Genomic DNA, 57,671 nt, shown 5'->3' with positions numbered 1-57,671 from the left:
CACATGTTGTTGGAGTCGTAGCTGAAATGTTGCAAAGTACACCTACAGCAACACCTCAGACAATCTCAACTAATCTGTTAAATCAAGCAAGTAATAATGTGGTAAAAAATCCTTCAGGTAGCCCAAATCGGTTGCTATATAAATCTGCGCAGTAAAAGTAGTTATTTAAATTAGAAAAGGTCCCGAAGGACCTTTTTTAGATTTTTGCATGAGTACCATATTTATCAATCATGATTGAACTGGCTTCATTTAAACCGCGAACCGTTACCTGAATACCGTTCTTTTGAAATTTATTCACAACTGAATCTAACATGGCAACTGAAGTCACATCCCAAATATGAGAATGGGTGAGATCAATAATGATTTCTTTAACATCTTCTTTAAAGTTAAAACTTTGCATAAATTTTTCAGATGAACTAAAAAATATTTGACCTTTTAATTCATATAGACGAGCTTGATTTTCGAATGAAGTTTCTATACGAATATCATTTTCAAGTTTATTTGCTAAGAAAAGTGCTGAAAGTAATACCCCAGTTAATACACCTAACGCTAAGTTATGGGTAGCAACTACTACAATAACGGTTGCGATCATAACGACATTACTACTTTTAGGATTATTTTTAAATTGAGTCAGTGAACTCCACTCAAAAGTACTAATTGATACCATAATCATGACTGCAACCAAAGCAGCCATAGGAATCACTTTTAACCAATCACTTAAAAACACAACTAGAATAAGTAAGAATATACCTGCGCAAAAAGTGGATAAACGTGTACGACCACCAGATTTTACATTAATCATTGATTGACCAATCATGGCACAACCAGCCATGCCGCCCATAAAACCTGAAGCAATATTTGCGATACCTTGACCTTTACATTCTTGAAATTTATCACTAGATGTATCTGTCATTTCATCAACGATTGTTGCAGTCATCATTGATTCAAGTAAGCCAACCGCGGCAAGGGCTAAAGAATATGGAAGAATAATAAGGAGGGTTTCTAAATTAAAAGGAATATTCGGAATCAGAAATATCGGCAAAGTGTCTGGTAATGAACCCATATCACCAACCGTGCGAACATCAAACCCTAAAAAAATAGCGAGTAATGTGACCACTACAATACAAATAAGAGATGAGGGAAAGAACTTTCCAATTTTTGGAATATAGGGGAAAAGGTAAATAATTCCTAAACCTATTGCTACTAATAAGTAGGCATGCCACGTCACACTTACCAATTCTGGTAATTGAGCCATAAAGATGAGTATGGCGAGGGCATTAACGAATCCAATAACCACTGATTTAGAAACAAAACGCATGAGTTTAGCGAGTTTGAAATATCCTGCCAAAATCTGTATAACGCCAGTTAATACTGTTGCTGCAAATAAGTATTGAAGACCATGATCCTTTACAAGCGTTGTCATAACCAAAGCCATTGCGCCTGTAGCCGCCGAAATCATAGCGGGACGACCGCCTACTAAAGAAATAATAACGGCAATACAAAAGGATGCATATAAACCGACTTTGGGGGCTACACCCGCAATAATTGAAAATGCAATTGCCTCTGGAATTAAAGCAAGACCCACAACAAGACCGGAAAGAATATCTGCGCGGACATTAGAGAACCATTGTTCTCGGACATTGGATAACATGAGAGATAGCCTAATTTCTAAATTTAAAAGGCTAGTGATGTGATATACCAACACAAGCGACTACACCACATCACTAAACAGTGATGAGTTATTTACAATAGATAGGAGTAAATAAACTTAAGGTGGCGTAAGTGTCATAGGTATAGAAATTTGAGGCATTTAAAAGTGCCCGAAGAATAGCATAAGTTTTTAAGGTTGACTAACCTAAGCCTGCTAAAACGAATTAATCATATTTTTTCATTTCAGATTTCGGCACTGACGTAAATTCATTCGCAGGCATATCTAAGAAAAAATCTTTGGCTTCAGAATGAGTACAGTTGAGCCAATCATTTCTAAGATTATCAGGTATCACAATAACCGAACGTTTTTCATCATCAGGTTTGTGAAATTGTTTCATAAAAGGGTGATGATCAGCATTAATTGTTAATAGCGACATTGACCTAACTTTCTGTTCATCTATAAGTGTTTCTTCATAGATTGCAGCAAGGGTAAAAGGTTGCCCATCTTGACGGAAAATACCATACCAATGTGCTTTCCCATTGATATATTTAGGTTCATAAATAGCTTCAACAGGAATAAGCGCAAACTGGTCATTTAACCAAGCATGTTTAAAAGAGCGCTTTTGTTGTACTGTCTCTGTTCTGGCATTATAAGTTGCATATTTGAATGCGATTTCTTTGGCATAAGGAGGAAGCATTCCAAATTTAGCTTTTCTCCACTCAAGCTCATTTTCATTCGATAAAATGAGTGGGCAATCATCACTTGGGAAAATATCCATCTTATATTCAAAGGTTGGTTCGAATAAATCTAACTGATTGGCATGTATTTTCTTAATAGGTTTAAAGTTTGCACACATAAGACACCTTCGTTGTAAAAATAGCTCTCAATTACAGCTTCTAACTTTTAGTCTTTAGTGATGTATATTTTTATAATTAGAATTGTCTCTTTGAGTATTAATTTTTAACTATCAATTACTTCGTTAATAAATATTTATTTAACTCATGGCCATTTCAAAAAAGTTTCAGATATAAAATTAATAGAATAGATAAATCGTATAGTTAAGTTGCTCATCTTAAAGAGAGTTTATTCAGTTTTAATAGCTACTTTTATGCAACAGAGCCTTTCAGAAATTTAGATTTTAATAGATTCGTTATTCATCATAATACAAATCATATAGAGAACTCGTACAAACCAGTTGCTAAAGGTTTAAAAATTCTCGGAAAATTTTGACAATTTATAAGGTGGACACATGAATAAACATTTACTGGCAAAAATTGCTTTATTAGGCGCCGCTCAGGTAGTTACACTCAATTCAGCATTTGCTGATGTTCCTCTTACTCCATCTCAATTCGCTAAAGCGAAAACAGAAAACTTTGACAAAAAAGTTATTCTGTCTAATTTAAATAAGCCACATGCTTTGTTGTGGGGACCTGACAATCAAATTTGGTTAACAGAGCGCGCAACAGGTAAGATTCTAAGAGTGAATCCAGAGTCGGGCAGTGTAAAAACAGTTTTTCAGGTGCCTGAGATTGTAAATGATGCTGATGGACAAAATGGTTTGTTAGGCTTTGCTTTCCATCCTGATTTTAAAAATAATCCTTATATCTACATTTCAGGTACATTTAAAAATCCGAAATCTACAGATAAAGAATTGCCTAATCAAACTATTATTCGTCGTTATATCTATAATAAATCAACAGATACACTTGAGAAGCCAGTAGATTTATTAACAGGATTACCATCATCGAAAGACCATCAGTCTGGTCGTCTTGTGATTGGCCCAGATCAAAAGATTTATTATACGATTGGTGACCAAGGGCGTAACCAGCTTGCTTATTTGTTCTTGCCAAATCAAGCACAACATACGCCAACTCAACAAGAACTGAATGGCAAAGACTATCACACCTATATGGGTAAAGTACTACGCTTAAATCTTGATGGAAGTATTCCAAAGGATAATCCAAGTTTTAATGGGGTGGTTAGCCATATTTATACGCTCGGACATCGTAATCCGCAGGGCTTAGCATTTACTCCGAATGGTAAATTGTTGCAGTCTGAACAAGGCCCAAACTCTGACGATGAAATTAACCTCATTGTCAAAGGTGGCAATTATGGTTGGCCGAATGTAGCAGGTTATAAAGATGACAGTGGTTATGCCTATGCAAATTATTCGGCAGCAACCAATAAGTCAATTAAGGATTTAGCTCAGAATGGAGTAAAAGTAGCCGCAGGGGTCCCTGTGACGAAAGAATCTGAATGGACTGGTAAAAACTTTGTCCCACCATTAAAAACTTTATATACCGTTCAAGATACCTACAACTATAACGATCCAACTTGTGGAGAGATGACCTACATTTGCTGGCCAACAGTTGCACCGTCATCTGCCTATGTCTATAAGGGCGGTAAAAAAGCAATTACTGGTTGGGAAAATACATTATTGGTTCCATCTTTAAAACGCGGTGTCATTTTCCGTATTAAGTTAGATCCAACTTATAGCACTACTTATGATGACGCTGTACCGATGTTTAAGAGCAACAACCGTTATCGTGATGTGATTGCAAGTCCAGATGGGAACGTCTTATATGTATTAACTGACACTGCCGGAAATGTTCAAAAAGATGATGGCTCAGTAACAAATACATTAGAAAATCCAGGATCTCTCATTAAGTTTACATATAAGGCTAAGTAATCCAGGCCATTAAAAAACCGATCTATTAAAGATCGGTTTTTTAGCTTTAGAAAACTATTCAGTTACGACTAATACCGGTAAATGAATTTCTCCTAAAAGGGCTTGAGTCACACTTCCTAAGAAGAACTTTTTAAACCCTTTTCGCCCATGTGAGCCAATCACTAATAAATCTGCTTTTAGCTCATTAGCTGCTTTAATAATTTCTGTGTGGATTGTTTGACCCTCAACAATTTTTGTTTCAACAGAAATTCCATGTTGGCTAAATTGTTCTTTAGCTTGGTCTAAAATGCTCTGAATCGATGCTCTAGCTTTATTAAAATAATCCTGTGCTAATTCTGTACTATCAATGAATTCTACAGAAATGAAAGGATCTATAGTAAGCGCATATACTAGAGTCACTTTACTGCCAAAGGCTTTAGCAATTGCTGTTGCATGATTGACGGCAATAAGTGAAGTAGGAGAACCATCGACTGGAACCAAGATATGGTGATAACTCATATATTGCTCCTTATTGTCTTGTGACAATGTATGGTACGGGAACACCGAAATTATTATCTTTATGCTTATATTATGAACAGTTTTTTAAAAATTATTGTTTATTTTTAGTATGAATAAAAACTAAAAGGTTTATTAAACATCTTATTTTCAAAGATTGTAATGACTTTCTAAGTAAGGCTGATTTTGTTTAAGTATGGAAATAACCTGAGTAGCATCTATAGCAGATTCAAATAAGAACCCTTGACCTATGCTATAACCAAATTGTCGAAGCAGTTCTTCTTGTTCTGGAGTTTCGATTCCTTCGGCGATAAGCCCAAGTGATAAATTTGGAGCGAGTAAACCAATTGCTTGGACAATCGCATAAATTGATGGGTCATGTTGCATCTTTTGGATAAAGCTACAATCTACTTTTAAACTGTCAATTGGGTAATCGCGAATATGGGTTAGCGATGAGAAACCAGTCCCAAAGTCGTCAAGTGCAATACGTACCCCATGCTGTTTTAATTTATTAAGTGCACGGATCACATATTCCGAGCCTCGGTCGCCTAGCATGTGCTCAGTGACTTCCACTTCAATATAATGCGTTGGTATTTGAAATTGATTAATCTTTTTCAAAAGTCTCTCAGCATAATTATCTCTTAAGAACTCAACTGGTGCAGCATTTAGTGAAACAGGGAGAGGGGTAATACCAAGAGTTATCCATTTGGCGATATCACGTAAAACTTGATGTTGCATCGTTTCACCGATCTTACTCGCTAAATTATAATCTTTAAAAGCTTCCGCAATTTGTGCAGGGTAGCCTCTTTGAGCTGAGGTTGTATGCCATCTTAATAAAGCTTCAAATCCCACTACACGATGGGTATTTAGGTCTACTTTAGGTTGATAATAGGGTTGGATGGTATGATGGCGAATCAGCTGACGAGCTAAATTAAGCTGAGAAGCGACTGTTTCGGTCATTTGCATCATGCATGGATCATACATGCGAATACCACCACGACCACGCGCTTTTAAATCATGCAATGCCATATCGGCACAACTGAGCAAACCTGACTGGTCTACGGCATCTTGCGGGTAAATTGCGCAGCCAATGCTCATCCCACCATTTAAGACATTACCTAAATAGGTAATCGGCTGATTTAACTGTTGAAGTAAAATGGCTGCTAACTCTCGGACATCATTTTCAGAATTAAGGTTATTAATAATAACCGCAAATTCGTCTCCACCTAACCGCGCGACAAAGCACTTTTCATCATCTACACAATGACTAAAGCGTTTGGAGAGAACTTTTAATAGATGATCGCCTGCGCTATGCCCTAAAGTATCATTAATATGTTTAAAGTGGTCGAGGTCAATTAAAAGTAACCCTACACTTGTTTGAGTGTCTTTTGAATATGAGAGAGTACGCTTAAGTTGAAATTTAAATGAACGCCGATTATATAATCCGGTCAGTTCATCTCTCTCACTCATATTCCTAAGCTGGTTTTCTGCCAAATGTTGTTGAGTAACATTACGTGATACACACAGAATTTGTCCAATTTCACCATTTTCCCGATGAATCGGGGTAAGCATATTATCCCAATACTCAGGATCCTGATCTGGCAAACAGCTCATTCCTGCAAATCTAGCAACTTTACCTTGAAGAGCTTTTTTCAAAGCGACTCGACCGCGTTTACGAATGTGCGGTGGTAATAGTTCGAGCCATTTCATTCCAAATTCTGTTTCATCAACAGGTACACCTAAAGCGAGGCACCCTGATTTGTTCATGTGAGAAAGTGTGCCGTCTACATTCAGAACTTTAATGCAATCTACACTGATATCTAACATCTGATTTTGTATTTCAATGTTCTTTTGCAAGTTTTGTTGTTCTTGAATATCGTGATCTATATCTAAAAAGCTAACATACCATTCGCTAGTTTGTGAGGAGCTGCGATACTTAGATGCTTGAATCGATAGTTTGCACCATCTATATTGATTTCCAGCTCGTAAAAGTCGACATTTTAATTCGATTCTTTTTTGTAGGCGAATTGCTTCGAGCCATCTGTTTTTGACTTCATCTAAATCGGCAGGATAAATAAAATCTAGCCATTGCGCTGGCAATGGAGAAAAAGTATCCAACCAATATTCTGTACACTCTATATTGCAATATAATATCAAGCCATTTTCATCACTCACCCAAGTTGGGAGTGGAATTTGCTCAACAATAAAATGCTTTTGGGTGTTGTTCGACATTGAAGTCATAACATGCCTAGAAAGATTGTGTTGATTAATCTATTTATTAGCCATTATTGTAATCTTTCTGTAGTAAGCAAAACAGCAAATAATAAATTTTATGTGTATTTTTTTTGAACTAAAATTGAGTTATTAAAACTAATATATACTAAAGATTTAATTTATGTTTTTGTTATTTATTAATTTTTATTTATCTTTCTTTAAAAAAATATTTATGCTTTTTTTTGTAAAAAACTTATTAAAACAGCAGCTTATAATTATGCATATATATTTGTCATATTAAAAATAAAACTAAGAAAGTAGAAGGAGTAAAGATAAAAAATAAAGAATTTGATAAATCAAATTTTATTCATAATATAAACAAAGAAGCTCTCAAAAGAGGTTAATTAAATACAATAATCGCTATTAAGTTTACAAAAGTAATATAAAATAATAGCTTGTATTATCGTAAAATTCTTTTTGTCAAAAAGGATATATATTTCCTTTTTGTGCATTTTATAGCCTACATTTTCCCCAAGATGTAGGTTTTTTTTATGCATAATTTTTATAGATTTTAATTATAAAAATAAAAAAAGCCAAAATGGCTTTTTATACAGTTCCTGGCTTGTTCAACTGTTGTTGTATGTACAGATTCATATAGTACTGTTCGATATAATCATCAGCATAGTTGTTTGCTAAGGTTTTTGTTGCCACTTGCTCATGTTTTAAATAGCAGTTTGATTCAAGGTCTTTTTCAAGTACCCACCAGCTACGGTTAATACGACGTACCTGAAATTTGTCACTTTTGTATTTTCTTTTAGCCATTTTCCGAAATTTGCTATTCAGTTATTGAAAGAGAATTTCTACTGGAGTTAAGAGCTCAAGTCAACAGATGGAAGGTTAATTGATTATTTTATGTGGGATGCCATTTCTCTCAATATTAAAGTAGAGACATTAAAATAGTTAAGCTCTCATAATGGGAGCTTAACTATTGGGTATAAATAGATTCTTATTTCATCTTAGCGAGAAAGGTTCTTTAAAAGTAATTTTAAACTTTCCATCATTTTTTCTAGTTGTAAGGGAGTAATACCTTCAAAAGACTGCTCAAGTACTACACTTGTAAGATCATTGATCTTGTTGATCATTTCAGTCCCTTTTTCTGTAAGTACTACACGAGTGATACGACCATCAGTTTGGCAAGAGTAAGTTTCAACCAAACCTTCATCTTTCAAACGATAAACAATTTTTGTGGTAGTCGACATTTTTGAAATAATCATATCTGAAAGTTCAGAAACACTCGCATGGGGCTTGCTGCTTAAAGCCAACATGATGCGTCGACGTGAGTTATCTAAACCATATTTTTTTAAAGCATTATCAATGTTTTGTACATATTGAGCATGTACTTGAGTAATCCAATAATATGGAAAATCTTCAAGAGTAAAAGATTCTGTTGTAGGTAAAAAACGCGCATACTTCTTTGTCATTGACTTTTCCCCATACCTTGGTGGATCGCATTCCTGGTGAACTATCTTTAATAGTTGAAAAATATAGTTTCATCAAGCAAGTTATAGCAGGACTTTACTTGATGAGCAAAAGTTATATAGCTTCATTTAACAATGACATGGTTTAATTGTCTTTATCTTTATAAAGCGTTCCTACAACTTTGCGAACTTTAAATACTCTTCAGCTATAATCAAAGACTATTAAAGGTAAAACTGCTTAACAGGGCTGTACCTAAAACTCTTTGAGTGGATATGTCAGATTGCATCTAAGCTTGCTTGATCGTTAATTGAACGATATTGCTTGCAAGGGCATCGTAGAAAAAAAATTATGATTTGAACGTGGCATTGAACGAGAAAGTTTTTGTCTCTAAAGTCATAACTATGAAAAATTAAGATATTTAAATAAAAAATATTTATTTGTATCAATCACTTGTATTGTTTTGGTATTGCCGAAATTTACCATACATTTAACATGAAACATCTATTATTTAGTAAAATAAAATTAGCTTTCTATATTAAATAACTGATTTTTATTAATAAATTTCAAAAATTATTTTAAATAATAAGCTTTTGAAATAGAGGTATTTTGTCTATAAATTATAATTTTAAGAAAATATATTTTAGTAAATGTTTAATTCTTAAACTAAAAAAATGTATTTTAATTGTTATTTTTTGTTTCATTTATTATAGTGCGCATTCCAATAAATATTGATAACTCTTTTGGTTTAATGATGAAAAAATTACTACTTACTTCGTTTATTGCTTTAACTTTGGGAATAAATGGTTGCGCAACTATAGTTTCTGGTTCTTCACAAACACTTACTTTTACTAGTGTTCCCGAATCTGCAACAATTGAGATTAAAAATCGTAAAGGAATAAAAATCCATACGGGGCAAACTCCAGCAACTGTAAGTTTGAAAAAAGGAGCAGGTTATTTCAAACCAGAAAGTTATCAGGTTACTTTTAGCAAAGCAGGGTATCAAAGCAAGACTATAGAAGTTACTGGGACATTGAGCGGTTGGTATTTTGGTAATATTCTTTTTGGTGGGTTAATTGGTATTTTAATTGTAGACCCTGCAACAGGTGCAATGTTTAAATTAGCTCCTAAAGATGTGAATGCTGTTTTAGAATCTCAGAATTTATCAACTAAATCGCAAAAAGAGCCAACTCTAACCGTAATGCTCGCAGAAGAAGTGCCAACACAGATTATGGCAAGAGCTATTCAGATTAAATGATTTAAGTCTCAGAGAAAGAAAATTAAATATTAAATAGTTTTCAGTTTAAATTTTTATGAGATCAGGCACATATAATTTATAAAAAAGGGAGAATATAAATTCTCCCTTTTTTAATTATGCAGTGGTCACAGCTTTTTCTTCTATTTTTTTCTTAACAATGGCATAGCTTATCCCTGTAACAATACTACCAGCAGCAATTGCAGTAAGATATAACCCAGCATGATTAATCGCATTAGGAATTAAAAGAACAAATACACCGCCGTGAGGAGTAACCAACTCACAATGGAATAAGGCAACGAGTGCTCCAGTCACAGCTCCACCTAAAATACAAGTTGGAATAACACGCATTGGGTCTTTAGCTGCAAAGGGAATAGCACCTTCAGAAATAAAACATAAACCTAATACGAAAGCTGCTTTTCCGGCATCTTTCTCTCCAGTACTAAATTTATTCCTAGCAATGAAAGTTGCAATAGCCATACCAATAGCAGGGACCATGCCGCCTGCCATCGTGGCTGCCATAGGCATATAAGTATTTGTTGTCAGCAGTCCAACAGTAAAAGCGTAGGCTGCTTTATTGATTGGTCCACCTAAATCAATACACATCATGCTTGCTAATATAATTCCCATTAACAAAGCATTTGTTGTACCCATGTTATTTAAGAAATCTTTCATTAGCTCAAAAATATGTGCTACTGGCTGTCCAACCACATAAAACATAATTAGACCAACAAATAATGTGCCTAATAACGGAATAATTAGAATGGGTTTAAGTGCTTCTAAACTAGTTGGAAGTTTAAGTTTTTTAGCGATAAATAGTGCGATATAGCCTGCAAGAAAACCTGAGACAATACCTCCTAAAAAACCTGCTTGTAACTGAGAAGCAAGTAGGCCGCCAATTAAACCAGGTGCGAGGCCAGGACGATCAGCAATCGAGTAGGCGATATAACCAGATACATTGGAACCATAAGCATAAATGCAGCGGCACCAATTTGTTTTAATATAGCCGGTAAGCTGCCTGCTTGTTCAGCTGCATTAAGGCCAAAGCATAAAGACAGAGCAATTAAAAGACCTCCCGCCACCACCATAGGTAACATATAAGAGACACCCGTTAAGAGATGTTTATATACACCAACTTTTTCGGTTTTATCTTTGTTTTCTGCAGATGTTTGTTGCTTACCTTGTTCTAAAACTTGCGCATTGCTGATTGCCTCAGCAAAAGCTTTATCTGTTTGCTTTAGAGCAAAACCTGTACTACATCTATAAACACGTTTACCTACAAAACGGTCTGTATTAACTTCAATGTCAGTCGCAAGAATGACGATGTCCGCATCAGCAATAGCTTGAGGTGATAAGATATTTTTTGCGCCAACGGAACCTTGAGTTTCTACTTCAATCTCATAACCGAGCTTTTCTGCGCCTTGCTGTAAAGCTTCGGCGGCCATAAAAGTATGCGCGACACCCGTAGGACACGCAGTGATCGCAACAAATTTTTTAGCTGTAGGTGCTGATACGTTATTATCATTTTGCCAGTCTTGAGCAGATTTAAAATGATCTAAAGCAGTTTGAAGAGCTGAATCAGTATCACTTTTGATCTCTTCAATGTTAATGAAAGATAAAGGGTGTGTACCAAAAATATTAAGATTTTTCGGGCGTTGTCCAACAACGATAATTTGGTCAAAGCTTTCATTCACCTCGAATTCATCAAGCGAAATAATGCTGTTTTGATAACCCTGTTGAGACGCGACTTGTGCAAGCTTACGAGCTAAAATCAAAGCATTGACTTGCTGTTGCGGACTATTAATAACAAATAATAAACGTTTAGCAGTTGGCATCAGATTCACTCAATGAATTGATTGTTGTTTGGGCTTTTAATTGGTTTAGCTTTTCAGCATTAGGAATACGAAAGCCTATTTGTGTTACAGCGTGGCTTGCAATTGCTGTAGCAATTTTTAATGTTTCTTCGGCAGAGAAGCCACTTAATAAGCCATGAATCATACCTGCTAAAAGAGAGTCACCCGCACCAACTGTACTTTTAACTATCACTTTAGGTGCTGTGGCATGAAGTGGGTGAGTGTCATGTAACCAGTTTACACCGTCTTCACCCATCGAAATAACGACATGTTCAATTTTAGCTAAGTTTGCAAAAAGTTTTTTTTGTTCAGCATAGGTTGTAGCAGGAAGCTGATAACTTTCTACTAACTCATCTGTATTTGGTTTAATCATCCAAGGTTGACATTCAATTGCAGCAACCAACGCTTTACCACTTGTATCAAGTGCAACATTTTTACCTTGCTCTTGAATAAGTTTAATAAGTTGTTGTAACTCATCAGCACTAAAACCTTGTGGTAGGCTTCCAGCAATAGCAACCACATCTACCTGAGGCAAAATCATCTCGATTTTTTGAAAGAGGTTTTTCTTATCTAGTTCAGATATGAAAAAACCTTTTCCATTCAAATCAGTCATACGTCCCGAATGTTCAGCAATTTTTATATTTTGGCGAGTTTCACCTTCAATATAAATAAATTCAGGTTGAAATTGAGCTTCTTTAAAATGGTCATCGAAAATCTGTCTGTTTGTTGCTCCTAGAAAACCAGAAACAACAACCTCATGCCCCAAATCTTTTAAAACTTGTGCAATATTTAAACCTTTGCCTGCCGCATGTATTTCTACAGATTCTTGGCGGTTTACTTGACCTATCTGTAACTCTTTGAGTTGTATAGTCACATCAATTGCAGGATTTAAAGTAATTGTTAAAACTTTAGCCATTACCATTCCTAATCTTTACATTTCTTGTTCGGATAACTGACGTACAGCAGTAGCGCTATCACATTCAAGTGCACGCTTTGCAAGCACTTGAGCTTTACTGTAGTTAAGTGTACGAATTTGGGCTTTAACCAAAGGAATACTATTCGGTGACATACTAAGCTCATCCACTCCTAAGCCCATCAGAATAGGTACAGCTTTTGGATCGGCTGCGAGTTCACCACATATACCAACCCATTTGCCATACTTATGTGCAGCTTTTACAGTTTGATCAATCAATTGCAAAATACTTGGGTGGAGGCCATCTGCTTCAGCCGAGAGGATAGGGTGACCACGGTCAATAGCTAAAGTATATTGAGTTAAGTCATTTGTTCCGATACTGAAAAAGTCCACTTCTTTCGCGAGAATAGGTGCAAGTAAAGCAGCAGAAGGAACTTCAATCATGATACCAACTTGTAAGTTGGTGCATGGATGTACAGCTTTAACTTCATCAAGAATAGTTTTTGCAGCACGCCATTCTTCCACACGGCCAATCATTGGAAACATGATTCTTAGAGGGCGGTCATCTGCAGCTTTAAGCAAAGCAATAATTTGTTGACGCAACAATTCAGGCTGTCTTAGCGTTAAACGGATACCTCTTAGACCTAAAAATGGATTTTCTTCTTCAGCAATTGGAAGGTAAGGGAGTGGTTTGTCACCACCTACATCTAGCGTACGTACTACGAGTGGTCGGCCCGCTAGAGCATCTAAAACAATACGATAATCTGCTTCTTGGGTAGCTTCGCTCGGAGCGCTACTATGCGCCATAAAAACAAGCTCAGTTCTGAGTAGGCCAATGGCTTCAGCGCCACATTCTACCGCATGGGCTGTTGCTTGAACTTTTCCTAAATTGGCAGCAATTTCGATTTGATGTTGATCTAAAGTAATTGCAGGTTCTTGGCTATGACGTTCAGCTTCTTCACGAATTTTTTTCTGAAGCTCTCGTTCTTGTTTTGCTTGTTCGATTTGTTGAGCATTGGGATTTAAGATAAAAGCTCCAGTATCTCCATTAATTAAAAGAGAACTTTTTTGCTCAATATCTAGTACTTGATCACCAGCACCAACAATTGCAGGAATACCTAAAGCACGAGCAACAATAGCACTATGAGCGCTTGCACCACCTATAGCTGTCAAAATACCTGCTACACGATCTTTATTAAGTCGGGCTACATCACTTGGTCCTACGTCATACATGATCAGTATATAAGGTTCTTTAGGTTCTTCGATGATGACCTCACCGCAGAGTTGAGCCAAAACGCGATCACCAATATCACGTAAATCTGTAGCACGCTCAGCTAGTAATCGGTCTGGTAAAGCTGCTTGCTCTTTGGCTGCTGCTTCAATATGTTCATGCCATGCAGCAGGAGCAGAAAGATTCAAGTTAATCTTTTGATAAACACCATTAATAAGATCTGGGTCGTCAAGCATTTCCAAATGTGCTTGGAAGATTTGCTTAATCTCAGCCACTTCAGATTTTGCAATAACTTGGTGAATATTGTTTTTAACAGCGTGAAGAGCAATATCAAGTTTTTCTTTTTCTACTTTGACACTTAAACCCATACGTTCATATTGATAAACCTTTGGCTTAATTACATGTACAGGTCCGAAAGCTAAACCGCTTGAGGCAGCAATTCCTGTATTTGAGCTAAGTGGTTTTGAATGGCTTGGGATTTCACTAGATTGCTCAATTTTAATGTCTGAAGATTGTATAGGTTCAACTTCTTCACCTAAGCCTTGTTGCACTGCCAGTATAACTTTATCTAAAGCTTCAACTGCATCCGTTTCTGGTTCGGCAATGAAACGTAAAGTTTGGCCACGTTTACACCCTAAAGCCAAGAGGCGCGTCAAACTTTTAGCAGAAACAAAATTTCCGTCATCTACTGCGACCTGAATATCACCTTGAAAACTTTTGGTTAAGTTCACTAAATGAGTTGCTGGTCGAGCATGTAATCCATGTGCATTAGCTAATACAACCGAACGGTGAGGCCAATCTGGAATAACATCTGCACCAATGATTTTAGCAATTTCATTTGGTGCTTGTGTTTGGTCTAATTGCGCAACTTGCTCTGGATTAAATAGAATGTCAATCAGTCGATTAAATCTCTGACTATCTAATTGCTCATTGGCAGCTATACACACGAGAGTATTTAATTTTTTTTCACCCAACTCTAAAGCATGGCGAGGTTTTACAATGCTGATCGCTGGTTGTTGAACAAACTTACTACTTGAAATAGACCAGATTTGATCTTGTAGTTGAATAACTTGATCAGGGTCAAGTGAACTTAGAAAACCGCACTTTACGAAATTGTGTTTTTTTAAAATCTGAGATGCAGACCAAAATAAATCTTCAATATCTTGAGATTCAATTTCAGTTTGAATTAAATTCTCATGTAAAGTTAAAGATAATGGTTGAGCTTGTAAGATTTCAATAATTTGTTCAGGTTGTTTAGCATTTTTTACCTGTTCACTTACATCATGCATTAAAGCTCGAGTTAATATTTGTAGAACTTGTAAATGTTCATCAGATTTTGCTGCAATAACAACAGCTAAATAAATTCTGTTTTCACCATCCCATATAATTCCTTCTGGAAAGTGAGCTAAACGGATACCTGTTTCTAGAATAAATTCGCGCGATTGGGGTGTGCCGTGGGGAATAGCAATGCCTTGACCTAAATAGGTGGCACTTTGTTGTTCCCGATTGATGAGTCCTGTAATGTAGTCAGGTGTAACTAACCCATCTTTTACCAATATATCTACTAGACACTGTAATGCATGCTTTTTATCAACAGCATGTTGATTCATATGAATATGTCGAGGCTCTAGTGCTAGCATACTTATCCTTGAACAATTTCTTTGGTTTAGCTAAACAGAAAAAAAGAAGCTGTTAGTATTAAAAAAAGGTTAGTTTAACCGTTTTTAAACAACAGCTTCGTATAAATAACGATAGCAGAACTTTAAAGCTATATCGACGTATTTACGTAAATAATGCTTGTTTTTAATACAAAGGAATAGGTGATTAATATATTTTGTTTTCTTATGATAATTATTAGGTTAATAAACTAACTTTATAAAAGAAGTGGGTATTAATATTAAAAAAAACCTCTATACCGGATTACGGGTATAGAGGCAAAAGTAAAAGATCAATAGATTAGTGTTGGATTTCCTGTTCTAAAAGTGACCATAAGTTTTGATGTGATTTTTTAAACATTAGCATGTGCCCAATTGATTTATGCCCAAGTTTCATGGGATTTAGCTCTAGCATTTTTGTGGGCGCATTAGGATAAAGTTTTAATAAATCTTCAACGTTACGCTCGGTTGCAATTTCATCGTCACTTGCCCAAATTGAAGTAATAGGGCAGATAATTTCACTATGAAAATCATGATGGACTGTTTTACCTATAGCATTTTTCACATAGCCAGGATGGCTGCAAAATTCTCGCCACTGTTGGGCGACTTTTTTAGGTAAGTTTTCTCCCATTCCAATAAATTGAGTAGCACCATAACCTTTAAAAGCACTAGAAATTGGAAAGATGACATTGAACATTACCGGTGCTAAAAACTTGGTTTTACCTTTAAGACCTTTTACATGGCCAGTGGAACCTGCGACCGCGATAACTTTTGCTACTTTATGAAAATTAGGAACAATTCCTAATAGCTGCCCACCAGCACTATGGCCAAGAAGGGTAACTTGTTCTGCTTTAGTTTTTTCTAATAACGTATCAATTGCACAAGGAATATCGAGAACTCCCCAATCATTAATACTTGCTGTACTTTGCTTCAAAGACCCGTGTAAAGAGCCTCCAATTCCACGGAAATCAAAGCTTAATACGTCATATCCTTGTTCGCTTAACCATGTAGCAAAAGAATGATAGAAGTTTTTAGTAATACCTGTTGCTGGACAGATCAATACGGGATTTGCTGATTTTGGGGATTGAGCTGGATAAAAATGTGCAGCAAGTTGATAACCATCTTTACAGGTCATCCAAAATGATTCAAAAGTGTTATCCATAATATTTCGTAGTGATTGGTTTATTGATATCTTTAATTTACAGGAGTTCCGAAATGAAACTTGGTTAAAATGTGACTATAAAGTCAATATTTATGTTATATAGCTCATTAAATTTGAATAAAACAAATAATTGGAAAAAAGATGGATTTACCAAAAGCTGTACAGCTCGCAATTGTGTTTAGTGGCATATTTTTATGGATAGGAATGTTAACTGGGGTATGGAAATATTGGCAAATACGCCATTCAGAATTAAGTCGTGCTCATTATTATGTGGATATCGCTCATCGAAGTAGTTTGTTATATGCAGCTGCTAGCTTAATTCTAGCTGTATTAAGTTATTTTACTGTTTTAAATGAAAATATTACTTTATGGTGTGTGTTCGCAAATATTCTATTTTTTAGTTTTTCAATTCTGGTTTATATCATACATGGCTATTTACAGGACACAACAAATCAATTCAAACGTCCTCACAAGCTAGGTCGTTTTAGCTTACCTTCATGGATGATGACTTTAATGATGGTGGGATTAATTTTGACTGAATTAGTAGCTACAGCTATTTTAGTTATCGGAACAATTTTTTTATTTTTGGATGTATAAAAATGGATGATTGCTCATCCATTTTTTAAGTATTCGAGTTTTGTTGACTAAGACGTCTTTTAGCTAGTTTTCGCATCTTATGGTCGACAAAGGCCCACACACAAAATATGAAAGAAACAACCATCGCATACATAAAGTATTCGGGTTTCAGATTTCCTTTAATCATACCTTGAAACAGTAAAGTCAGCATAAGAGCAAGCGGTGTTACTCCATAAACAACTGAATCTTTGCTGTTCAGAGTGTTAATGAAGACTTGTTTGTTGAAATGTAATGATAACATCTCCATCCCTCCTTGTGGTTGCGCTAAAACCGAATGTTTTAGTCAAGAATAAGTTTAATGTTGTACTTCTATTTTTAATTCAATTCAATAGTGAATAGAAAATTTTTTGAACAGTTTTATAAAAAACTCTATGTTTATAAAAGGTTAAGGTATTAAAAAAGTAAATATTAAATATTTTTGTATAAAATACTTAATGTTTTAGAAAAGAGAAAATATTTTAATGAAAAGTGTAATAATTTCTCTTTTCTATCATTTCAGGTTAGCTGTTTTGTTTTTTTAAAAATGTATCAATCGCATGTTGAGCAATTTCTGCATCTTCAAAAGATTGAACACCAGAAACGCCAATCGCCCCTAAAATTTGCCCGTCATAAATAATCGGTTTTCCACCTTCTAACATTCCTTGAGCACTAGGCATACTTAAAAAACCTAAGCGTCCACTTTGTAGAAGTTCTTCATAAAATTTTGAAGGTCTACCTGATATTGAAGAGCATTTTGCTTTTTCTAAGCATAAATGTGAGGATAAAGGTGAAGCACCATCTAAACGTTTCATCAACAGTAGAGAACTTGTTTCATCAACAATAGCGATACTGACTTTAAAGTTGTGTTCAATTGCATATTTTTGAGCTTCTTCCATTAAAAACTCTGCGTCTGCTTGTGTTAGGTAATATTTACTTTTCATTGTTGCTCTTCTTTCCTAGTAAGCTAAAAATTATTTTAGTGTAATTTTACAGTAAAAACTGATTATATCTATAGTTGATTTGTCATTCAAAGTAGTGTGGAAATAAAATGCCGGTTGGGTAAACTCAGCATTTTATTCAATATATAAAATCATGTTTGGGTAAAACTCGATTTCAAAAAAGACACTAGATTAAATGTTTTTAAATTTAACTTTGTCGATAATTACGGTAATTGCTAGAACAACTAAAGATGGGATCAACCAAGCTAAATTTTGTTCATTTAAAGGTAAATGTTGAAGAAATGCAGGTAAATAATCACCAAAACCAGCAACTTTAATACCGTCAATAATACCGAAAATTAAAGCAATACTTGTTACTGAACCGACAATAAAAGAGGGTTTGTGCCAAAATTTCCAAAAGAAGCTCAGCATAATTACAACAATGGCTGGTGGATAAATTGCACTTAAAACAGGTACTGATACAGCAATAAGTTTGGTTAATCCAAGATTAGAAATAATGAAAGAGAAACCAACTAAAATGAATACTAAAAGTTTGTAAGGCAATTTAGTTAACTGAGCAAAATACTCACCGCAAGCACAAGTTAAGCCAATCGCTGTCACCATACATGCTAGAAAAATTAGTCCAGTTAAGAATAATGAACCCATATTGCCAAAAGCATGTTGAACATACGCATGTAAAATTACTGCACCATTTGCTGCATTTGGTGCTACTTCATGACTACCTACACCTAATTTGAATAAGCTTAAATAGACTAAAGTAAGACCTGCACCAGAAATAAGACTGGCAATAATCGCATACTTAGTGACTAATTTTTTATCGGTAACACCACGCGAATAAATCGCTTGAATAATTACGATACCGAATACTAGTGCACCTAAAGTATCCATAGTGAGATAACCATTTACGAAACCTTCCGAAACTGGAGATTCAACGTAATGGTTGATTGGAGCAGGGACGTAACCCGCTGGGATCATAACTGCTGCAATACCTAAAATTGCTAAAGAAATAATTTTTAGCGGAGCAAGCACATGACCAACAGTATCCAATAACTTGTTTGGATAAAGTGAAACTACAGTTACAAATGAAAAATAAATTGCGCTGTAAATTAAAAGGCTACTACTTGATGTTCCAAAATAAGATGAAAAACCAATTTCATAAGAAACAGTAGCTGTACGTGGGGTAGCAAATAAAGGGCCTACTGATAAATAACAAACAACAGTTAAAATCAGACTTGCTACTCGACCGAGAGGAGAGCTAATAATTTCAATGGAACCCTGCATACGAGAGAGTGCCATGATGGTAATTACAGGTAGACCAACTGCAGTAATCAAAAAGCCTATAGCGGCTAGCCATACATGATCACCGGCTTGTTGAGCGACAATGGGAGGAAAGATAATATTGCCAGCTCCAATAAAAAGAGCAAAGGTCATAAAACCTAGGGCAATAATATCTCCAGTACGAAGATGTTGCATAAATTAAAATTAATAAAAAAAAGGAATTTTAGAGCAAACGAGAGCATGATCAAGCGGTATTTTATGTGAAAAAGATTTTTTTCAGAGCATAAAAACCTTTAGTAGATATTAAAAATATCAATTGGTTAAGGTATGTATTTGAAAAACCATTGAAAGAAATTAGGAAATCATTTTTTGCCTCTGACTTTTTAAAGAAATTATGCAAAAATAAAAGTATGAATTTCTATTATGAATGTTGAATATTTGGGCATTTAATGCTTCCAGCCTATCCTATATCCGTTCTAGAATATTCTAAATTAACTTACATTTTTGTAGGCGTGGTAAAAGCAGTGTCTACGAGGATAAAACTGAATGAGAGCTTCTACTGTTACAATAAAAACTGAACAAGATCTGGAAAAGTTAAGAGTTTCTGGACGCTTGGCTGCGCAAGTTTTAGAAATGATAGGGGCATATATTAAACCGGGTGTATCTACTGAATATTTAGATAACCTGTGTAATGACTATATTGTAAATACTTTAAAAGTTATTCCTGCGAATGTGGGATATCATGGTTTTACTAAAACAATATGTACATCAGTAAATGAAGTAGTTTGCCATGGAATTCCGTCACCGAATAAGATTTTAAAAGATGGCGATATTATTAATATTGATGTCGCAATTATTAAAGATGGCTATTTTGGTGATACGAGCCGCATGTATTTTGTAGGTGATGTAAACCCGCAAGCAAAAAAACTTGTTGATACAACTTATGAAGCGATGGTTGCTGGGATTCATGCTGTTAAGCCAGGAGCTACACTAGGCGATATTGGTTATGCTATTCAGTCAGTTGCTCATCGAGAAGGGTATAGCATTGTTCGAGAATATTGTGGTCATGGGATTGGTAAGGTTTATCATGAACAACCTAATGTTTTACATTATGGGCAGCGCGGCCAAGGCTTAGTATTAAAAAAAGGTATGGTCTTTACGATTGAACCGATGATTAATGCGGGTAGACCACAGGTTAAAGAATTAAATGACGGTTGGACAGTTATTACTCAAGATCTTTCGTTATCTGCGCAATGGGAACATATGGTTGCTGTAACTGACACTGGCTTTGAACTCTTAACACCTTGGCCTGAAGGTGTAGGAAACTATCCTGCAATTTAAAAATAAAAAAGTTCGATAATTATCGAACTTTTTTAAATTCATTTTAATGCTCAGAAAGATGTTCTACCAAATAATCAATAAATACTCGTACAGCAGGTAATAACCCTCGGCGTGATGGATATACGGCATGTAATATACCGTGAGGAGCTTTCCATTCCGGTAAAATTTGTACAAGCTGTCCGGATTTTAGAAAATCTTCTGCTGCGCTCTCTGGTAGTAAAGCGATCCCACAGTTTTGACTCGCTAATTGCGCCAACATATGGATATTTGTACCCATTACGATAGGGCTGACTTTGATTTTCTTTTGCTGATTGTCTGGACCATGCAAAAGGAATTGTTGATCAAGATGCTCTTCTGACAAACTTAAAATGCGATGCTCACTAAGTTGTTCTGGATTTTTTATATCTCCAAATTCATTTAGATATGCTTGACTTGCAAATAGACTCTGTTCAATAAGTGCAAACTGTCTAAGAACTAAACTTGGATCATCATCTAGTTTTGAGCGAACACGTAAAGCAATATCAATTCCTTCATTAATGACATCTACTCGACGATTGCTGACCATAAGTTGCAAACGAATTTCTGGATATTTTTTTAAGAAAGCAGGCAAAATTTTAGGCAGTTGATTTTGAGCAATATCAACAGGAACACTAACCTTTACAACACCTCTAGGTTGAATACTTAAATGATCAACCAAATCATGAGCAGCCTGTGCAGCATTCATCATGACTTGAGCATGTCTATAAATATCCATCCCAATATCTGTAACAGCAAAATGACGAGAGCTGCGTTGAATCAGGCGAACGCCTAAGTTTTCTTCTAGGCTATATACACGACGACTTAGTTTTGATTTTGGTATATCCGTTACACGCTCAGCGGCACTAAAACCACCATGCTCAACGACGAGAGCAAAACAATAAAAATCATCAAGATCAGTGAGCATTAAAATATCCTATTTCTGCAACAACCATGATTTTACATTATTATTTTTGCAACGATAATTCTTAAACTAAATTTTTTGTAATTAAAACATATACTAAGATATCTCCTTTAACTGAGAATTTGAAATTATATTGTCATTACAATGTAATTTTATTGTGTGTTTTTTGATGAGTGGTTCTAGCCTTTTCTAGAACTTTCAATTAATTTCTTTTACACTACAATTTTCTATTCTTTTTAAATCTAATGCACTATCAATTAATTGAACTTAACGATGCTTCTGCGAATATTGAATGTCCATTTTGCAAACAAGCAATAATTGACTGGGCGCAAGAACAATATATTCAGCCATGTGAACATACTTTATTTATTGCTATGGATTTGGGGTTTGAATTTATTGCTGATCGATTTGAAGAGTGTATGGATCAAAATGTGGATGAGTTGCACGAAGATCCGAATATGAATATTTTTGAAGCTCTCACGACAACAACTTATGAAAATCTAATTATTTTAAAATCTGATTTAGGTGTGGAAAATTTATTTCGCTATGTCGGGGTAAGTGATTGTTAAAATTGAGAGTATAAAAAAGCCAATCTATTGATTGGCTTTTTTATTATTTACGCTTCTGGCGCTGCACTGTATTGTTCAACTAATGGTTTTAATTCGCCATTTTGGAACATTTCAAGCATGATATCGCTACCGCCAATAAGTTCGCCATTTACCCAAAGTTGCGGGAATGTAGGCCAGTTCGCAATTTTTGGTAATGTTGCACGAATATCAGGGTTTTCCAAAATATTTACATATGCAAATGGACGACCAATTTGACTGAGCGCTTCTACAGCACGTGCAGAGAAACCACATTGTGGAAACTGTGGAGTGCCTTTCATGTAAAGTAAAACGGGATGCTTCGCAATTTGATCGCGGATTAACGCTTCAGTATCACGTGCTTGTTCAGTCATAAAGAGATCCTCAACTAATCTAGCAGCATTATAGGGGGTGTTTACATCGCTTTGCAAACCACCTGATTACTTAAAGTTGCATTGAATATTCAATATTTTATTGTATAAACCGAAGCGATAGCAAAAAGCGGACGAAATTTTAGATAAATGAGTAATGAGACTTTTCATCAGAGCCAGTTTTTGCTTATATAAACCCTTCTTAAAACCTCACACAGACAGAGTTCGTTATGAATGATATTACCCTAGCTCCAATACAACCTGATCAACCATCACATTTAATGGCTACTTATGGTCGCCAAGCGATCAGTTTTGTACGAGGCCGAGGGGCATATCTATATACCGAAGATGGCACAGAGTATTTAGATGCTTTAACCGGTATTGCTGTATGTGGTTTAGGTCATGCACATCCAGTCATTGCAGAAGCAATTGCTGAACAAGCTGCAACACTTGTGCATACCAGTAACTTATTTGAGATTCCTTGGCAAACGGCTGCTGCTCAGAAGCTTGCTGAAGTTTCGGGGATGGAAGAGATCTTCTTTTCAAACAGTGGTGCAGAGTCAAATGAAGGCGCCATTAAAATTGCTCGTAAATTTGGTACTCAACAAGGTGTAAGCTCACCAAAGATAATTGTGGCAGAGCAATCATTTCATGGTCGTACTTTAGCAACACTTTCAGCTACTGGTAATAAGAAAGTACAAGATGGTTTTGCTCCTTTAACCAATGATTTTATTCGTGTGCCATTTGGTGATATAGAAGCAATTCAAGAAGCTGCTTTGCAGCACCCAGATATTGTTGCGATTTTGATTGAACCTATTCAAGGTGAGGGTGGTATTAATACAGCACCTCAAGGCTTTAGCTATCTTGAAGAAGTCCGCACCATATGTAATCAACATAACTGGCTAATGATGCTAGATGAAATTCAAACAGGTAACGGCCGTACTGGTAAGTATTTTGCTTATCAGCATACAAACATTGTGCCCGATGTTCTTACCACTGCGAAAGGACTTGGTAATGGTTTTCCAGTAGGCGCTGTAATGACACAAGGTAAAGCTGTTGGCTTATTAGGACCAGGTAGCCATGGGTCTACTTATGGTGGCACAGTGTTAGGTTCTCGTGTGGTTTATACAGTAATTGATACAATCCAAAAAGAGAATGCTGTAGAAAATGCGGCAGTTGTTGGTGGTTATATTGTTGATCAATTACGTGCGCAATTGGCAGATAAAAATGTGCAAGTACGTGGCTTTGGTATGATGATTGGTATTCAATTGCCTAAAGACTGCGCTGAGCTCGTTGCAATTGCTCGTGATCAACATAAGCTTATTATTAATGTTACAGCTGGTTCAGTAGTGCGTTTATTACCACCAATTAATATGACTCAAGCACAGGCTGATGACTTGCTAGAGCGTTTAGTTGCTTTAATTAATAACTATCTTTAAGTTTTTACATCAATAAAAAATGGGCATATATATGCCCATTTTTTATATGAAATAATTAACCAGAGATGTACTGTTTTAATTGTTCAATGAGATTTTTCTGATCTTCCATCGCAGCTTTTACTAAGTCGCCAATAGAAATAAATCCAACTAGTTTTTCATTGTCTAATACAGGTAAGTGGCGTAAGTGACGATCTGTCATAAGCTGTAAGCACTCTTCAACTGTATTGTTTAGGCTTACTGTAAGCACTTTAGATGTCATAATTTCAGCAACTGTAGTGCTATATGATGAACGTTCCATAAGCGTTACTTTTCGTGTGTAGTCACGTTCAGATAAAATTCCGACAACTTTTTCCCCCTCAGCTACGACGAGTGCACCAATTCCTTTATCCGCCATAATCTTAATTGCTTCAAGGACAGTGGCTTCTGGAGAAATTGTAAAAATATCTTGTTCTGCTTTGTTCTTGATTACTTGTGCAACGATTGTCATTTCTTCTGTCCTGTGTTTTATCATTTTGTTTTAAATTAGCTTGATTTTATAAAAATGCAAAGACTGGATAGTCATTCAAATACAAGTTTTACATTCAAGCGTTCAAAAAGCATTCTAATAGAGGTTAAGAACCTAAAGAAAAGTTTACGCTCCTTGCCAATTCGGATGTTTGAAAAAGAAATGTTGCATTTGCTGAGTAGATAACTTTAATTTTCTATGAGATGAATTAAACAAAGCAGGAGTAACGTTGAGTCGTGTTAAAGTTGGTAGTAAGGACTCATGGAAATCTTTAGGTGTAATTCTTCTTGGCTTGTAATGTGGCCAATGCTCTTTTGCGTAGCGATGTGCCTGTAAGCCATTAAGCCAAAAAGGAAAAATAAAGTCTTCCTGATCTGATTTAATTGCCCATCCTTGATGAAATAATCCCCAAAGAACCCCGCAATACATCATGGTTCTTAAAATATAAATCTTAATCATCAAGTCTCTTGAAACCGGTTGTAGATTACTTAAACTTTTCATTGTGAATTTAAAGGTTCTAACTTGTCTTGCTTATTATAAAAAAATCAGATGACATTTCAGTTTAAACAGGTATCAAATCGTAAACAAATATTCCAGCTGTGAAATTCATGTCCTTTACTTCAAGCGGCTAAAGCCTGAGTTGAAATACAATACAAACCAAGTGTGTAGTGAATTATATTTAGAGAAATTTTTTTATAGACGTAAAAAAACGCCACCTAGGTGACGTTTCTTTATGCTTGCATTGTGGCTAACTTTTGCCAATATTGTGCTTTAAGTGAGTCACGTTCAACACGGAAACCTTGATAATACAATTCTGCTAAAAACAGAGCAGCTTTACCGTGCCCAGCGCGAGCAACTTCTTCTAACTGTGCAACTGCATCCTGAAAATTCATTTGAGAGTGAATTGTGTTTACTGCAGTTGCGTACACATATTCTAAATCATGATGAGAGATACGTTGAATCATAGAAAACTCCTTATTGTAATTATGATTACTTTTTCTAAAGGCCACTGCCTTTAAATTAATTTAACTTAGAATTATTAAACTAATATTACAAATTAATGGATTTGTCAACTATTGGTGCATACCAGTTAATTCACTATTAGGATACATGATTAAACATTATTCACAAATAATTTTGAGTAAAATCAATATGAGAATAAAAGACAAGGAGAATAAAATATGACAAATACTATCGATGGCTTTGTTTTTGATACTCCACCTAGAGAGGAACAAATCATAGAACTAGCCCATTATCATCGTAAACTATTGGATGAAGCGATCTTTCATCAAGAGATCCATTTAGGGGATTATTGTCTTGCTCAGCGCAAAAGGGTATTTGACTTTGCACGGCATTTGGAACCTGCACAAAAAAACTGGTTTTATCAAGTTTATGATGGTGAACTGAGAAAAATTGCCGACGAAGACGAACTGCATCCAGCCGATGCTGAAGAAGGTTTAAGTATTTTTGCGATGTTTTTAGTCTTGGTGATTATTGCAGCAATTTTATACTTTTCCGTCATTCGTTCACTAATAAGCTAAGTATTATTATCCAGTAAGGTACGATTCTTGGCCTTACTGGATGTTTGATCTTGTGCTTATGAGTATTGAACCCTACACTACACTAATTCGAGGTAGGTCATGCTCATATTCAAACAAAATTTTCTTAAATTAAAGTCTGAGTTAAAAGTTGATCAATGTTTTAACCTATTTGTGGTTATTGTCATTGGCGGTATTTTTGTGCTGTCATATTTAGCATTACTTCGGCCTATTAGTCCGGAACAATATCAACGAATTATACAACTCTCTCATCAAGCTACTTATCCTAAAACTCAGGATATGGCTGAGCTGTTAATAGCTCAATCAGAAATTCATAGAGCAGAGTATTTAAAGTTAATGCATGCATATCAATTTGAAGGTGCTCATATTAGACAATATCCAGCACTTGCTCAGGAAGATACTCAGTAAATAGGGTAATCAGGCTAAATCTTGGTTTCCAAAGCTTTTTGAGCACTATTGTGGCAGGCAAAATTTTGAATTTATGCTAAACTTTATCTTTTTAAACGCGCTGCTTTTCAAGGAATCCGCATGGAGCAACAATCGAATATGCAAAATAAATTCTTGATAGATGCTGAGATCGGTGATGACGATGTCACATTACCTAATTTACCTGCTATCGATGTTCCCATCGTTGAATCTCCTGCTAAATCACAAGAAAATATTGAAGTAGCCAAAGAAGAAGTAGCTTCTACAGAAACAGCGGCTGAACAACCAAAAACTGGTTTTTTTGGCCGGATGAAAGAAGGCTTAACCAAAACTCGTCGTAATTTCGCTGATGGTATGGTCAATATCTTGATTGGTGGAAAGGAAATTGACGATGAGTTACTTGAAGAAGTCGAAGAGCAATTATTGGTTGCAGACATTGGTGTTGAAGCAACTAAAACCATCATTACCAATTTAACAGAGCGTACAGCTCGTGGTGATTTGATCTATTCCCACTCTTTATATAAAGCGTTACAAGAAGAGTTAGTTGCTTTGTTGGCTCCACGTGTTAAGCCATTACATATTGACCCTAATAAATCACCTTATGTGATTTTGATGGTTGGGGTAAATGGAGTGGGTAAAACTACAACAATTGGTAAGTTGGCGAAACGTTTACAAGGTGAAGGTAAAAAAGTGATGTTAGCTGCTGGTGATACATTCCGCGCTGCAGCAACTGAGCAATTACAGATCTGGGGTGAACGTAACGATATCTCTGTAGTAGCGCAAGGTCATGGAGCTGATAGTGCTTCTGTTATTTTTGATGCCTTTGAAAGTGCTCGTGCTAAAGGAATTGACGTATTAATTGCGGATACGGCAGGGCGTTTACATAATAAGAGTAACTTGATGGAAGAGCTCAAAAAAGTTAAACGTGTTATGCAAAAAATTGATGCAACTGCACCTCATGAAATTATGTTGGTAGTAGATGCAGGAACAGGTCAAAACGCCATTAACCAAGTACAAGAGTTTGATCAAGCTGTAGGTTTAACGGGTATTACCATTACCAAACTGGATGGAACTGCGAAAGGCGGTGTGCTCTTTAATATTGCAAGTCGTACCCATGTGCCAATTCGTTTTATTGGTGTAGGTGAAAAAATTGATGATTTAAGACCATTCTCGGCTAAATCTTTTGTTGCTGCGCTGTTTGAAACTGATAAGTAAATTGCTTGGTAACCCTAAAAAGCTTCACTAAATCGTGAAGCTTTTTTTATATGTATATCTTTTATTATTGTTGCGAAAATAAAACGAACTGTCATATTTTTAATGCTGATTATGAAAAATGACTTTAATACACTGTACTCATTCCCAAACAACGACCCTTGGTCAAATCAATAGGTAGGAAATAACAAAATGTCTACTTTCTTAGATAAAATTAAAAACCGTCGTACAATTTATGCAATTGGTAAAAACGTTGCATTAGATCGCACTAAAATTGAAGAAACTATCCGTGAAGCAGTTAAACATAGTCCTTCAGCTTTTAACTCACAATCTTCACGTGTAGTGACACTATACGGTGAATCTCATGCTAAATTCTGGAATTTAGTTCGTGAAGCTTTGCGTAAAATTGTTCCTGCAGAAGCTTTTGCTGGTACAAATGCAAAAATTGATAGCTTTGTAGCTGGTGTTGGTACGGTTTTATTTTATGAAGACCAAGCTGTTGTTAAAAGCTTACAAGAGCAATTCGAACTATATGCAGACAATTTCCCTGTATGGTCTGAACACTCAAGTGCAATTGCTCAATTTGCAACTTGGACTGCGCTTTCAGAGCTTGGTTTAGGTGCTTCTTTACAGCACTATAACCCAATTGTCGATGCAGACGCAGCTGAAGCATTTGATGTTCCTGCAACTTGGAAATTACGTGCTCAATTAGTATTTGGTTCGGTTGAAGCACCAGCAGGTGAAAAAGCATTTATTAATGATGCTGATCGTTTCAAAACTTTCAATTAATTTAATTGAAGTTAAAAAAGAGCACCTATTTTAGGTGCTTTTTTTATATTTTTAGAATGAAAAGGAAGAATATATAAAACGAAAATTTATGAAATTCAAATGCATATTTCAAAATAATAAATCAAGAAATTAGTCGATAAATGCTTTGTCATAAAATAGTCACAATCATATTGCATATTGCTCATGATTTAATAGCTTATCAAACACAGAGAAAGAGACAGATGACTTTAAGATTAGGTGTTGCTGCAATTGGTTTATTACTCAGCGGTTCGGTATTTTCAGCAGTTACAATTACAGCACCAGAGGAAATTGTAATCCTTGCGGTGAATGGTCAGGAAGTCAACTCTGGGTTATTTCGTTCATCTAAAAATAATTATAAAGTTGATGCTGGTGAAACAAGCTTAAGTGTGCGCTACCAAGAATACTTTGAACATTTAAGCGGGGAGCATGACATTGTTAAATCTGGAGTAGTTACGATTCAAACTCCGGCTCTCAAAGATGGGCAAACTTATAAGCTCAGAATGGTAGATGCACCAAAGCAATTTGAACAAGCAAAGAAATATGCTGAGCAACCAACTGTGGCTTTGTATAGCGCAAATAATGAATTAATCGTACAACAAACTGGTGCAAACAATGAGGCAAAACCATGGTTTGCAACGGGTTTATTAGGAAAAGTCACTGACTTTACGACTAAATCATCTAAATCGCAGCCTGAGGCAGTGTATGCCTCTGCTAAACCTACTTCTGTTCAGGTGGCTGTACCAGCTCCAACATCTATGCCTGTAACAGGCGTAGCCCAAACGAATGATCAACGTTTAGTAGAAACTTGGCAAAAAGCTTCTAAAGCTGAGCGTCAAAAATTTATGGCGTGGTTAGCTGAACAATCAAATTAATTTATTGCTATTTAAAATAAAGCCGATTTAATATCGGCTTTATTTTTAGAATTTTTATAAATAGCCTAAGTATATTTTATGAATAATTTAAATTTCCGTTCAGCTCAATTTCCTGATATTCCACAACTCGTAGTTTTAATTAATAAGTCCTATCGAGAACATCAAGATAGAAGTTGGACAACAGAACTTGATTGGGTAGAAGGACAGCGTATTACAGAGTTTCAATTAGAAGAACAACTACAACTTAGGAATTCAACATTATTGATAGCGGAAACTTCTGCTTCTAAGCTTATTGCTTGTATTGGGCTTACATTTGAAAATAATCAGATTGAGATTGGAACATTTTGTACTGATCCTCAAGTTCAAAATATGAGAGTGGGTAGATCTGTTTTAGAATATGCAGAGCAATATGCATTGAAAGAAGATCCCCATCTGACCAGCGCCGTAATGTATGTGCTAGATGTCCGTTCTGAATTGATCGCTTATTATGAAAGACGTGGATATGTGAAAACGGGTAATAAGCAGCCATATCCGGTTGAAGCAAATGTAGGGGTACCAAGGGTCCCTATTAAATTGGTTGAAATGAAAAAAGACCTCAGATGAGGTCTTTTTGATTTAGGTTAGGAACCAAATGTAATAGCCTAAAAGCATGAGAGGCCAAGCCACCCACGGGCTAAATAGCCATTTCCATAACCAGAAGTTGGGTACGAAACCCACTCCGTAAATAAAGCCACCAGAAATACCAATCATCACCAGCATAAGCTGGCTATGATTGTAGTGCCCGTTAGCATCTAGCATGAGTGAAGGATAAACCAACAAAATTGCAGCAAGAGGCAACGCCAACAGAAAAGAAAGGGCCATTGCAAATGCTTGAGCTTTTCGATGATTTGATGCTGTCATTGCTTTTGCCATCATTTATTCCTCATCTAAATCTTGATGATGTTCGATATAAAGCGCGCTGAGTACACCCGCAAAACATGCCATCAAAATGCCTAGGATCCATGCGAAATACCACATAGTTTTCTCCTTAATACAAGCTATGCGAGTTTGACTCGATATGTTTGTTAGTGATGACTCCCCACATTTTGTAATAAGACCAACTGGTATAGATCAAAATAAGAGGAACAAAAATGCAGGCAGCAACTGTCATAACGCCTAAAGTAAGGTGACTTGATACAGCATCCCACATTGTCAAGCTAGAGTTAGGATTGATGCTAGATGGAAGTAGGAATGGGAATAGGGCAAAACCGGCAGTTAAAATTGCTCCTACAATCATTAAACTTGTACCAGTAAAACTTAAGCCTGCTTTTACTTTTGAAGAAGCAAAAATTGCAATGATTGCGCCTAATATGGCAAGAACAGGGGCAATTTTAGTCACTGGATAGGTGCTGTAATTGTTCATCCAACCAGGATTGCTATTGGTAATCACTTCTTTAGCTAAAGGGTTAAGCGCAGTATTTGGGTCTATAGCAACAGCATAGCTATAACCTGGAACTTGCCCAAAATACAGCCATGCTCCAATTACAAGGAAACAAATTAAAAATATAATCGCCATAATTTGAGTGGCTTTGGCGGAGCGTTGTTTTAAAGCTTCATCAGTACGGAGCATGAGCCATGCACCGCCATGTGCACAAAGCATAGACAGACTTACCACACCGCAAACTAAAGCAAAGGGGTTAAGAAGGGCAAAAAAGCTGCCTGTATATTCAGAGCGTAAAGTGCTATCTAAACTAAAAGGAATACCTAAAAACAAATTACCGAAGGCCACACCAAACACAAGCGCTGGAACAGCACCACCGATGCACAGACCCCAGTCCCAAGAGTTACGCCATTTGGTATTTTCAAGTTTAGAGCGATAATCGAAACCTACAGGTCTTAAGAAAAGTGCAAATAGAACTAACAAAAGTGCCCAGTACATGCCTGAGAAAGCGACTGAGTAAACCATTGGCCATGCAGCAAATAGTGCACCACCCGCTGTAATAAACCAAACCTGATTACCATCCCAGTGTGGGGCAATAGTATTGATTGCAGCACGGCGCTCACTATCAGTTTTTCCAACGAAAGGCATGAGAGCCATAGACCCCATATCAAAGCCATCAGTCAGAGCGAAGCCGATCAGAAGTACGCCAACTAACACCCACCAAATGATTTTCAATAATTCATATTCAATCATGATAAGGCCTCCCCATTAACAGCTGTTTTTGGCTCTTGCTTTTCAAAATGATATTTGCCAGTGTGCAGAGAACTTGGCCCTAAACGAGCAAACTTGATCATTAAATACATTTCAATAATTAAAAGAGCGGTGTAGAACGCTGCTAGCGCAATAATCGAACCCCATACGTCACCAGTACTTAAACTAGAAGCAGAGAGATGGGTTGGTAAAATTTCACCAATAGACCATGGTTGACGACCACCTTCAGCTACATACCAACCAGTTTGTGCGGCAATCCAAGGAAGTGGCAAAGCAAACAGTGCATATTTAAGTAGCCAAGGTTTATTTTCAGCATTTCTTTTTGCTACAGCCCAAGTCGCTAAAACGAAAAGTAATAGCATCAAGAAACCAGAGGCAACCATTGCGCGGAAAGAGAAAAATAGTGCTGTAACATTTGGAATAGTATCTTTTACAGCAGCTTTAATATTTTGCTCGCTCGCATCAATTACATTTGGTGTATATTTCTTAAGAAGTAGGCCATAACCTAGATCTTTTTGATTTTTTTCAAAAGAGGCTAATAACTCTGGTGAACGATCACCTGCACGTAATTTTTCAAGTTCAGCATAGGCAAGCATGCCGTTGCGAATACGAATTTCGTGCTGTTGCATGAGATCTTTAAGGCCAGTAACTTCTTTGGTTGTTGAGCGAGTAGCAATTAAACCTAATGCATATGGAATTTTAACTGCATAATCTGTCCGCATTTCTTCATGGTTTGGTACACCAAACAAAGTAAATGGAGCTGGAGCAGGGTGAGTATCCCATTCAGCTTCGATCGCAGCAAGTTTAGTTTTTTGAACATCACCTAGCTCATAGCCAGATTCATCACCTAGCAAAATCACTGAAAGTGTAGATGCAAGACCAAAAATGGCAGCAATTGCAAATGAACGACGTGCAAAAGGAAGGTCACGTTTTTTAAGTAAGTAATAGCTTGAGATAGCAAGTACAAAAATTGCACCAGTTACATAGCCCGCAGATACAGTATGTACGAATTTCACCTGAGCTACAGGGTTAAAGATAAGCGCACTGAAATCAACTAATTCCATACGCATCGTTTCGAAGTTAAATGCAGCACCTACGGGGTTTTGCATCCAACCATTCGCCACTAAAATCCAAAGCGCTGACATGTTAGAACCTAGAGCGACTAACCACGTTACGCCTAGATGCTGAACCTTACTTAAACGGTCCCATCCGAAGAAGAATAAACCAATAAATGTAGACTCAAGAAAGAATGCCATAAGGCCTTCAATTGCTAATGGAGCACCAAAAATATCACCTACATAGTGTGAGTAATAAGCCCAGTTTGTTCCAAATTGGAACTCCATGGTTAAGCCAGTTGTTACCCCTAAAGCAAAGTTAATACCAAATAATTTTCCCCAAAATTTAGTCATATCCTTGTAAATTTCTTTACCGGAAATGACATAAGTGGTTTCCATGATGGCAAGGATAAATGCCAAACCTAGAGTTAAAGGGACGAAAAGAAAGTGATACATTGCGGTCATCGCAAATTGAAACCGCGAAAGATCAACCACGCTTTCAGAAATCATCAACGTGTCTCCTTAATGTGGGAAATATTATCGCCAGCAATATGCTCGGCGACCTGATTGTCAAAATTTTTGGGGATGGTGGGAACATCAAACCAAATATGTTTGATCGTTAAGAGAAGCACTATTTTTATTATTAGAATAATAGTGATTTCTTTAACTAAACGACCATTAAGATTTTTAAAATTAAGGCTCATAAATTAAACCTCATTTGATATTAATTTTATTATTAATCAAAATATAATAAAAATAAACATTAAATATATTTTAAATGAATATTTAAATAATTAATTTATATAAAACAATCACTTAACATTTTAAAATAAATACCATACTAAAATAGTTTGAATTGATTATTAAATCCTACTAAAACACTTGTAAATAAAAATCTTAAGTTGATTAAAATAGTTTGTTTTAATTTAATACCAACTAAAATGGTTGTATATTATATTTATAAATACTATTTCAAACTAAAAAAGTTGGAATAATAAATAATTAATTAAAAAGAAAATAATAAAATATAGACGTAATAAAGCCTGCAAAAAGCAGCAAGTAAATAGAATAGTAGTGAGAATTTAATCGGGGGCGAAAAGGTCGTTTGATACAGAAATTTTCTTGGCTACATAATGGCTTTTATGCACTCTGACAAGGATAACTTGAGAGTATAATTCGAGTTCGCCGTATTCTGGTTCGACTTGAACGTAATGGAGCTGGCCGAATTCATCACGCACTCGCGCTTGGGCAGAAAATCCAGGTCTAGCATTACCACTGGAAACTGTCGCTAAACGTCCTAAAAGATTATAGTTTGTATGAGTAAGCTTTGGTTTAATTACTTGGTCAAGGCAGTGAATCATGAATACAGTAAAAAAGATTGCGATGACAAGGGCTGGGACGATTAAATAAAATGGTGAAATAAAATAATGCTGGATTGCAAAGAAAGAGAGCTGTAAAAAATAGCCTGCAAAACTAAAATTGATAAGTAAAAAAACGAAAATTAAAGCTTTAGAAAATTTAACGTTAAGTAGTGGCGAGTTAGAAAGCCAAACAGGCGCAATTTTTTTGAGTAATTGACTTGGACGAAGTCCAATATACATACCAATGGTTTCTACCACGCTGAGTAATATCAAAGCCACTACACTTAAGTGAAATGGCATAAGATAATAATTGAAAAAGAAATCAGCCATGGCAGAAACTCTAATGTTGATCGCTTCAGTCTACGATATAGATACCGCCATCTGAATGTACTTTAATCTCAACTTTATTTAAAAAATCACCTAAACATGGTCCTGAGATACATTCGCCTGTTTCCACAGTGAATAAAGCACCATGGGTAGAACATTGAATATATTCTTGGTCTTGATCAAGAAATTGATTTTCTAAATATTCAAGCTCTGTTTGCAAGTGAGGGCATAAGTTTTGATAAGCATAGAATGCGCCATCACGTTGTGTAATGAAAATAGTAGTTCCTTGTAAAGTGTCAAAAGCTCTAGCTTCACGCTCAGGAACTTCTTCCGTCATACAGATCCTTTCCATTTCAAGCACATTCCTTCTGAAAATTTTCGAGAAGTTTAGCATAATCATTAATCGCTAAACGTGGGCCAAATTGAGAAACAACTTCACTAGAAATCAAGACAGCTAACTGTGCAGCAGCATTCAAATCCTGATGATGGTTTAGGGCATAAAGGAATGCGCCTGCAAATGCATCACCCGCACCATTTGTATCAACGGCTTCTACGTGGCGACCTGCAACATGGAAATGTTGAGTAGAGTTAGAAACTAAAGCACCTTTAGCACTTTGTGTAATGACTACTGTATGATTTTTAAAACGTAATTGAGCAAGAGCGTCTTCTACAGATGTAGTATTTGTATACATTAAGGCTTCTTGTTCATTACAAAATAGTAAATCTACGCCATCATCCATGAGCTCTTCTAAGCCTTCGCGAGCGTATTGCACCATGGCAGGATCTGAAAGAGATAAAGCAATCTTAACGCCATTTGCTTTTGCAATTTCTCTGGCTTGTTTTACAGCTTTGCGCGCTGTTTCACTTGTAGAAAGATAACCTTCAATATAAAGCCATTTTGCTGTTTTTAACGGTTCAAAGTCGATTTGATCTTGAGATAGTTCAGCCGTGATGCCCAAATAAGTATGCATTGTGCGTTCAGAGTCAGGACTAATGAGTACCATACATGTACCTGTCACGCCTTCACTGATTGATTTTGGAGTGGTTTGGATGCCAGCTTCATTTAAACCTTGCAGATAAATTGAACCCAAATCATCGTTACCAACGCGGCAACCATAAAAAGCACTTCCACCTAATGCACTAAAGGCTACAGTAGTATTCGCAGCAGAACCACCACTTGCTTGACCTTTATAATCTTGATGCTGTTTTAACTCTGCATAAAGAGCAGATTGAGTGTCGCCATCGGACAACTGCATGGTGCCTTTTTGCAAACCTTGTTGACTAAGAAAATCATCAGACACTTTAAATTCTTGGTCGATTAATGCATTACCAATTGCAAAAAGATCTACAGTTGCCATATGTGTTGTCACAAAATAAAAAAATCAGGTTGCTAAGTTTACACCATTGCTTGGATTTGCTGTAGTTTGTTGAATAAAATTCAGTTAAATCAAAAATTAGTGGAAAAAATATTGTTGTGTGAATATTCTTTAGATTTGAAAATAGCTCGTTAAGATAAAATTGATAAGCTTTTTTATTCAATGTCTATCATATACATAGAATTAAAAGCTTTTGTTCTGGTAGGATAAAACATTCATGGCTATGTGCTTGATATCAAAGCTATGCCAATGAAAACTAATACTCAACAAAAACATAGTATTTTACTTGGCTTTTGTTCGCCAATCTCAAGCTGACTCAGGCTATAATGAGACTTATTCACTTATCCGATATGTTAGGAGATCACATGACTGTAGATGTCACTGAAACCATTTCTCAAACTGTTCACCCTGCGTTTCAGTTGCTACGTCAGCACCATGTAGAAGCATTAGATATTTTAGTGTCTGAATATAAGCATAAAGTCACAGGTGCGGTGCATTATCACTTGGCAACTGATTATGATGAAAATGTATTTCTTGTTGCTTTTAGAACCCAGCCTATGGACTCTAAAGGCACGGCACATATTTTAGAACATACGGCTTTGTGTGGATCTGAAAAGTTTCCGGTACGTGATCCATTCTTTTTAATGATTCGTCGTTCTTTAAATACTTTTATGAACGCATTTACAGCAGCAGATTGGACAGCATATCCATTCGCTACTCAAAATAAAAAAGATTTTCAAAACTTACTTTCTGTTTATCTTGATGCGGCATTTGCTGCCAATTTGAATCCACTTGATTTTGCTCAAGAAGGTATTCGTATTGAACTTGAAAATGGTCAACCTGTATATAAAGGTGTTGTTTTTAATGAAATGAAAGGTGCAATGAGTGCACCGTCTGATCAACTTTATCATCAGTTGGCTCATCATTTATTTCCTGAAACGACCTATCATTACAACTCAGGTGGTGATCCGAAAGATATTCCTGATTTAACGTATGAGCAGTTAGTCGATTTTTATAAAGTACATTACCACCCAAGCAATGCTGTATTCATGACCTTTGGTAATCAGACAGCATATGAACTACAAGAGCAGTTTGAAAAACTAGCTCTACACAAGTTTTCTGCGGGAACAACTTTATACTCTAAGCCTGAAAAACGTTTAGCTGCACCAATTGAAGTAACAGAGAACTATGGTGTTGATAGTGATGATTTAAAAGATAAAACTTATCATGTTCTATCTTGGTTATTACCAGAGGCAAATGACATTAAATTGCGTTTAGGAATGCGTTTAGTTGAAGGAATTTTATTAGAAAATTCAGCTTCACCACTGCGTCATTACTTAGAAACTTGTGGCTACGCTCAATCAACAGGTCCATTAATGGGCGTAGACGATAGTAATTTTGAAATGACTTTCTACTGTGGTGTTCAAGGTTCAAACCCAGAACATGCCCAAAGCTTTAGAGAGGGTGTTTTAAATATTCTGCGTGATGTTGCTGCAAAACCAATTGATAGTAATTTAGTCGATGCAATTTTGCATCAAATCGAGTTACATCAACGTGAAATTAATGGTGATGGTACACCGTATGGTTTAAGTCTAATTTTAAATGGCTTAAGTGGTGCGATTCACCATAATGATCCAATCCAAATTTGGGATGTTGACAGCGCAATTGCACAAGTTAAAGAAGAGTTGAAAGACCCAATGTGGTTATCAAATCTGATTCAAACACATTTGCTCGACAACCCTCATCGCGTACAAATGACTTTAGTTCCAGACCCGACCAAGTCTGTAAAAGAGCAGGAAGCGGAAAAAGCTCGTTTAGCGGCTATTGGTGAAAAGCTAACAGATGCTGATAAGGCTGAAATCATTGCTAAGACTAAGGCTTTAGAGGAACGTCAGGACACTCCTGATAATCTTGAGTTATTGCCAAAAGTAGGTTTGGAAGATGTACCTGCTGACTTGCATATTGTGCAAGGTCAGTTACGCGAAATTATTTGTAATCGTATGGATACGCCGTTGAACTTGTACCATGCGGGTACTAACGGCATTTACTATCAACAAGTACTTATCCAGATCCCTGAAGATATTGTGAAGTCACCTTACTTCAATTTGCTTTCTATTTTGATGGGTGAAGTGGGTGCAGGCGAATATGGCTATCTTGAACTACAAAACTTGCAAACCGCTGTAAGTGGTGGTTTAGGAATGGGCGCTTCTTTACGTAGTAAAGTTGATGATAAAGATAAAATTAGTGCTTGGTTAACGTTAACGACTAAATCTTTGACTCAGAAATTTGATGCAATTCATTTATTAAAATTAGCATTTGAACAGCTTCGTTTTGATGAGAAAGAACGAATTATCGAGTTACTGCAACAACGTAAAACACGTTGGCAATCTCGTTTATCTGGTTCAGGTCACAGCTATGCGATGCAAATTGCTTCTCGTAACATGAGTGCTCTGGCTCAACGTGACTATCAAAACACGGGTTTAGGTGCATTGAACTGGTTGGGTGAGCTTGTTACTAAAATTACCCAAGATGATGCTGCTTATAATGAGTTAATTGCAGAATTAAAACGTATTCATAGTAAGTTGTTGCAAGCACCTAAACAGTTCTTACTAGTGTGTGAAGAACATCAATCTGAACGTTTGGTTGAAGAAATCCAGAATGTTTGGGATAAGTTGAATGTTGATACAGCTACAACTGAGTTAACTCAAGTAGAACAAGCTAATGATAATAATCATGAAGCATGGTTAATTCAGGCAAACGTTCAATTCTGTGCGTCTGCATATCAAGCCGTAGAAGTATCACATCCAGATGCAGCTCCATTAATGGTATTGGCAGCTTATTTACGTAACGGATTCTTGCACAGTGCTATCCGTGAAAAAGGTGGTGCTTATGGCGGCGGTGCTAGTTATGATGGAAATGCTTGTTCATTCCGTTTCTTCAGTTACCGTGATCCACGTTTAGCAGAGACGTTTAAAGACTTTGAAGCAAGCGTGCAATGGTTATTAAATACAGAGCAACAACCTCATCAGCTTGAAGAAGCAATTCTTGGTTTAGTGGCAAGTATGGATAAACCAGGCTCTCCAGCAGGTGAAGCGATTACAGCATGTTATGCATTGTTGCATGCGAGAACACCAGCTTTCCGCCGTACTTTGCGTGAAAGATTGTTGCATGTAACATTGGATGATTTAAAACGTGTTGCTCGTCAATATTTAGTAGAGCAAACTCCTGTAAAAGCTTTAGTTGCGCCATTTGCTAAACGTGATGAATTGCAGCAATTAGGTTTTACCATTCAACAAGTTAATTAAAATAAAAATTGGAGATTGAACATGGCGTTCAAACAATTTGAACGCACATCTTTACAGCTAAGCATGGGAATCGTGCTTAGCTGTTTATGTGCGTCTGTAACATATGCTGATACCTTAGCTCCAGCAAACCCTGCCACAGTTGATGCATGTGTTGCTCTTGCTTCGAATGCCGATCGTCTGGCTTGTTACGACTCTGTATTTAAGCCAACAGCTCTACCTGTTGTACAAGCCGCGGTAGTACCTGAGCCTGTTAAAAAAATCGATCAGCCCGCTGTTCAACCAGAAACATTTAAAGAGAAGGTTGTAGATACAGTTAGTAATATTAAAGTGATTGGTAAAGCACCTACACTTGAACCTACTACTTCTTTGCTAGATCAACGTTGGGAATTATCTGAAAAAAGTAAGCTAGGTGTTTGGAACATTCGTGCTTATCAGCCAGTCTATTTACTACCCGTATTTTGGACCAGTGATAAGAATGAATTCCCGAGTAGTCCAAATCCAAATAATACTGTAACGGATGCTCAGAATCTGAAATCAACAGAAAGTAAGTTTCAGATTTCTTTGAAAACCAAAGCTTGGGAAAATATTTTTGGAAATAATGGTGATTTGTGGGTAGGGTATACACAATCTTCACGCTGGCAGACGTTCAATGCTGAAGAATCTCGCCCATTCCGTGAAACGAACTATGAACCAGAAGCAAGTTTAATGTTTAGAACGAACTACGAGTTGCTTGGTTTAGATGGGCGTTTGCTTGGAGTTACGTTAAACCATCAGTCAAATGGTCGTTCAGATCCATTATCTCGTAGCTGGAACCGTGTAATTTTTAATGTTGGATTGGAGCGTGGTAATTTTGCTTTAATGCTTCGTCCATGGATTCGTCTTGAAGAAGATAGTAAAGATGATAATAATCCGGATATGGAAGATTACATTGGTCGTGGTGATTTAACAGCGTTTTATAAGTGGAAGCAGAATGACTTCTCTCTAATGCTGCGTCATTCACTGAAAGGTGGTGATGACTCTCATGGTGCTGTGCAATTTGATTGGGCTTTTCCAATCAGTGGCAAGTTACGCGGACATTTCCAGTTGTTTAACGGTTATGGTGAAAGCCTAATTGATTATAACCATCGAGCAACTTATGCTGGTTTGGGTGTGTCGCTCTTGAATTGGTACTAAGACGATATAAGAAAAGCCGCTTTTAAAGCGGCTTTTTTATTATCCAATTTGGATGTTGGCTTGAGGATGTTTAAGTCGGCTCTTTTTAGGAGTAGCGATTAAATAGGCGAGTGTTAAAGGCCCAAGCCTTCCAGCAAACATGAGTAGGCTTAAAATAAATAAACTACCGTTATGTAAATCAGGTGTGATTCCACGAGAGAGACCCACTGTACATGCGGCAGAAACAACCTCAAAAAGCAAATTCATAAAATCTGCTTTAGGTTCTAAAAGTAAAAGAATAAAGAAGCCAATGAAAATCAGTATACTCGTAATAGCAGTCACTGCTAATGCTTTATAGGTGGTTTCGTGCGATACAGAGTGATTAAATATTCTAATTTCATCTGTACGGCGTAAAAATGAAATTACACTAAGTACTAAAATGACAAAGGTTCCAACTTTGATTCCACCCGCTGTACTCAGTGAACCACCACCAATAAACATCAGTAACATCATTAGTAGTGAGCTACTGTTGGTCATTGCACCTGTATCAATGGTATTAAAGCCTGAAGATCGTGGAACTGTTGCCTGAAACCAAGCGTTTAATGCTTGTTCACCTGAGTTTAACATCCCTAAAGTCGCGGGATTTTGAGCTTCTAAGGCCCATATTAAAATAAAGGCAACGAGGTTGATAATTGCAATAGTGGTAAGAATAAGTTTGCTATTTGGCGTTAGTTTTTTCCATCTTTTGTTTTGCTTAATATCCATGAGTACTAAAAAACCAAGACCACCTAAAGTGTAAAGGATGCTAATGGTTATACAAATAATATAGTTACTTTGGAAATTCATTAAACTATTGGAAAATAATGAAAAACCAGCATTGTTGAATGAGGAAATGCTATAAAAAACTGCATAATATAAACCACGCGCAAACCCGTATGTTGGTGTAAAAGCAGTCGTGAGAATAATTGTACCAATCAGCTCAAAAATAAGAGTATAGGTGACAACGCCTTTAGCAACAAAAGTAACTTTAGATAGGCTCGTTTGCCCGAGACTATCTTGAGCCATCATTTGCTGTTTAAGACCAACTTTTGGTGACAAACTTAATGCTGCCAAGATCGCAAAAGTCATAAATCCCAAACCGCCAGACTGGATCAGCAATAAAATAATAGTTTGCCCAAAGAGGGTAAAAGACTCATGAATATTTAAAACGGATAGACCGGTAATGGTAACTGCTGAGGTGGCTGTAAAAAGCGCATCCATCCAACTGACATTGCCTGTATTCGCAAATGGCAATTTAAGCAATAAAGTGCCAAAAGTAATAAAGCCTAAAAACCCTAGCGCTAAAAGAGAAGGAGGGCTTAAATTTAACGTTTTATGTGGCTTGGGATATATGGACATATTCTAGAGTTCGTTTTCTTATAAGAAGCAATTAGAAAGTTTCTTTAACTGTGATAAATGACCTTCTAAAATAAGAATATCATGTGTTTGCAAAGTGAAATTTTCTTCAGTCTCAAACAAAATTTGCTGCTGTCTTTTCACGAGCAATGTTTTGACTTGAGGCGCTTGCTGCATAATGCCATATAAATTGATGCCATTAAGCCTATCTGGGATTTCAATTTTGATAATGTAATGATCATCTTCTAAAGACATATAGCGGCTTACCATAGGGTAGTTCAGAGCTTGAGCAACTCTTACCCCCATATCTTCTTCAGGATGAATAATCTTATTGATATTGAGATGTGACAAAATGGTGTGATGAGCTTTGGTTTTTGCTTTTACCCAAATTTTATCAATGCCTAGATTTTTTAAGTTCAACACACACAAAATACTGGCTTCAATATCTTCACCAATTGCAACTACAACAGCGTCACAATTTTGGATATTCAATTCGTCAAGCACATGTTCGTCAGTAGCATCGGCAATGACGGCATGAGTTAAAACGTCGGCAAGATTTTCGACATTCTTTTTTACTGTATCGATGCCAATAACATCATGATTTAATTTTGTGAGTTCTTGAGCAACTGTGGCTCCAAAACTACCTAAGCCAATGACTGCGAACTGTGCCATGTTGGTCCTTTTTTCCGAGTTAGATCATTATTTTTAAGGATATTTTCTTTAAGATAAAGAGAAGCAATGTAAATATGCTGGAAATATAAAAAAATGTATAAAAAAGCCGACAACTATGTCGGCTTCTTCATCAAAACTAAAGATTATTTTAAGAAACGTTTATAGCCAACATTATCAGTAATTTCTGCATACGGATAATTAATCTGCTCGAGTGTCTCAATCAATCCATCAGGGTTTTGTTTAGCATCGGTTGCTTGTAAGCCAACTAAAACACGACCTTCTGCCGCTCCATGATTACGATAATGGAAGAGGGTAATGTTGTGAGTTGGACCTAAACGAGTTAAGAATGTTAAGAGGGCGCCTGGACGTTCAGGGAATTCGACACGGAACAATCTTTCATCATCTAGATTTGCGTGACCACCAATTAAATAACGAATATGTAATTTGGCAACTTCATCGTCAGAAAGGTCATCTACAATATAATCTTGCTGTTTTAATTGTTCCAAAATTTCATGACGCTCTGCATCTCCACCTTTCAAACTAATACCGACGAATACTTGTGCTTCCTCTGTATTGTTTGCTCGGTAGTTAAACTCAGTGATATTGCGGCCTTGTAAAGCACGGCAGAAGCCTAAGAATGCACCTTTTTCTTCAGATAAGGTAACTGCATAAATCGCTTCGCGTTGCTCACCTAACTCCGTACGCTCAGCAATATAACGTAAGCGGTCAAAATTCATATTGGCGCCGCACACAATCGACACCATATTTTTATTACTGATTTTATGTTCGTGAATATATTTTTTGATACCCGCTAAAGCCATTGCTCCAGAAGGTTCAACAATACTGCGGTTTTCATCAAATGTGTCTTTAATTGCTGCACAGATTTCATCTGTATTTACAGTGACAATATCAGGATCAACAATCGGGCCTGAGTTATCAGATTTGCGCAAACGAATAATATCAAAAGGTAAAGCACCAATTTGGGCAACAGCTGTACCATCTGCAAATAAGCCCACGTGTGGCAAAATTACACGTTCATTTGCTTCTAAAGCTGCTTTTAAACAAGCAGACTCTTCATATTCAACGCCAATAACTTTTACGTGCGGTGCAACTTCACCAAGGTAAGCTGCTACGCCTGAAATAAGACCACCACCACCTACGGCAACAAACACGTATTCTACATCACGCCATTGACGTAAAATTTCATTGGCAATTGTGCCTTGACCTGCAATGACAAGTTCATCGTCATAAGGTGGAATAAATACAAGACCTTCAACTTCTGCACGTTGTTGAGCATATTTATTTGCGATATCAAAGCTATCGCCATGTAATACGACTTGACCACCTAAGCGTTTAACAGCCTGAACTTTAATGTCAGGTGTTGTGCTCGGCATAACAATAATAGCGGGAATTCCTAATCTTTGTCCTGACAAAGCTACGCCTTGAGCATGGTTACCAGCAGAGGCGCAAATTACTCCGCGTTCAAGTTGTTCTTTTGGTAATTGACTAATACGGTTATAGGCACCGCGTAATTTAAAAGAAAAAACGGGTTGTAAATCTTCACGCTTAAAACGAATTGTATTGTTTAATTTTTGACTAATTCGTGGAGCTGCTTCGAGAGGTGTTTCAATTGCAACATCATAAACCGTTGCTTGTAAAATTTGTCGTACCACACGAGACAGCATGTTCATCTTCCCTATAACAGTTTAAAATAGGAAATTATTGTAGCAAACCCTTGTGCATTTGCGCCGTTTATTGGCGCATAAATGTCAAAAAATAGTTGAGTGATGTAATGAGCCTATATGCAACCCAAGATGAAAAGAAACAAGCTGCTGCTAAAGCTGCTTTAAAACACTTACCCAAAGGTGGCATTTTGGGTGTTGGGACTGGAAGTACCGTAAATTTTCTAATTGATTTACTCCCAGAATTACAATTAGAAGCAGCTGTGGCAAGTTCTCAAGCAACTGCTGATCGTCTTAAAAAACTTGGTATTGAAGTGGTTGATATGAACCATGTAGGTAGCCTAGATGCTTATGTTGATGGTGCAGATGAGATCGACCGTCATATGCATATGATTAAAGGTGGCGGTGCTGCATTAACACGTGAGAAAATTGTTGCATCAATTGCTAAGAAGTTTGTGTGTATTGTTGATGATTCAAAATGGGTTGATCAACTTGGACGTGATTTTCCACTTCCAGTAGAAGTTATTCCAATGGCGCGTTCGGCTGTAGCTCGTAAATTGGTAAGTTTAGGTGGTGACCCAGTTTATCGTGAGGGTGTAGTTACAGATAACGGGAATGTTATTTTGGATGTTTTCAATCTTAATATTTTAAATGCTATTGAACTGGAAAAAACAATTAACAATATTCCTGGTGTGGTAACTAACGGTATCTTCGCCTTAAATCCTGCAACGATTGCAATTGTTGCAACGAATAATGGTATTGAAGAGCGTACAGCACAGTAATGTCTGCAAAAATGCCAGAGATTAAAATCGTTCGACACGTAAGAGCACGAAAATTGCGCTTACGTGTTGAGCCTGCTTCAATCCGTCTTACGGTTCCTTTATTTTGTAGTAAAAAACAAATTCAGCATTTTTTAGCACAATCTGAACAATGGTTAACCGAGACATGGAATAAGCAACAAAACGTCCAATCGGCATCTATTGATATTCCTTCAGAAATTTATTTCTTTAATAAAGAACAGCCATTTCAAGTCGTTGTTCAAAAGCAGCATCGTGTTTTTCAATTCGACTGGGAAAACAATTCTTTATTTATTAAAGACACACAGCCATATTTGGCATTGCAAAACGCAGTTATTGCTTATGCGAAACAAGAATTACCAGAGCTTTTGAAAGAATTAAGTGAGCACACTCAATTGGCTTATAGGGAATGCACAATTCGCCGCCCGAAAACTCGGTGGGGAAGTTGTAGTAGTCAGCATAATATTATGCTACATGCAGGGCTGGTGCTTATGTCACATGAAATTGCTCGCTATGTGGCTATTCATGAGTTGGCGCATACTAAACATTTTGACCATAGTCCTGCATTTTGGGCAGAAGTTGAAAAATACGATCCATATTTTCAAAAACACCGCAGACAACTTAAATCAAATCCATTGCCTGCATGGTGGTATGTCTCAAACTAACTAAAACTACATTCTAGTTGTGGTGTTTGTAAGCTATCGGGTGCTTTCCGGCTATCTAAACCTGCTTTAGCACTAATAATCTTATTTGCTTTAATAGATAATTGGATAAAGTTGTATTGTTGCGTCGAGTTATTTGGTTCGGCTGAACTTGAATTGAGTAAATAACTTGAGCTGGCAGCATCTGTTTGCAATAAATTATCGGTACTATCAGCACTTAAAGCAGCACGATAAATTTGTGAGCCTTTACTCAAGTCGATTTGACCGTTCGCACGAAAATTAAGCTGACATCCAGTTGAGGTGTCTTCATAGTGACCCACTAAATAGTCTGTAGCTGGTAGGTTTGGATCTGATAGATTGATGCTGGTTAAGCCTTGTTTGCATGGGTAGGTTGATCCATTACACGTCGCTGTGGTGGTAAACCCAACAGCTCTACGGTAATCTCCAGCACCGTCAATGCGAATGAATGTTGTTGAATTTACAGTAGGAACAATTCCTGTATATTGTTTTTTTTGTAGAAGTTCATAACCCGTCTGATCTAAAGACTGTTGTGAATTAGCCTGAGCCAATTGCAAAGTAGATGCTTTTAGGTTGGTTCCAAAGTAATCGCGCGTTACTTTTTGATTAGCTGCAATATCTAACAGCGTATTTTTTAGTGGATCAATATTATCTGGAGCAGGTGTGAAAATAGGAGTGAAGGATGTTTGATCCCCATGAAGTTTTTTCCCATCCAAAAAGCCATCTTTTAAATCAGTTGCTAAACTTTTAACAAGTTCTTGGTAGGTGTTTGCTCCGCCATGAATCGTTGACCAATATTGTAAGTAACCAAAGCTAAGATAACTATCTACATATGTACTAGGTTTAGTAGTTGAGTATCGCAACAAAGTTAAATTCAGAAGGGAATTAGCTGGACTTAAACTTGGAATGTCAGCATCTTTAAACGCATTCATTAACGATTTGTAGACATCTTGAGAAGCTAAATCTACATGTAATTGCTCAATACGGGTTGGGTCAAACGTTTCTTGAGGGAGTTGTCCTGAACGTATGACAGCTCGTTGATAAACTGCTTCACTGCTTGGGCTAATGAATTGGATTCTGCCACTTACATTGTTTGGTGTAATAAATGCATGATAAATACCTGACAAATTTTGGTATTGTGGAGTAATGGGGTCAAACACTTGAGATGAGCTTTGAGTTGTAATTTCTACGCGATATAAACGATTCAATTTTGCAGTAGGAATTTTGACATTAAAGCTATTTAAACTCGCAATTGAAGTATCCACTAGAACAGCGTTGTTGGTATTGTCATATACTTTAAGCTGGATATTACGCATTTCTACAGGGGTTTTTAAAGTAACATCAGTTGTTGCTTCAGGTGTAGGGTCAACTGGCGTTGGTGTAGTGGGTGAACTGCCTCCACTACTACCTCCACCTCCGCAACCAGTAAGGGCTACACTTAAAATGAATGTGCTCAAGCCAAGGTACGTGCGTAATTTTGTTTCTTTTGATTGATGAAGCATCCTAGCTCTCCAAAAATTAATCTGGTATTTATTTGCTGATATTTATGTGGTTATGACAGTCCAGTAAGTGCTATCTGATTGTCGCTAAAATTAAAAAAATTAAAATTACCAAGCATGAAATGGTTTTGTAAGCTTGGACATCCTGTCATACTACTGCCCAAGTATAGATTCAAAAATTGAGGTAATGCACGTGATTTCTGTCGGAATTGTTGGTGGAACGGGTTATACAGGCGTTGAACTATTACGTATTTTATTACGACACCCTAAAGCGCAGGTTCGAGTTCTTACTTCACGTACAGAAGCGGGCAAACCAGTTGCAGATATGTTCCCTAATTTACGTGGACATACAGATCTTCAATTTTCAGATTTAAACATTGATGCATTAAAAGAGTGTGATGTTGTATTTTTTGCAACGCCACATGGTGTTGCCATGCAACATGCCAAAGATTTAATTGCAGCTGGAACTAAAGTTATTGATTTAGCAGCAGACTTTCGCTTACAAGATCTTGAACAATTTGAAAAATGGTATGGTATGGAGCATGCTTGCCCAGATGTACTAAAAGATTCTGTATATGGTCTAACTGAGTTAAACCGCGAAAAAATTAAACAAGCTCAAGTTATTGGTAACCCTGGTTGCTATCCGACGACTGTTCAATTAGGTTTAGCGCCACTATTAAAATCAGCACAAGCACTCATTGAAACCAAAAATATTATTATTGATGCGAAGTCTGGTGTTTCGGGTGCTGGCCGTAAAGCAAGCTTGGGCATGATTTATAGTGAAAACGCTGATAACTTTAAAGCATATGGTGTTGCAGGTCATCGTCACCATCCAGAAATTGTAGAAGCCTTAGAAAATATTGCAGGACAAAAGGGCGGGTTTGATGGACTCTTATTTGTTCCGCATCTAGTACCTATGATTCGCGGTATGCTGAGTACAATTTATGTAGATTTGACAGAAGCTGGTAAGCAGACAGACTTACAAGCTTTGTATGAAAACTTCTATGCTAATGAAAAATTCGTAGATGTTATGCCTGCAAATAGTTCACCTGAAACACGTAGTGTACGCGGTGCGAATGAACTTCGTATTGCATTATATAAACCACAACCAAATAAACTGATTATTTTGGCGGCTCAAGATAACCTTGTAAAAGGTGCATCTGGTCAGGCTGTACAAAATATGAACCTGATGTTTGGCTTTAATGAAGACGAAGGCTTACAAGGGATTGGTTTATTACCATAAAAAACTCTTTTTTGCTTCACACACATTTAAATTTCGATTTAAATGTGTGTCTTGACTCTGATCTTGAACACTGAGATGACGATGCAAAACTCTGGACAGACGACTTCAGCAGAAAGTTCGTTGCAAAAGAAAAAATTTTTAAACACCAATAAGCCTTTGTTTATTGGTGCTGCTATTTTAATGAGTGGTTGTTTTGCGCTCGGCTATACAATTGGGCACCGTCAAGGTTTAACTGTTGTTGGTTACGATGCAGATGCGGAGCAATTGGTTGAAGTGGTGCAAAAGCAAAAAACAGCCTTAGATGCAGTTAACAAAAGCCTTAATGCAGCGGTGCAAGAGCGTGATGTGGCTGTGACGAATGCAAATGATTTGTTTGAAGCGCTTAATCAAGCGAATGCCGATAAGACTCAGCAAGAAGGTATGAGTAATATCTATCGTGAGATTTTGAGACAACGTGGTGGTTTGAGCTTAACAATCCAAAATCTGGCAATTAAGCCTTTGCCTGAAAATGCTTATGAATATCAACTAGATTTAGTTCAAGTAAGTCCAAGTAAGCGTCGTGCTTTAGGATCGGTTGAAATCAGATTGATCAAAGATACTGAAGTTTTAGTCGTACCGCTTGAAGCGAAGAACTTCAACTTTACTGACTTTGAACGTTTAACAGGTCGCTGGACAATGCCTAAAGGTTTCACGCCTCAATTTATTGAGGTACGTTTAACTGGTGGTTCTGATACACCGATTATTAAACGTTTTAGTTGGCAGCGTGGTAAACCTGTCGAAACATCTTCTGCTTTTGTGGCAGAAATTCCTCAAGCTGAAGCAAATTCACAATAGTAACATCCTATGCGAACAAATAAGCGTCAAACAAACTTAAAAGATATCAAGGCTTCTTTTCAGCAGTCTGGCTATGTCGATTGGCACTTCCACCCACGCTTAAGTGATTCGCAAAACGAAGATCATGATGGAGAGGTTGTTGTACAAACAGCTCCTCCTGAACTCAAGCGTCCCCCATTATATGCAGTCGTATTAATGAATGACGATTACACTCCAATGGACTTTGTAATTGAAATTTTACAACAATACTTTGCAATGAATCTTGACCAAGCAACTCAAGTAATGCTAACAGTACACTATGAAGGTAAAGGTATTGCCGGAGTCTATCCAAGAGACATCGCGGAAACTAAGGCAAACCTTGTTAATAATTACGCTCGATCGCAAGGTCATCCATTACTTTGCCAGATTGAGCCTAAAGCATAAGGGGGTTACATGCTCAGTCGTCAATTAGAAGTATCATTACGTTTGGCTGTTAGCATGGCTCGTCAAAAGAGACATGAGTTTCTTACAGTCGAACACTTATTATTAGCATTACTCGACAACGATTCAGCCGTGAATGCACTCAAAGCATGCGGGGCTGATATAGTTTCTTTGCGTAAAGAATTAGAAGAATATGTAGAACAACATACTCCTAAGCTTGGCGAAAATAGCGAGCAAGCTCCTCATCCAACAGAAAGTTTTGACCGCATTTTGCAACGTGCTATTTTCCACGTTCAATCAAGTGGCGGCGATCGTACGGTTGAAGGTGCAGATGTTTTGGTCGCAATGTATTCAGAGCGTGATTCTTTTGCTGTGTATTTACTTAAACGTCATCAAATCAATCGTTTGACATTGACTCAATACTTGTCTCATGGGACACGTAAAGACGAAGTGCAAGTTGAAGAAGAAGTTGAAGATATTGAGGGTGAAACTAGCGCAAGCAATGCAGGGCCACTTGAGCTTTATACGCTGAATCTAAATGTTGAAGCGCAAAAAGGCAAAACTGACCCGTTGATTGGTCGTGAAAAAGAAATTGAGCGTACAGCACAAATTCTGTGCCGCCGTCGCAAAAACAATCCATTGCTTGTAGGTGATCCAGGTGTAGGTAAAACCTCGATTGCCGAGGGTTTGGCATGGTTAATTGTGAATGGTAAAGCACCTAAACCTTTAAGTCAGGCTGAAATTTATAGTCTGGACATTGGTGCATTAGTTGCTGGAACTAAATATCGTGGTGACTTTGAAAAACGTTTAAAACAACTGCTTAATGCATTGAAGAAAAATCCAAATGCGATTTTATTCATTGATGAGATTCATATGATCATTGGTGCAGGCTCAAGTATGGGTAGCACAATGGATGCGTCAAATCTTATTAAGCCAGCTTTAGCTAATGGTACTTTACGTTGTATTGGTTCAACGACTTTCCAAGAATATCGTCAGGTTTTTGAAAAAGACCATGCGTTATCTCGTCGTTTCCAAAAAATTGATGTCAATGAGCCAAGTATTTCGGAAACGATTGATATTTTACGTGGATTGAAAACTAAGTTTGAAGATTTCCACCACGTACAATATGACGATAAGGCTTTGGTATCAGCTGTAGAGCTTTCTGCTAAGTTCATTAATGATCGTTTCTTGCCAGATAAGGCAATTGATGTCATCGATGAAGCAGGTGCTCAACGCCGTTTGAAAGCTGAAAGTGATGATAGCTTGATTACTGTAGAGAATATCGAAGATATCGTTTCTAAGATTGCTCGTATTCCACCAAAAACTGTGTCTAAAGATGATAAGTCAGTGCTTGAAAATCTTGAGCGTGATTTGAAACGTGTGGTGTTTGGTCAAGATGAAGCAATTACTGCATTAGGCTCAGCGATCAAGTTATCTCGTGCTGGATTAAAGTCACCAGATAAACCAGTGGGTAGTTTTGTTTTTGCTGGTCCAACAGGTGTAGGTAAAACTGAGGTTACTAAGCAACTCGCTAAATTATTGGGTGTAGAGCTTGTACGTTTCGATATGTCTGAATATATGGAACGTCATGCAGTTTCACGCTTAATTGGTGCACCTCCAGGGTATGTGGGTTATGACCAAGGTGGTTTGCTTACTGATGCGATTCACAAAAATCCGCATTGTGTCTTGTTGCTTGATGAAATTGAAAAAGCACATCCAGATGTGTTTAATCTATTGCTACAAATCATGGATCATGGCGCTTTAACGGATAACAATGGACGTAAGTCAGACTTTAGAAATGTGATTATTGTTCTGACTACGAATATTGGAGCAGAAAGTATTTCTCGCGCGAGCATTGGTTTCACGGAACAAGATCATAGTTCTGATAACCAAGAAGCGATGAAACGTGCTTTCTCTCCAGAGTTCCGTAACCGTTTAGATGGTGTTATTCAATTCAAAGCATTGCCAACAACTGTGATTGAGTCTGTAGTCGATAAATTCTTGACAGAATTACAAGCGCAATTGGATGAAAAACAAGTTGTTCTGGATGTTGATCAAAGTGCACGAGATTGGTTGGCTACAAATGGTTATGACCGTTTGATGGGTGCTCGTCCAATGCAACGTCTCATTCAAGAGCACTTGAAGAAACCACTCGCTGAAATGATTCTGTTTGGTGAACTTGCAGATCATGGTGGTAACGTGGCTGTATCGGTGAAAAAAGAAGATGGCAAAGCTGTCGGCTTAAAACTTGAAGTATTTGAAGATCATCATACAGCAGAACCAGCATAACTTATGTTAATTGATAGTCTTGCTATAACCCGAATACTCAGTGTATTCGGGTTATTTATTATTACAGCAATTGCTGAAATTCTTGGTTGTTATTTTCCTTATCTGATTTTAAAAGAGGGCAAGTCGGCTTGGCTGTGGCTACCTACGGTCTTAAGTCTGGCTATCTTTGTATGGTTGTTAACTTTACATCCAGCAGCTTCTGGGCGCATTTATGCGGCCTATGGCGGTATTTATATTTTTACTGCGCTTATGTGGCTACGCTTTGTTGATCAGGTGGGATTAACAAGATGGGATATATTAGGTGGTCTAATTGTGCTTTGTGGAGCTGGTTTAATTATTTTGCAACCTCAAGGGTTGATTCGTTAATGCATCATTGAATCAAATCTTAAGCGAGAAAATAAGAAGTTTTTTTCAAAAAAAAGACTTGTCAAACTCATCAACAATGCGTATTTTAGATTTAAGGAACATTTTTTAATATTTGAGATAAAGATGTTAAATCAATCTGTGAACACTAACGCTTATTATTACTTTTGGCAATTTAGATAGTTGCCTGAGCGTATTCGGGCATGAGAAAGTTGCCCATCACAGTTAATACCTGATCGGCAACCCCGATCAGGTTTTTTTATGCTTTATCTTTTTAGAATCGAGGAACTTAAAATGAACAACATGACTTATTCGTACTTTAGCAACTTTTATTGGTTTTACTTTTGCTTACCTTTACCAACGAATAGATCCAAAACGCTCAAATAAATGATCGGACTGAGTAGATTGCAGTCCCAAGGAAAAAACCAATGAATGCCCTAAATACTTTACTGACTCAAACCAATACAAAAGAAACACCAGTTAGTTTACCTATCCAGTTAAAAGCGAAATACCCGCTTGCACACTCTTTCGCACGTCAAATTGCCGAACACCGCCAAATTATTCAAAATATTCTTAACGGCAACGATCATCGTCTAATGGTAATTACAGGGCCTTGTTCAATTCATGATCCAGTTGCAGTACTTGAATACGCTGAAAAACTGCAAAAATTACAAGAAAAAGTTAAAGATCAGATTTTTATCGTGATGCGTACATACATTGAAAAACCACGTACCACAGTTGGTTGGAAAGGGTTCATGTATGATCCAAATTTAGATGGTTCATCAAATTTACAACTTGGTTTAGAAAAGTCTCGTGAACTCTACCTACAGATTATTGAAAAGGGTTTGCCAATTGCGAGTGAAATTTTAAGCCCAATGGCAACTGGCTATTTTGATGATTTATTGGCTTGGGGTGCAATTGGTGCTCGCACAAGCGAATCTCAGATTCACCGTGAAATCTCAAGTCATATGCCATACAGTATTGGTTTCAAGAATGGTACTGATGGTTCTATTCAGATTGCACTAGATGCGATTCAATCCGCGCAAAATGAACATCAATTTTTAGGAATGAATCAACAAGGCTTGCCTTCAGTGATTCAGAGTGCTGGAAATCCATTACCTCACTTGATCTTGCGTGGTGCGAATCATGGGCCAAATTACGATTTGGCTTCAATTCAGGCGATACGCGAAAAGTACAAACAAAATTTACCTGCACTGGTGATTGATTGTAGTCATGGTAACAGCGGTAAGGATCCATTGCGTCAGCCAGAAGTTTTACAGCAAATCGTTGCTGAACGTTTAAAAACACAAGTTCGAGGTGTCATGATTGAAAGTCATTTGGTTGATGGTAACCAAAAGATTTCTTGTGATATGACTTATGGCCAGTCAGTAACTGATGGTTGTTTAGGGTGGGAAAAAACAGAGCAGCTTTTATTAAATGTCTCGAAGGAGTTAAAGACAAAAGAATTAGCTCATTCCGCTTAATTATTTATGGACTTTAAAAAGGGATCTGTAAATAGATCCCTTTGTTTTTTAAGAAGCATGTTTGAGTTCGGATAGGAATGTAGTGATTTCATGCCCAAACTTTTTGGGTTCGGTTAATAAAGGTGTATGGCCTGAACGTTCAAAATATATTGCTTTTGCATGCTCAACGCTATGTGCAATCAGTGTCTGACCAGTTTCTGGATAAAGTGTCGAATTACGACCAATAAAAAAAGTGGTAGGACATGCTAACTGCTGAATTGCTTCTCGATAATCTTCATTGTGATAAAGATAATTTTCAACATACCAAAACAAGTAATCCAAACGTTGAATAGGTAATAAATATTTTTGTAGAAAAGGCTGTTTTAAAGCTGTTTTAAAAACTAGTGGACTAAATGGATTGCTACTTTGTAACTCAATAAAATCTACCCATAGACGGACTAGTTCTTGTCGATCTGGAAGAGATAGTTCATAAAGATATTTGGCGTTTTTATGCTTTAGCAATAATTGATAAATATCATTTAATAGTTGTTTGAACTGAGTGTGAAGAGGGCCGAATAAACCATATTCCCAAGTTGAATCTACTGATATTTTTGGTGTCTGATCAATATGTAAATAGGCTTTTAACTGCTGTGCTAGTTGAGCGTGTTTCATACCATGCATGGCAGTTGTCGCGCCCATTGAATAACCCATCAAGATAAAGTTATTAAGTTTTAATTGATCTATTAAATGAGCAACATCTTGCCAATGGCTAGAAATGGCATCTTGCTCGGGAATTGCACAATTCTTTGAACCACCGAAACCACGCCAGTCTGGAATAATAAATTCATATTCTTTGCGGTTTGCATAAATAAACGGTAGCCACTGCCAACTTTGCATGCCAAGGCCAGATAAAACCAAAACAGGCTCACCACGACCAACACGGCGTACAAATAAATTTTCCCGATCGGGCATGGTGTAATACGGCATGGCTATTCTCCAGATGGGTTATCTTGGGCAAAGCGTTTTAATTGAGGGATGACTTGTTCCAACCATTTGATCCATTCACTTTCCATCGTAATTCCAAGTTCTAAGATCATTTTGTGGATGTATAACACACGGTCATTTAGATCATCACTGTCTTTAAAATCTTTATCATAAATACTTTGATAAAGTTTGAGCTTCTCTTGATGTAAACCAAGATGCCTTAACAGTTCAGGTAATATCTGATTATTGCTCAATTGTGCTTCTGCACGCAATCTAACCATTAAATCATCACGAAGTTGCGCAGGTTCACTTTGTTGCGTCATCCATGAGGCTAGTTCTATACGACCCAGTTGTTCGACCTGATAGGTTTTTTTTCGGCCATTATCCATTTCATTTTCTAAAGTGGAAACCCAGCCTTTTTTAAGCATGTTATTGAGTTCACGATAAATTTGCTGGTGAGTGGCATTCCAGAAAAAGCCCATTGAGCGGTCAAAGCGACGGGCAAGTTCAAACCCCGTACTTGGACGTTCAAGCAAGCTGGTCAATAAAACATGAGGAAGTGACATGGCAATCCAGTTTGTAAGCAAAAGTAAAGTGTGACTCATGAGATTATGCAACATGTTGCATAAAAGTCAAAATTTGATTATAAATTTATGCAACAAGTTGCATTAGCAAGCTTATTGCTAGCCATAGGAGAAAATATGTCAGCTTATCCACATTTATTAAAGCCACTTGATTTAGGCTTTACTACTTTAAAAAATCGTGTGCTTATGGGGTCGATGCACATTGGATTAGAAGAAGCACCGCAAGGATATGAGCGCATGGCTGCGTTTTATGCTGAGCGTGCGAAAGGTGATGTGGGGTTAATTGTAACTGGCGGTGTTTCTCCAAATGATGATGGTGTTGTATTTAGCCACGGGACCAAACTAGATACAGTTGAAGAAGCTGAAAAACATAAAGTGATTACCCAAGCTGTCCATGAAGCTGGGGGTAAAATTGCTATGCAGATCTTACATACGGGTCGTTATTCTTATCAGGCAAATAACGTTGCGCCTTCAGCAATTCAAGCCCCTATTAACCCGATTAAGCCTAAAGCTTTAAGCTCTGCCGAAGTACAACAAACCATTGATGACTTTGCTAACTGCGCCAAACTTGCTCAGTATGCGGGCTATGATGGCGTAGAAATCATGGGCTCCGAAGGTTATTTAATTAATGAGTTTATTGCAGCTCGAACGAATCATCGTGATGATGAATGGGGCGGTAGTTACGAAAATCGTATCCGCTTTCCAATTGAAATTGTAAAGCGCACGCGTGCTTTAGTTGGTGAAAATTTTATCATTATTTATCGTTTATCTATGCTTGATTTAGTGGAAGGCGGTTCAAGTTTTGATGAAGTGATTCAGCTTGCAAAAGAAATTGAAAAAGCAGGCGCAACAATTATCAATACAGGTATTGGCTGGCATGAGGCACGTATTCCTACAATCGCAACCAAAGTTCCTCGTGCTGCATTTACTTGGGTGACTGAAAAACTTAAAGGTGAAGTCTCTATCCCTTTAATTACTTCTAACCGAATTAATACGCCTGAAATGGCTGAACATGTATTGGCATCTGGTCATGCTGATATGGTGTCTATGGCACGACCAATGTTAGCGGATGCTGAATTTGTTTTGAAAGCAAGTGAAGGCCGCAGTGATGAAATTAATACATGTATTGGGTGTAACCAAGCTTGTTTAGATCATATTTTCTCAATGAAAATTGCAACTTGTTTAGTAAACCCGCGTGCATGTTATGAAACTGAGCTGATCTTTAAAGAAGCTCAGGTTAAAAAGAATATTGCTGTTATTGGCGCGGGTCCAGCAGGTTTAAGTTTTGCGGTATATGCAGCTGATCGTGGGCATCAAGTTAAAATTTTTGAAGCAAGTCATCAAATTGGTGGTCAGTTTAATATTGCAAAAACAGTTCCTGGAAAAGAAGAGTTCTACGAAACTTTACGCTACTTTAGTCGTCAAATTGAATTGCGACCAAACATTGAACTTGTGTTAAACCATCAAGCAACTTATGAAGAATTAAGCCAAGCAAATTTTGATGAAATTGTGGTTGCAACAGGTGTAACACCTCGTCAATTACAGTTTGAGGGAATTGATCATCCTAAAGTGTTGAGCTATTTACAGGTTTTAAAAGAGCATGTTCCAGTAGGACAACGTGTTGCCATTATTGGAGCAGGTGGTATTGGTTTCGACACAGCTGAATATCTTACTCATGAAGGTGAAAGTGGCAGTTTAAATCCAGAAAAGTTCTATGAAGAGTGGGGAATCGATACTCAATATGAACATGTAGGTGGTTTAAAACAGCCAAAAGTTGAGGCATCTGAACGAGAAATTTATTTACTACAACGTAAAACTGCTGCTGTAGGCGCTGGTTTAGGTAAAACAACAGGCTGGATTCATCGCACAGGACTAAAAAATCGTCAGGTCCAAATGTTTGCAGGTGTGCAATATGACAAGGTAGACGATCAAGGTTTACATATTACTGTGGATGGGAAACCAAGTGTACTTGAGGTTGATCATGTGGTGATTTGCGCAGGCCAAGAGTCATTTACCGCAATGTATGATCAATTAAAAACAGATGGAAAAAATGTTCATTTAATTGGTGGTGCTAAAGAGGCGGGTGAACTGGATGCAAAACGTGCAATACGCCAAGGCGCTGAATTAGCAGCGACACTATAAATTTTTATGGGCATTTCTTTTAAAGAGAAATGCCCGTTACTTCTTTGGTTAAATTATAGGATATAAAAACAATGACACTCGAAACAACTAAACAGTCTTTAGAAAAATGGCATGAAATGGTTCAGGCTGGTAACTTATCCGATCTAAATGATTTGTTGGCAGATGAAGTAGTTTTTCGCTCACCAGTTGCTTACAAACCTTATGAAGGAAAGCAGGTCGTTTTCTTCATTCTTACCAATGTGATTCAGGTGTTCGAAGACTTTACTTATCATCGTGAGTTCTACACAGAAGACGGTGAAAATGTAGTGCTTGAGTTCAGTGCCAATGTCAGTGGTAAATCATTAAAAGGTAT

At 36.9% G+C, this 57,671-nt stretch carries 56 protein-coding genes and 1 pseudogene (2 of these 57 only partly in view); 25 read left to right on the top strand and 32 right to left on the bottom strand.

Going from position 1 to position 57,671, the window contains the following annotated elements; all coding sequences use genetic code 11:
* A protein-coding gene (locus tag J580_RS08590) for a S8 family peptidase (protein WP_032003805.1) crosses the window boundary here: on the top strand, positions 1–155 show its end. 1,027 nt of this gene lie to the left of the window's left edge; only the last 155 of its 1,182 coding nucleotides appear in the window; the start codon falls outside the window, past its left edge; its stop codon occupies positions 153–155.
* Positions 156–196: 41 nt separating this feature from the next.
* On the opposite strand, the gene J580_RS08585 is transcribed toward J580_RS08590, so the two are convergent.
* Together J580_RS08585 and J580_RS08580 are read right to left on the bottom strand one after the other, a co-directional pair.
* The gene (locus tag J580_RS08585; RefSeq protein WP_032003804.1) at positions 197–1,651 is read right to left on the bottom strand and encodes a SulP family inorganic anion transporter; all 1,455 of its coding nucleotides are present in this window, start codon (positions 1,649–1,651) and stop codon (positions 197–199) included.
* 223 nt (positions 1,652–1,874) lie between these two features.
* On the bottom strand, positions 1,875–2,507 hold the full coding sequence (locus tag J580_RS08580) for an SOS response-associated peptidase family protein (protein ID WP_032003803.1): 633 nt from the start codon (positions 2,505–2,507) through the stop codon (positions 1,875–1,877).
* A 393-nt stretch (positions 2,508–2,900) separates the two neighbouring features.
* Between J580_RS08580 and J580_RS08575 the strand changes: the two genes are divergently transcribed.
* Positions 2,901–4,340 carry a glucose/sorbosone family PQQ-dependent dehydrogenase gene (locus J580_RS08575; RefSeq protein WP_032003802.1) on the top strand — a complete coding sequence of 480 codons (1,440 nt, stop codon included), beginning with the start codon at positions 2,901–2,903 and terminating at the stop codon, positions 4,338–4,340.
* Between the two features lie 54 nt (positions 4,341–4,394).
* On the opposite strand, the gene J580_RS08570 is transcribed toward J580_RS08575, so the two are convergent.
* The 4 genes from J580_RS08570 to J580_RS08555 form a co-directional block, all read right to left on the bottom strand.
* A complete protein-coding gene (locus J580_RS08570; RefSeq protein WP_002120966.1) occupies positions 4,395–4,838 on the bottom strand; it encodes a universal stress protein in 444 nt (147 codons plus the stop codon).
* Positions 4,839–4,985: 147 nt separating this feature from the next.
* Positions 4,986–7,076, bottom strand: a complete 2,091-nt coding sequence (locus tag J580_RS08565; protein ID WP_032003801.1) for a putative bifunctional diguanylate cyclase/phosphodiesterase — start codon at positions 7,074–7,076, stop codon at positions 4,986–4,988.
* A gap of 579 nt (positions 7,077–7,655) precedes the next feature.
* Positions 7,656–7,871: a hypothetical protein gene (locus J580_RS08560; RefSeq protein ID WP_032003800.1), complete on the bottom strand. Its 216-nt coding sequence runs from the start codon at positions 7,869–7,871 to the stop codon at positions 7,656–7,658.
* Positions 7,872–8,065: 194 nt separating this feature from the next.
* Positions 8,066–8,530, bottom strand: coding sequence for a MarR family winged helix-turn-helix transcriptional regulator (locus tag J580_RS08555; protein ID WP_002121027.1), 465 nt, complete (start codon positions 8,528–8,530; stop codon positions 8,066–8,068).
* 749 nt (positions 8,531–9,279) lie between these two features.
* Between J580_RS08555 and J580_RS08550 the strand changes: the two genes are divergently transcribed.
* Positions 9,280–9,783, top strand: a complete 504-nt coding sequence (locus tag J580_RS08550) for a hypothetical protein (RefSeq protein WP_032003799.1) — start codon at positions 9,280–9,282, stop codon at positions 9,781–9,783.
* 114 nt (positions 9,784–9,897) lie between these two features.
* Here J580_RS08550 and J580_RS0104065 read toward each other — a convergent pair.
* The 4 genes and pseudogenes from J580_RS0104065 to J580_RS08535 form a co-directional block, all read right to left on the bottom strand.
* A pseudogene (locus J580_RS0104065) lies at positions 9,898–11,615 on the bottom strand (fructose-specific PTS transporter subunit EIIC).
* Positions 11,602–12,549 carry a 1-phosphofructokinase gene (gene pfkB / locus J580_RS08545; protein ID WP_016145539.1) on the bottom strand — a complete coding sequence of 316 codons (948 nt, stop codon included), beginning with the start codon at positions 12,547–12,549 and terminating at the stop codon, positions 11,602–11,604. The pseudogene J580_RS0104065 and the gene pfkB overlap by 14 nt, the downstream one beginning before the upstream one ends.
* A gap of 15 nt (positions 12,550–12,564) precedes the next feature.
* Positions 12,565–15,417 carry a phosphoenolpyruvate--protein phosphotransferase gene (ptsP, locus tag J580_RS08540; RefSeq protein ID WP_032003797.1) on the bottom strand — a complete coding sequence of 951 codons (2,853 nt, stop codon included), beginning with the start codon at positions 15,415–15,417 and terminating at the stop codon, positions 12,565–12,567.
* Positions 15,418–15,733: 316 nt separating this feature from the next.
* Positions 15,734–16,594, bottom strand: coding sequence for an alpha/beta fold hydrolase (locus J580_RS08535; protein WP_005068960.1), 861 nt, complete (start codon positions 16,592–16,594; stop codon positions 15,734–15,736).
* A gap of 141 nt (positions 16,595–16,735) precedes the next feature.
* Between J580_RS08535 and J580_RS08530 the strand changes: the two genes are divergently transcribed.
* Complete coding sequence (locus J580_RS08530; RefSeq protein WP_032003796.1) at positions 16,736–17,191, top strand: hypothetical protein; 456 nt, start codon at positions 16,736–16,738, stop codon at positions 17,189–17,191.
* A 25-nt stretch (positions 17,192–17,216) separates the two neighbouring features.
* Here J580_RS08530 and J580_RS0104060 read toward each other — a convergent pair whose 3' ends face one another.
* The 3 genes from J580_RS0104060 to brnQ form a co-directional block, all read right to left on the bottom strand.
* On the bottom strand, positions 17,217–17,471 hold the full coding sequence (locus J580_RS0104060) for a hypothetical protein (protein ID WP_005068965.1): 255 nt from the start codon (positions 17,469–17,471) through the stop codon (positions 17,217–17,219).
* Positions 17,472–17,730: 259 nt separating this feature from the next.
* Positions 17,731–18,150 (bottom strand): GlcG/HbpS family heme-binding protein, encoded by a 420-nt coding sequence (locus J580_RS08525; RefSeq protein ID WP_014206963.1) that lies wholly within the window; start codon positions 18,148–18,150, stop codon positions 17,731–17,733.
* Positions 18,151–18,339: 189 nt separating this feature from the next.
* Positions 18,340–19,641 (bottom strand): branched-chain amino acid transport system II carrier protein, encoded by a 1,302-nt coding sequence (gene brnQ, locus J580_RS08520; protein WP_032003795.1) that lies wholly within the window; start codon positions 19,639–19,641, stop codon positions 18,340–18,342.
* Positions 19,642–19,992: 351 nt separating this feature from the next.
* On the opposite strand from brnQ, the gene map reads away from it, so the two are divergent.
* On the top strand, positions 19,993–20,787 hold the full coding sequence (map, locus tag J580_RS08515) for a type I methionyl aminopeptidase (RefSeq protein ID WP_032003794.1): 795 nt from the start codon (positions 19,993–19,995) through the stop codon (positions 20,785–20,787).
* Between the two features lie 43 nt (positions 20,788–20,830).
* Here map and J580_RS08510 read toward each other — a convergent pair whose 3' ends face one another.
* A complete protein-coding gene (locus tag J580_RS08510; RefSeq protein WP_002120927.1) occupies positions 20,831–21,730 on the bottom strand; it encodes a LysR family transcriptional regulator in 900 nt (299 codons plus the stop codon).
* 242 nt (positions 21,731–21,972) lie between these two features.
* On the opposite strand from J580_RS08510, the gene J580_RS08505 reads away from it, so the two are divergent.
* Positions 21,973–22,296: a hypothetical protein gene (locus tag J580_RS08505; protein WP_032003793.1), complete on the top strand. Its 324-nt coding sequence runs from the start codon at positions 21,973–21,975 to the stop codon at positions 22,294–22,296.
* Positions 22,297–22,343: 47 nt separating this feature from the next.
* Here J580_RS08505 and grxD read toward each other — a convergent pair whose 3' ends face one another.
* Entirely contained in the window at positions 22,344–22,685 is a 342-nt protein-coding gene (grxD, locus tag J580_RS08500; protein ID WP_002120913.1) for a Grx4 family monothiol glutaredoxin, read from the bottom strand.
* A gap of 227 nt (positions 22,686–22,912) precedes the next feature.
* Here grxD and J580_RS08495 point away from each other — a divergent pair, with 227 nt between their 5' ends.
* On the top strand, positions 22,913–24,121 hold the full coding sequence (locus tag J580_RS08495) for an aspartate aminotransferase family protein (RefSeq protein ID WP_032003792.1): 1,209 nt from the start codon (positions 22,913–22,915) through the stop codon (positions 24,119–24,121).
* A 55-nt stretch (positions 24,122–24,176) separates the two neighbouring features.
* On the opposite strand, the gene J580_RS08490 is transcribed toward J580_RS08495, so the two are convergent.
* The 3 genes from J580_RS08490 to J580_RS08480 form a co-directional block, all read right to left on the bottom strand.
* Positions 24,177–24,608, bottom strand: a complete 432-nt coding sequence (locus J580_RS08490; protein WP_002121094.1) for a CBS domain-containing protein — start codon at positions 24,606–24,608, stop codon at positions 24,177–24,179.
* A 144-nt stretch (positions 24,609–24,752) separates the two neighbouring features.
* Positions 24,753–25,127, bottom strand: a complete 375-nt coding sequence (locus J580_RS08485; protein WP_005802084.1) for a DUF2750 domain-containing protein — start codon at positions 25,125–25,127, stop codon at positions 24,753–24,755.
* A 230-nt stretch (positions 25,128–25,357) separates the two neighbouring features.
* On the bottom strand, positions 25,358–25,591 hold the full coding sequence (locus J580_RS08480) for a hypothetical protein (protein WP_032003791.1): 234 nt from the start codon (positions 25,589–25,591) through the stop codon (positions 25,358–25,360).
* A 216-nt stretch (positions 25,592–25,807) separates the two neighbouring features.
* On the opposite strand from J580_RS08480, the gene J580_RS08475 reads away from it, so the two are divergent.
* The 6 genes from J580_RS08475 to J580_RS08450 all read left to right on the top strand — a co-directional run bounded on the left by J580_RS08475 (position 25,808) and on the right by J580_RS08450 (position 30,108).
* Complete coding sequence (locus tag J580_RS08475) at positions 25,808–26,167, top strand: hypothetical protein (RefSeq protein WP_002120892.1); 360 nt, start codon at positions 25,808–25,810, stop codon at positions 26,165–26,167.
* 99 nt (positions 26,168–26,266) lie between these two features.
* Positions 26,267–26,593 carry a hypothetical protein gene (locus tag J580_RS08470; protein WP_032003790.1) on the top strand — a complete coding sequence of 109 codons (327 nt, stop codon included), beginning with the start codon at positions 26,267–26,269 and terminating at the stop codon, positions 26,591–26,593.
* A 120-nt stretch (positions 26,594–26,713) separates the two neighbouring features.
* A complete protein-coding gene (gene ftsY / locus J580_RS08465; RefSeq protein WP_005073955.1) occupies positions 26,714–27,826 on the top strand; it encodes a signal recognition particle-docking protein FtsY in 1,113 nt (370 codons plus the stop codon).
* 189 nt (positions 27,827–28,015) lie between these two features.
* Positions 28,016–28,612: a nitroreductase family protein gene (locus tag J580_RS08460; RefSeq protein WP_002121011.1), complete on the top strand. Its 597-nt coding sequence runs from the start codon at positions 28,016–28,018 to the stop codon at positions 28,610–28,612.
* A 221-nt stretch (positions 28,613–28,833) separates the two neighbouring features.
* Positions 28,834–29,505 carry a DUF2057 domain-containing protein gene (locus tag J580_RS08455; RefSeq protein WP_017480982.1) on the top strand — a complete coding sequence of 224 codons (672 nt, stop codon included), beginning with the start codon at positions 28,834–28,836 and terminating at the stop codon, positions 29,503–29,505.
* A gap of 78 nt (positions 29,506–29,583) precedes the next feature.
* Positions 29,584–30,108: a GNAT family N-acetyltransferase gene (locus J580_RS08450; RefSeq protein WP_032003789.1), complete on the top strand. Its 525-nt coding sequence runs from the start codon at positions 29,584–29,586 to the stop codon at positions 30,106–30,108.
* Positions 30,109–30,120: 12 nt separating this feature from the next.
* On the opposite strand, the gene J580_RS08445 is transcribed toward J580_RS08450, so the two are convergent.
* The 8 genes from J580_RS08445 to J580_RS08420 form a co-directional block, all read right to left on the bottom strand.
* Positions 30,121–30,420, bottom strand: coding sequence for a cyd operon YbgE family protein (locus J580_RS08445; protein WP_004791954.1), 300 nt, complete (start codon positions 30,418–30,420; stop codon positions 30,121–30,123).
* Complete coding sequence (gene cydX / locus J580_RS0104055) at positions 30,421–30,522, bottom strand: cytochrome bd-I oxidase subunit CydX (protein ID WP_002120988.1); 102 nt, start codon at positions 30,520–30,522, stop codon at positions 30,421–30,423.
* 10 nt (positions 30,523–30,532) lie between these two features.
* Positions 30,533–31,678: a cytochrome d ubiquinol oxidase subunit II gene (cydB, locus tag J580_RS08440; protein ID WP_032003788.1), complete on the bottom strand. Its 1,146-nt coding sequence runs from the start codon at positions 31,676–31,678 to the stop codon at positions 30,533–30,535.
* Positions 31,675–33,261, bottom strand: coding sequence for a cytochrome ubiquinol oxidase subunit I (locus tag J580_RS08435; RefSeq protein ID WP_032003787.1), 1,587 nt, complete (start codon positions 33,259–33,261; stop codon positions 31,675–31,677). Before J580_RS08435 ends, cydB begins: the two co-directional genes overlap by 4 nt.
* Positions 33,261–33,455, bottom strand: coding sequence for a cytochrome oxidase putative small subunit CydP (gene cydP / locus J580_RS0104050; RefSeq protein ID WP_032003786.1), 195 nt, complete (start codon positions 33,453–33,455; stop codon positions 33,261–33,263). The genes J580_RS08435 and cydP overlap by 1 nt, the downstream gene beginning before the upstream one ends.
* A 378-nt stretch (positions 33,456–33,833) precedes the next feature.
* Positions 33,834–34,442, bottom strand: a complete 609-nt coding sequence (locus tag J580_RS08430; protein WP_002121106.1) for an OB-fold-containig protein — start codon at positions 34,440–34,442, stop codon at positions 33,834–33,836.
* Positions 34,443–34,467: 25 nt separating this feature from the next.
* Positions 34,468–34,776 (bottom strand): Rieske (2Fe-2S) protein, encoded by a 309-nt coding sequence (locus J580_RS08425; protein WP_002121079.1) that lies wholly within the window; start codon positions 34,774–34,776, stop codon positions 34,468–34,470.
* Positions 34,777–34,792: 16 nt separating this feature from the next.
* Positions 34,793–35,797, bottom strand: a complete 1,005-nt coding sequence (locus J580_RS08420) for an adenosine kinase (protein ID WP_032003785.1) — start codon at positions 35,795–35,797, stop codon at positions 34,793–34,795.
* Between the two features lie 383 nt (positions 35,798–36,180).
* On the opposite strand from J580_RS08420, the gene J580_RS08415 reads away from it, so the two are divergent.
* Together J580_RS08415 and J580_RS08410 are read left to right on the top strand one after the other, a co-directional pair.
* On the top strand, positions 36,181–39,120 hold the full coding sequence (locus tag J580_RS08415; protein WP_032003784.1) for an insulinase family protein: 2,940 nt from the start codon (positions 36,181–36,183) through the stop codon (positions 39,118–39,120).
* A gap of 21 nt (positions 39,121–39,141) precedes the next feature.
* The gene (locus J580_RS08410) at positions 39,142–40,293 is read left to right on the top strand and encodes a phospholipase A (protein WP_032003783.1); all 1,152 of its coding nucleotides are present in this window, start codon (positions 39,142–39,144) and stop codon (positions 40,291–40,293) included.
* Positions 40,294–40,332: 39 nt separating this feature from the next.
* Here the strand turns inward: J580_RS08410 and J580_RS08405 are convergent, their stop codons facing one another.
* The 3 genes from J580_RS08405 to ilvA form a co-directional block, all read right to left on the bottom strand.
* On the bottom strand, positions 40,333–41,670 hold the full coding sequence (locus J580_RS08405) for a TrkH family potassium uptake protein (protein ID WP_032003782.1): 1,338 nt from the start codon (positions 41,668–41,670) through the stop codon (positions 40,333–40,335).
* Positions 41,671–41,688: 18 nt separating this feature from the next.
* Positions 41,689–42,339 (bottom strand): potassium channel family protein, encoded by a 651-nt coding sequence (locus J580_RS08400; RefSeq protein WP_014206952.1) that lies wholly within the window; start codon positions 42,337–42,339, stop codon positions 41,689–41,691.
* A 143-nt stretch (positions 42,340–42,482) separates the two neighbouring features.
* The gene (gene ilvA, locus J580_RS08395; protein WP_014206951.1) at positions 42,483–44,030 is read right to left on the bottom strand and encodes a threonine ammonia-lyase, biosynthetic; all 1,548 of its coding nucleotides are present in this window, start codon (positions 44,028–44,030) and stop codon (positions 42,483–42,485) included.
* 101 nt (positions 44,031–44,131) lie between these two features.
* Between ilvA and rpiA the strand changes: the two genes are divergently transcribed.
* Both rpiA and J580_RS08385 read left to right on the top strand, forming a co-directional pair.
* Positions 44,132–44,803, top strand: a complete 672-nt coding sequence (gene rpiA / locus J580_RS08390) for a ribose-5-phosphate isomerase RpiA (protein WP_002046900.1) — start codon at positions 44,132–44,134, stop codon at positions 44,801–44,803.
* The gene (locus J580_RS08385; RefSeq protein WP_017386031.1) at positions 44,803–45,483 is read left to right on the top strand and encodes a SprT family zinc-dependent metalloprotease; all 681 of its coding nucleotides are present in this window, start codon (positions 44,803–44,805) and stop codon (positions 45,481–45,483) included. The genes rpiA and J580_RS08385 overlap by 1 nt, the downstream gene beginning before the upstream one ends.
* Here the strand turns inward: J580_RS08385 and J580_RS08380 are convergent.
* On the bottom strand, positions 45,480–47,000 hold the full coding sequence (locus J580_RS08380; RefSeq protein ID WP_032003781.1) for a hypothetical protein: 1,521 nt from the start codon (positions 46,998–47,000) through the stop codon (positions 45,480–45,482). The two genes, J580_RS08385 and J580_RS08380, sit on opposite strands and share 4 nt — an antisense overlap.
* Before the next feature lie 184 nt (positions 47,001–47,184).
* Between J580_RS08380 and argC the strand changes: the two genes are divergently transcribed.
* The 6 genes from argC to J580_RS08350 all read left to right on the top strand — a co-directional run bounded on the left by argC (position 47,185) and on the right by J580_RS08350 (position 53,630).
* Complete coding sequence (argC, locus tag J580_RS08375) at positions 47,185–48,240, top strand: N-acetyl-gamma-glutamyl-phosphate reductase (RefSeq protein ID WP_016805956.1); 1,056 nt, start codon at positions 47,185–47,187, stop codon at positions 48,238–48,240.
* Between the two features lie 75 nt (positions 48,241–48,315).
* Complete coding sequence (locus J580_RS08370; protein ID WP_014206946.1) at positions 48,316–49,074, top strand: DUF6776 family protein; 759 nt, start codon at positions 48,316–48,318, stop codon at positions 49,072–49,074.
* A 9-nt stretch (positions 49,075–49,083) separates the two neighbouring features.
* Positions 49,084–49,497, top strand: coding sequence for an ATP-dependent Clp protease adapter ClpS (gene clpS / locus J580_RS08365; RefSeq protein ID WP_002121129.1), 414 nt, complete (start codon positions 49,084–49,086; stop codon positions 49,495–49,497).
* A 9-nt stretch (positions 49,498–49,506) separates the two neighbouring features.
* Positions 49,507–51,783, top strand: a complete 2,277-nt coding sequence (gene clpA, locus J580_RS08360; protein WP_005073979.1) for an ATP-dependent Clp protease ATP-binding subunit ClpA — start codon at positions 49,507–49,509, stop codon at positions 51,781–51,783.
* A gap of 3 nt (positions 51,784–51,786) precedes the next feature.
* Positions 51,787–52,149 (top strand): YnfA family protein, encoded by a 363-nt coding sequence (locus tag J580_RS08355; RefSeq protein WP_005069026.1) that lies wholly within the window; start codon positions 51,787–51,789, stop codon positions 52,147–52,149.
* Positions 52,150–52,574: 425 nt separating this feature from the next.
* Positions 52,575–53,630 (top strand): 3-deoxy-7-phosphoheptulonate synthase, encoded by a 1,056-nt coding sequence (locus J580_RS08350; RefSeq protein WP_032003780.1) that lies wholly within the window; start codon positions 52,575–52,577, stop codon positions 53,628–53,630.
* A 48-nt stretch (positions 53,631–53,678) separates the two neighbouring features.
* Here J580_RS08350 and J580_RS08345 read toward each other — a convergent pair whose 3' ends face one another.
* Both J580_RS08345 and J580_RS08340 read right to left on the bottom strand, forming a co-directional pair.
* Positions 53,679–54,596, bottom strand: coding sequence for an alpha/beta fold hydrolase (locus J580_RS08345; RefSeq protein ID WP_032003779.1), 918 nt, complete (start codon positions 54,594–54,596; stop codon positions 53,679–53,681).
* Positions 54,597–54,598: 2 nt separating this feature from the next.
* Positions 54,599–55,159, bottom strand: coding sequence for a PadR family transcriptional regulator (locus J580_RS08340; protein WP_005069032.1), 561 nt, complete (start codon positions 55,157–55,159; stop codon positions 54,599–54,601).
* A 135-nt stretch (positions 55,160–55,294) separates the two neighbouring features.
* Here J580_RS08340 and J580_RS08335 point away from each other — a divergent pair, with 135 nt between their 5' ends.
* Together J580_RS08335 and J580_RS08330 are read left to right on the top strand one after the other, a co-directional pair.
* Positions 55,295–57,319 carry an NADPH-dependent 2,4-dienoyl-CoA reductase gene (locus J580_RS08335; RefSeq protein ID WP_032003778.1) on the top strand — a complete coding sequence of 675 codons (2,025 nt, stop codon included), beginning with the start codon at positions 55,295–55,297 and terminating at the stop codon, positions 57,317–57,319.
* Between the two features lie 71 nt (positions 57,320–57,390).
* Positions 57,391–57,671, top strand: the 5' portion of a protein-coding gene (locus J580_RS08330; protein ID WP_005069036.1) for a nuclear transport factor 2 family protein. The gene runs 127 nt beyond the window's last position; the window shows 281 of its 408 coding nt (coding positions 1–281); it begins with the start codon at positions 57,391–57,393; the stop codon falls past the right edge of the window.

The sequence above is a fragment of the Acinetobacter sp. 1542444 genome (assembly GCF_000581835.1).
In the GTDB taxonomy this organism is placed as follows: domain Bacteria; phylum Pseudomonadota; class Gammaproteobacteria; order Pseudomonadales; family Moraxellaceae; genus Acinetobacter; species Acinetobacter pittii.
Note: the sequence above shows the minus strand (reverse complement) of the source record. Positions and strands in the feature narration are given on the sequence as shown.

Bases quoted from the DNA above. Each gene is read 5' to 3' on its own strand.
- J580_RS08585 (WP_032003804.1), bottom strand. From the start codon at position 1,651: ATGTTATCCAATGTCCGAGAACAATGGTTCTCTAATGTCCGCGCAGAT.
- J580_RS08580 (WP_032003803.1), bottom strand. From the start codon at position 2,507: ATGTGTGCAAACTTTAAACCTATTAAGAAAATACATGCCAATCAGTTA.
- J580_RS08575 (WP_032003802.1), top strand. From the start codon at position 2,901: ATGAATAAACATTTACTGGCAAAAATTGCTTTATTAGGCGCCGCTCAG.
- J580_RS08570 (WP_002120966.1), bottom strand. From the start codon at position 4,838: ATGAGTTATCACCATATCTTGGTTCCAGTCGATGGTTCTCCTACTTCA.
- J580_RS08565 (WP_032003801.1), bottom strand. From the start codon at position 7,076: ATGACTTCAATGTCGAACAACACCCAAAAGCATTTTATTGTTGAGCAA.
- J580_RS08560 (WP_032003800.1), bottom strand. From the start codon at position 7,871: ATGGCTAAAAGAAAATACAAAAGTGACAAATTTCAGGTACGTCGTATT.
- J580_RS08555 (WP_002121027.1), bottom strand. From the start codon at position 8,530: ATGACAAAGAAGTATGCGCGTTTTTTACCTACAACAGAATCTTTTACT.
- J580_RS08550 (WP_032003799.1), top strand. From the start codon at position 9,280: ATGAAAAAATTACTACTTACTTCGTTTATTGCTTTAACTTTGGGAATA.
- pfkB (WP_016145539.1), bottom strand. From the start codon at position 12,549: ATGGCTAAAGTTTTAACAATTACTTTAAATCCTGCAATTGATGTGACT.
- ptsP (WP_032003797.1), bottom strand. From the start codon at position 15,417: ATGCTAGCACTAGAGCCTCGACATATTCATATGAATCAACATGCTGTT.
- J580_RS08535 (WP_005068960.1), bottom strand. From the start codon at position 16,594: ATGGATAACACTTTTGAATCATTTTGGATGACCTGTAAAGATGGTTAT.
- J580_RS08530 (WP_032003796.1), top strand. From the start codon at position 16,736: ATGGATTTACCAAAAGCTGTACAGCTCGCAATTGTGTTTAGTGGCATA.
- J580_RS0104060 (WP_005068965.1), bottom strand. From the start codon at position 17,471: ATGTTATCATTACATTTCAACAAACAAGTCTTCATTAACACTCTGAAC.
- J580_RS08525 (WP_014206963.1), bottom strand. From the start codon at position 18,150: ATGAAAAGTAAATATTACCTAACACAAGCAGACGCAGAGTTTTTAATG.
- brnQ (WP_032003795.1), bottom strand. From the start codon at position 19,641: ATGCAACATCTTCGTACTGGAGATATTATTGCCCTAGGTTTTATGACC.
- map (WP_032003794.1), top strand. From the start codon at position 19,993: ATGAGAGCTTCTACTGTTACAATAAAAACTGAACAAGATCTGGAAAAG.
- J580_RS08510 (WP_002120927.1), bottom strand. From the start codon at position 21,730: ATGCTCACTGATCTTGATGATTTTTATTGTTTTGCTCTCGTCGTTGAG.
- J580_RS08505 (WP_032003793.1), top strand. From the start codon at position 21,973: ATGCACTATCAATTAATTGAACTTAACGATGCTTCTGCGAATATTGAA.
- grxD (WP_002120913.1), bottom strand. From the start codon at position 22,685: ATGACTGAACAAGCACGTGATACTGAAGCGTTAATCCGCGATCAAATT.
- J580_RS08495 (WP_032003792.1), top strand. From the start codon at position 22,913: ATGAATGATATTACCCTAGCTCCAATACAACCTGATCAACCATCACAT.
- J580_RS08490 (WP_002121094.1), bottom strand. From the start codon at position 24,608: ATGACAATCGTTGCACAAGTAATCAAGAACAAAGCAGAACAAGATATT.
- J580_RS08485 (WP_005802084.1), bottom strand. From the start codon at position 25,127: ATGAAAAGTTTAAGTAATCTACAACCGGTTTCAAGAGACTTGATGATT.
- J580_RS08480 (WP_032003791.1), bottom strand. From the start codon at position 25,591: ATGATTCAACGTATCTCTCATCATGATTTAGAATATGTGTACGCAACT.
- J580_RS08475 (WP_002120892.1), top strand. From the start codon at position 25,808: ATGACAAATACTATCGATGGCTTTGTTTTTGATACTCCACCTAGAGAG.
- J580_RS08470 (WP_032003790.1), top strand. From the start codon at position 26,267: ATGCTCATATTCAAACAAAATTTTCTTAAATTAAAGTCTGAGTTAAAA.
- ftsY (WP_005073955.1), top strand. From the start codon at position 26,714: ATGGAGCAACAATCGAATATGCAAAATAAATTCTTGATAGATGCTGAG.
- J580_RS08460 (WP_002121011.1), top strand. From the start codon at position 28,016: ATGTCTACTTTCTTAGATAAAATTAAAAACCGTCGTACAATTTATGCA.
- J580_RS08455 (WP_017480982.1), top strand. From the start codon at position 28,834: ATGACTTTAAGATTAGGTGTTGCTGCAATTGGTTTATTACTCAGCGGT.
- J580_RS08450 (WP_032003789.1), top strand. From the start codon at position 29,584: ATGAATAATTTAAATTTCCGTTCAGCTCAATTTCCTGATATTCCACAA.
- J580_RS08445 (WP_004791954.1), bottom strand. From the start codon at position 30,420: ATGATGGCAAAAGCAATGACAGCATCAAATCATCGAAAAGCTCAAGCA.
- cydX (WP_002120988.1), bottom strand. From the start codon at position 30,522: ATGTGGTATTTCGCATGGATCCTAGGCATTTTGATGGCATGTTTTGCG.
- cydB (WP_032003788.1), bottom strand. From the start codon at position 31,678: ATGATTGAATATGAATTATTGAAAATCATTTGGTGGGTGTTAGTTGGC.
- J580_RS08435 (WP_032003787.1), bottom strand. From the start codon at position 33,261: ATGATTTCTGAAAGCGTGGTTGATCTTTCGCGGTTTCAATTTGCGATG.
- cydP (WP_032003786.1), bottom strand. From the start codon at position 33,455: ATGAGCCTTAATTTTAAAAATCTTAATGGTCGTTTAGTTAAAGAAATC.
- J580_RS08430 (WP_002121106.1), bottom strand. From the start codon at position 34,442: ATGGCTGATTTCTTTTTCAATTATTATCTTATGCCATTTCACTTAAGT.
- J580_RS08425 (WP_002121079.1), bottom strand. From the start codon at position 34,776: ATGACGGAAGAAGTTCCTGAGCGTGAAGCTAGAGCTTTTGACACTTTA.
- J580_RS08420 (WP_032003785.1), bottom strand. From the start codon at position 35,797: ATGGCAACTGTAGATCTTTTTGCAATTGGTAATGCATTAATCGACCAA.
- J580_RS08415 (WP_032003784.1), top strand. From the start codon at position 36,181: ATGACTGTAGATGTCACTGAAACCATTTCTCAAACTGTTCACCCTGCG.
- J580_RS08410 (WP_032003783.1), top strand. From the start codon at position 39,142: ATGGCGTTCAAACAATTTGAACGCACATCTTTACAGCTAAGCATGGGA.
- J580_RS08405 (WP_032003782.1), bottom strand. From the start codon at position 41,670: ATGTCCATATATCCCAAGCCACATAAAACGTTAAATTTAAGCCCTCCT.
- J580_RS08400 (WP_014206952.1), bottom strand. From the start codon at position 42,339: ATGGCACAGTTCGCAGTCATTGGCTTAGGTAGTTTTGGAGCCACAGTT.
- ilvA (WP_014206951.1), bottom strand. From the start codon at position 44,030: ATGAACATGCTGTCTCGTGTGGTACGACAAATTTTACAAGCAACGGTT.
- rpiA (WP_002046900.1), top strand. From the start codon at position 44,132: ATGAGCCTATATGCAACCCAAGATGAAAAGAAACAAGCTGCTGCTAAA.
- J580_RS08385 (WP_017386031.1), top strand. From the start codon at position 44,803: ATGTCTGCAAAAATGCCAGAGATTAAAATCGTTCGACACGTAAGAGCA.
- J580_RS08380 (WP_032003781.1), bottom strand. From the start codon at position 47,000: ATGCTTCATCAATCAAAAGAAACAAAATTACGCACGTACCTTGGCTTG.
- argC (WP_016805956.1), top strand. From the start codon at position 47,185: ATGCACGTGATTTCTGTCGGAATTGTTGGTGGAACGGGTTATACAGGC.
- J580_RS08370 (WP_014206946.1), top strand. From the start codon at position 48,316: ATGACGATGCAAAACTCTGGACAGACGACTTCAGCAGAAAGTTCGTTG.
- clpS (WP_002121129.1), top strand. From the start codon at position 49,084: ATGCGAACAAATAAGCGTCAAACAAACTTAAAAGATATCAAGGCTTCT.
- clpA (WP_005073979.1), top strand. From the start codon at position 49,507: ATGCTCAGTCGTCAATTAGAAGTATCATTACGTTTGGCTGTTAGCATG.
- J580_RS08355 (WP_005069026.1), top strand. From the start codon at position 51,787: ATGTTAATTGATAGTCTTGCTATAACCCGAATACTCAGTGTATTCGGG.
- J580_RS08350 (WP_032003780.1), top strand. From the start codon at position 52,575: ATGAATGCCCTAAATACTTTACTGACTCAAACCAATACAAAAGAAACA.
- J580_RS08345 (WP_032003779.1), bottom strand. From the start codon at position 54,596: ATGCCGTATTACACCATGCCCGATCGGGAAAATTTATTTGTACGCCGT.
- J580_RS08340 (WP_005069032.1), bottom strand. From the start codon at position 55,159: ATGTCACTTCCTCATGTTTTATTGACCAGCTTGCTTGAACGTCCAAGT.
- J580_RS08335 (WP_032003778.1), top strand. From the start codon at position 55,295: ATGTCAGCTTATCCACATTTATTAAAGCCACTTGATTTAGGCTTTACT.